The sequence below is a fragment of the Chitinispirillales bacterium ANBcel5 genome (genome assembly GCA_029688955.1).
Taxonomy (GTDB): domain Bacteria; phylum Fibrobacterota; class Chitinivibrionia; order Chitinivibrionales; family Chitinispirillaceae; genus Cellulosispirillum; species Cellulosispirillum alkaliphilum.
Genome location: JARUKZ010000016.1, coordinates 1 through 57,671, shown reverse-complemented (window position 1 = coordinate 57,671; position 57,671 = coordinate 1). Strand labels below are relative to the sequence as shown.

The window sequence follows — 57,671 nt, the reverse complement described above, 5'->3', positions numbered from 1 at the left end:
CCAGTAATAAGCATGTGCCACATGATCCCATGACCAGTTTGATTGTTCAAAGTCATGAAATATAATTCTTGCATCCCTATATTTTTCAGCCGTTTGGCTCCATACATAAACATCACGTGTTTTTGACTTAGGGGACGCTCGCCTTGCCTTTTGAAACCAACTATGATCCGATGATGTATGATTTAAAACCAACTCAGCTATTACCCTAATACCCCTTTTATGCGCAGCCCTCAAAAAGTCCCTAAAGTCACGTAATGTACCGTAATCGGAGTTTATATTAAAATAATCAGAGATATCATATCCATCATCACGCAACGGCGAGGGATAAAAAGGGAGTAGCCAAATGGCATTTATCCCTAAACTCTGTAGGTAATCGAGTTTTTCAGTAAGTCCCTTAAAATCTCCAATCCCATCACTATTACTATCGCCAAAGGCACGAACATGAACCTCATAGATAATCGCATCCTTATACCATAAGGGTATCTCTTGATTATTGTTTTCGGTCGTAGCCAAACTCTATACTCCCTATTTTTTAATAATAATCAAAATCTGATTCTTTTCTCACTTTTCTCTTAAGCTTAAAAATGTAGGCAGGGGTTTTGTGTGGACTTAAACTTACATAGTTTTCCATATCATGCCACACAAACTTCTCTCCACTGAGTAAATCTTCTAAAAGATATGCCTGACCACTTTCTATTCCAAGCTCTAAAAGAGGTACATATATTTTACCCCCTTGTTCATGAAACGGATCTAAATTTACAACAACTAAAAAGGCCTCTGAGAGATCCGCAGTGAATTTTCCGTAAAACAGAAGGTATTCATTATCTATTCTATAGAATCTGGTATTTGAAGTTTGTTTAAAAGCATTATTTTCATTCCTTATCTTATTAACCTTCTCAATTAAGCTTCTCATCTTATCACCCCGAGACAAATCCCAGGTATATATCTGATATTTCTCACTATTAAGATACTCCTCCTTACCAGCTACCGCTTCTGATACACACTGTTCATACGCTGGTCCATAGATACCATAATTTGAAGACAGAGTGGCAGCAAGGATTAGTCGCAAAGCAAAAGCATTCTCTCCCCCAAACTGGAGCACTTCAGGAAGAATATCAGGAGTGTTTGGCCAGAAATTAGGCCTAAAAAATTCAGACACATTGCTTTTAGTTAATTCCTCCATATAATCGATCAGTTCCCGCTTTGTATTCCTCCAGGTAAAATAGGTATAGGACTGACTGAAACCTAACTTAGCAAGTCTATACATAATCTTAGGACGGGTAAAAGCCTCTGAGAGAAAAATCGTTTCGGGATACACTTCTTTAATCTCTCTTATCAGCCACTCCCAAAAAGGAAAAGGTTTTGTATGGGGGTTATCCACTCTAAAGATTTTCACACCCTTATCAACCCAGAATTCAACCACTCCCTTAAGTTCATTCCATAGTGATTGCCACTTTGGTGTTTCGAAATTAAACGGTACAATATCTTCATATTTTTTGGGTGGATTTTCTGCATACTGAATCGATCCATCAGGCCTAACTGAAAACCACTCTGGATGATCTATTACATAGGGATGATCCGGTGCGCATTGAAAAGCTATGTCTAATGCCACTTCAAGACCAAATGAAGCTGCATCCTTGATGAAAAGGGTAAAATCCTCAATACTGCCAAGTTCAGGCTGAATAGATTTATGCCCCCCAAACCTGGATCCAATAGCCCAGGGACTACCCGGATCCTGGGATGTTGCAACGGTGGAGTTGTTTTTACCTTTACGATTAAGTTCTCCTATAGGATGAATTGGTGGAAGATATACCACATCAAAGCCCATTTGTGATATGTAGGGTAACAAGTTTCGACAATCCTGCAGTGTTCCATGCACCTCATCCTTAGTGGAACACGATCTGGGAAAAAACTCATACCATGAGCTAAATAGCGCCTTTTGGCGCTCTACAGTAATTTCCAGCTCCGGCGAATAGGTTACCGACAGTTCAGTATCCGGGTTAGCTTTCATAAGTTGAAAGAGCCGTTCACCAGTTACAATCTCAAAACGTTTTTGCCTGTCTTTTTGACTGGATATCTTTTCGATTAGTTCCTCCAACTCAATTTTCTGCTCGAGATTTCCTATTTTTTGTAGTGTTGATCTGAGAAAATTCAAACCTACCACATAATCAACATCCTTTTCAGTCTGAGCTTTAAATTTTTTTTCTAACCCATCTCTCCAGGAAAGAAAATGATCTACCCACGCCTCTACTGTATATCTATAAGTACCTAAACGTTCTACCCTAAAGTGCCCCATCCATCTGTCGTTATCAATAAATCGCATGGGCGCTTTGTTCCATTTAGTTTCAGACACATTTTTATACAATACTCTTGCATCTACAATCTCATGCCCATCAGCAAAACAATCTGCCCATACAGTAACGTCTTCACCTTCAACCCTCTTTATAGCAAACTTTCCTTCATCCACCCTCGGTCTTACATTTTCAATTATAGCCCGCTTTCTACCCTCATTTTCCATAAAGCAGTGCTCCACATTGTGTTTTGTGTATCTTGTTTCAAAGCTGATTTCTTACTGAATTTTAAGCAATCTCCATTCCATGCTAATCTTTGGCCATTGTAACAAGTTTTTTTTGGACGGTCTTTATACTGCTATATGCTCTACATTATTATCCAGCTTTAAGATGGCATATGATTTGAATGTTTTTATTGGAGAAATATCAATACATAACACCTATTAAGGAGCGATTAGGTATGCATGAAAACACTACCATAAAAACAGAAATAGTAGGATTTATAAATAATAACTTTCTTATGGGATCAAATTTGGTTAAATTTAATGATGACGATTCATTTCTTGAAAAAGGGATCATCGATTCTACTGGCGTGCTTGAAATGGTAAATTTTATTCAAAGTAATTTTGGTATCTCTGTGGAAGATGCAGAACTGGTCCCCGAAAACCTGGATTCCATAAACCGAATCACCGACTACATAGTAAGAAAAAAAGCAAATTGTGCCTGATTTTTGATAGAAGGAGAGTTACTATGTTAAATGAAGCTACACCTCTAAGCGGTGAGAATAAATCAGGAAAAGTGGTATCTCACAATGATCTTCTTATTGATGCTCACGCTGAAACGCAGCGAATATGTTCTTTTATTAACAACACATTGGTCCAGGAACTAAAAAAGAGAGGGGCTGTAATAGGGCTCTCCGGCGGCATAGACAGTAGCGTTACAGCAGCACTCTGTGTAAAAGCGTTGGGTCCTGATCGTGTTTTTGGTGTACTAATGCCAGAACGCCACTCTGCAGCCGAATCATCATCGTTAGGAAAAATAGTTGCACACGATTTAGGAATCAAATATACAGAGCATAATATCACGCCTATACTGGAAGCTTCTGGCTGCTATGTATTTCAAAACGAAGCGATTCGCTCGGTAATACCGGAGTATGAAGCGTCAAATCCTTTTAAAGTAGTAATGAAAAGATCTAATGGCTACAACATTTCTCATCTGGTGGTAGAGATGCCCGACGGAAGCACAAGAAGCTCGCGCATGGATAGAGATGCCTACTTGAAACTTGTAGCCGCTACCAATTTTAAGCAACGTGCAAGAAAAATGCTTGAGTACTACCATGGGGACCGATTACACTATGCTGTTGCCGGGAGCCCAAACAGGCTTGAGTTCGATCAGGGATTCTTTGTGAAAAATGGCGATGGATCAGCAGACTTTAAACCTATCGCTCACCTCTATAAATCTCAAGTCTATCAGATTGGCAGGTATTTAAATATACCCCAAACCATAGTAAACAGATTGCCAACCACAGATACTTACCCGATGGAACAATCACAGGAGGAGTTTTACTTTTCACTTCCGTACGAAAAGATGGATTTGTGTCTCTGGGCCAAAAACAACAGATTGCCCCCAAAAAGCGTCTGCCAAAGCACTGAATTAACAGTTGAGCAGGCAAGATCAGTGTATGATGATATAGATTCGAAACGAAAAGCAACCAGATATGGTCACCTTAAAGCTTTTCTTGTAGATAATTTGCCGGAGCTTATTTAGCTCTCTCTAACCACCTGTTTTACCTGAGGAATAAGTGACGGTGCAACACTAAGGATACGAAGTCCATTTTCTAAAAGTGAAGGGATTGTGTCAAACTTTCCGGCCAATTCGCCGCAAAGCGATACCGGCATAGTCCCTGCACTTTTTACCACCATCCTTAAAAGCTTCATAATAGAAGGATGATCTTCAAGAAAGTACTGTGTTATAGAACTGTTCTCCCGTCCCACAGCAAGAGTGTACTGTGTAAGATCATTAGAGCCGATACTTAGAAAATCAACATAGGGAAGAAAATCATCAATGCACAAAGCAGCTGCAGGAGTTTCAATCATTGCTCCAAGAGGGATTTTTTTCCCATCTGATGAGTTTGCCATCAGATCATCAAGTATCTCTCTAATCATTGCAATTTCCTGGGAAAAAGTAACCATGGGCACAAGTATTCTTACATTGTAATCTTTGGACAGCTCAGTCAGCGCATTTAATTGAGTATAAAGCAATTCCGGGAACTCTAATAAAAAACGAATACCCCGTCTACCTAAAAATGAATCCTCTCCAAGTGAATGGTTTAAATAGGAAAGTTTTTTATCCCCTCCTACATCAAGGAGCCGTATAGTAACCGGTTTATCTTTGGCCGGTTCAATCGTTTTCTCGATCTCCTTCATAAGCTCCTGTGTTGAAGGTGGAAGCTTTCTTGAGAGATAAATATTTTCGATCCTAAATAAACCGATAGCATCAGCCCCGTTCTTAAAGGCACTTTCCACATCTTTTCTGCAACTGACATTCGCCATCACCTCAATCTTATGTCCGTCCTTACTAACGCATTGACCCAAACAGTTTTTTTGTGAATCTAAGAGATAACTTCTTCTTTCATAAATCCTTTTTTGAAACCGCCGCCTGGTTTTATCCTCAGGGTTAATGACCAGATGCCCGGTAGAGCCATCTAAAAGTAATAGTTCTCTATGCCGTATTATGCTGATTACATCTTTTATCTTCCCAACGGCCGGAATTCCAATTTCTTTTGTAAGAAGCGCTGTGTGACTAGCCGGTCCCCCAAACTCAGTTACTACACCACGGGTAGATTTTCGGGATAGAAACACCGTATCGGAAGGCAAAAGCCTCTTAGCGACGATAATACTGCCATGAGGTAAATGTTCAAGAGTATGGGCCTGAATCCCTGTCAAAGCACTTAAAAGCTTCCTTCCAAGATCAATTATATCATCAGCCCTGCAGGAGAGAGTCTCATCATCTAGCTGCCGAAATCGTAATTCCCACTTCCGGAAAACTCGCTTAATGATTTGTTCTGAGTTGATAAGCTCTGTTTCAAGCTCATTTTTGATCTCTCTTTTTAAGACATCATCATTAAGGATTTCGATCTGAGCCCTGAAAATGGCAGCCATGTGTGTGTTTAGCTCTCGCTCAATTCTCTCAGCTGAAGCCTTTAAATCCTCTGTTACCTCCCGAAATGCCATCTCTATTCGCTTAATTTCCTCCTTTATATCACTGGTATCTATAGTGTAGAGCTCATGGTCCCGAAGAAAAATATCGGTATAGATAAAAGCCCTTCCCTCAGCTAATCCAGGAGAAATGCTCGTTCCGTACAGTAGGCGTTCTGATGTTCTCGACCTCATATGTTAACCGCTTAAATTAGTGTGGTTATCGTTTAGTTATACAGTTTCGTTTTTGAAACGATTTTATTTTGACCATCAATTATTCTCATCTAAGGAAAATTGTGAGACAATTGTCGCTAAAATATCGTTTAAGGTAACTGTCCCTTTAAAAAAACCGCTCTTATCAATAATATGAAAGGAGGTTGCCCCGCTTTGAAAACACCCTCTAAGCAAATCGATAAAAGAACAGTGCTCATAATAGAAATAATTTTTAGAACCTGCCGATGCAACCTCCCCTACACTTATTTCAGTCCATCTTTTTTCCGGTACCCTCATAACATCCCTATGTCCGATTTGCCCAACAAGCATCCCCTCCTTCTCTACCGGAAAAACCTGACAACTTTCTCTGCAAAGACAATCGGTTACAAAATTTTGAATTGAAACAGTTCCCCCTATCACCTTTGTTCTTACCTTTTCCGAAAGCTCACTTATATCTTCTATCTGCAAGCGGTTTATGTATTTTTGGACAGCTAATTCAGAAGCATGAATCATAGAAATTCCAAAGATTACCCACCAAAGCCCCCCAACAAAACTTCCACCGAGCAAAAATGCCATCCCTATGGTGATAAAAAGCATACTTCCCACAGTAGTCATAGCATTACTTATCATTGAAGCCTTTCTGATGTTTTTTGTAACATAATGAAAGAAAAGCCGAACCAAAAATCCCCCATCAAGGGGAAAGAAAGGAAGCAGATTTAAACCTACCAGTAAAAGATTATAATAGAATAAAAATAATACTACACCATTGATTGGTATGGACCACATCATCTCTGTTGTGAGCAGCACAAGGATGTAAAAACAGAAAGCAAAAATTGTGCTGGCAAGAGGACCGCTCAGTGAAGCTACAATCTCCTTTTCCCAGGAAAGAGAGTCGTTTTCACACTCCCTAACTCCGCCAAATAAAAATAGGGTAACAGAGTTTACTCTAACACCCAATAAACAATACACTAACAGATGAACGTATTCATGAAAAGCTATTGAGACCAATACGCCAACAAGAACCGAAAGCCCCATCCACCAGTATGTAACAGAAGAGAGAGAAGAAAAAGAGTACGGAAAGATTCCGTATACGAGAAGAAGGAGAAGAACCCCTAAAAATAACAGTGTCACATACTGTACTTTTAGTTCAAAACCTTTTATTGCTGCAATAGTGATCCTTTTTCCAAACATCAGTTCTTCCTGCTCATTTTTGCTTACAATACTGGCCTAACTGGGGTTATCGAAAGGTTTTGAATCTTTTTTATCATTCATTGCAGCACCAGTAGCTTTGGTCATATTGTATATAAGTTCAAGTTCTGCTTTAATCATTCTCATTGCCTTTTCCCACATGCTGTCAGTTCTGTCTCGTTTCACATATCGCTTTTTGAGAAGCTCAGAATATATTGTTAATACTTTTTTTACACAAAGCTGTTTTTCATAGGTTTTGGCAGTCATGAAAGCAGCCTCTTTAAACTGCGCTTTTTTTATTGTGCTTGAATGATACATAATAGAAAGAGCATCACAAAAAGAATCATGTCTCTGTTTTTTGACGATAATGCCATTATACAGATTACTCACAATCTCACTTACCACAGGTGAATCCAACGCTACTACCGGAACCCCTGAAGCCATAGCCTCCGTAAGAACCAGCCCCTGAGTTTCACTGAACGATGTGAAGGCAAAAACATCCATTGCATGGTATGCATCCACTAGATTTTTTCCCGTAACCGTACCAATGTGATGGAAACGTGCTGATAGAGTGTTCTCATTGAAACAGTCTTTTATATCTTTCTCACATGGCCCGCTCCCCACCAGTAAAAAGTGAGCTTTCTTATTCCTGATTAAAAACTCTTTAACCGATTCGGCAAGAAATTTTAAATTCTTTTCTGGAGCAAGACGACTTATAAAACCCACCACAAAAGCACCCGAAGGAATATTATGTTCTTTTCTAAATTTTTTTCCATTTCCCTCGGCAAAATCAGAAAGACATATGCCGGTGGGAATTGCCTCAACAGGAGTAATCACCCCTCTTTTAATTATTTCCTTAGCCACACTTTTACTGGGTGCAATAACGCAATCACAAAGGTTTGCGTAGCCGGTGGCCAAAGCCGCTACAAACCTTTTCATAGCGGCAGAATCACCTGGAATGTAATGAGTATAGTGCTCATAGTAAGTGTGAAAAGTGAAAACAATTGGTATTTTAAACTGAGCAGCTAATCTAAGCGCAGAATCTCCCAACATAAAGGGGTGATGAGAGTGAATGATATGCGGGGTGAAATATTTAAATAAGGAGTTTAAAACACCGGGAACCGGTAACTGAACAGAAAAATCGGTTCCATTAAAATGTTGTAATGCCGGAACTCTTATTATATCCTCATCATCCTCTTTAAACCCCTCATAGCGCGTCGCGACAACTTTGACATTGTGCCCAAGTTTTCTATACTCTTTTGAGAATGTTTCCACCGATCGTTCCACACCTCCAACAAAGGGCAGATACGTATTGGTCATCATTAAAATATTCATCTTTTTACCGTTCAATTTTGACACTTCCTTTATTTCCATCAACTCTTATACGCTCTTTTCCGGGCATTGCTATCTCAATTACTTCAGGAGGGGTACTATTATATTGGCCGAACCATTTTACCTCAATTTGTGACTCAGACAACACGTTTACCTCTACTGTAAACGCTCCATGTGTGGTAGGCGCCGGTCCAAAAGACAGCGTTTTACTATCTGTAAGATACTCATCAATAATCCCCTGACAAAGAACTATTTTCCCGTAATTATCTTCACATATAAAACTATTTCTAACCATCATCACCCACTCCGCAGCAGCCCATACATGCTGCCCATCACCCATACATCCGGTTTTTAGTAAGGGGTGGATGGCTTCAGGCCACTGACCGGTAGAAGATGCCAGGTTTGCGATTGAATCCATAATGAAGCGAAATTTTTGGTCTCCCGCACGCATAAGTACCTGCGCAATATGAAGGGAAAGATAAGGATTTATTCCCGAATGACTTATGTCATGATAAAAAGCACCATCAAGCAGACAGTTATCAAAGAGGTAGTTTGCGGTTTGCAAAAGACGTCTGTCATCGGGCTGCCAAAGCATCAGAGGATACCCTACCGCCAATGACCCTACCGCTCCACTGTCCAATCTACGGTTTGGTGAAGCAGGCATTGCATCGGATTGTACATTTTCTCTGAATTCAGCCATATATCGCTCTATGTCTTTGAGAAACTCGATACAGTCTTTGCTGACTTTTTCTGCAGAATCGTTTCTTCCACCTCTTTTCAAAATTTCCGCACCAGCCCTCAACCCTGCAACACACCAGAAATTATCCCAGTAGTAGTGATCATTTGGACCCAGATGCTCAGCACTAAAACCTGCTGGTAGAAGCCCCGGAAAGGAACTGCTTTGTTTCCTTTTGTGCATTATCCAAAAACACCCTTTTTCTACCGCATTTAGCCAATGCTCTGGTGGGGTATAATCGCCAAGAGAGCAGTATCGTTCCATAGCCCATAGTGCCTGGCCATTGGAATCCCATTCCCCCTCCTGAGAAAGGAAGTAGCCGGAGGAGTTCTGACGGTGAAAAAAACGTTCGATAATCTGTTTTGCTCTCGTTTTTAGTCCTGCACACAACAGTGCATTAACGATAAAAGCAGCATCTCTAAACCAAAACCGTTTATAGGTATAAGGCCCAGCATAGGAATCTAAAGGAGTATGGAGAACCAGGGTGCTTACAGCTGTTTTAAAAAGATGTTCGTAGGAGCTAACCTTAAACTCCAACTGACATTGTCCCTTTAAACTCTCCTTCCAGATCTGCTCCTGAGTGGCATTTGCCCCGAATAGTTTTTTCTTTCTGTATTCTTTTTCTCCAAGCGGTATTTCTATCTTTACAGTGCCCTTTTTCTGAGAGGCATCTATTCTAAATAAAGCCATTGCTGTAACCATACCTACATCACAGATAACACTTTTTTCTTCTTGGGCAGATTTTGATCCAAACAGATGAGAAACATCACCTTTTCCGTAATTTGATAAGTAAATCTGCTGAGGTTTTCTGTTAAACCATACTCTGTCCTTTTCATCCACTATCCATCCCAGCCCCGAGTGCATTGATTCCACACTGTGAATAAAAGAGATACCTTCGGGATTATATGGCCGAAGTGCTGCGATTATATACCCCGAATTTCCTACACCCCCCTCACCCTCAATCTTACAAAAAGGCAACCCATTTTTAAGCTCAACAGATGTTTTGGTAGTAAGCTTAAGTTGATTGTGCTCAATTTCGGTTTCCAGGCTGAGCCCTGCAGCCGAAGAGATACTCTGTTTGGCCTGTGGTGCCCGTGAGGGAAAAAGTGTTGCGCCATCATCACTTGTAAGCCAAAACTCCAGGCTCCACGAATCAAAGTAGGGCATCACCAGCCCTCGCGGGTCTACCACTGCCAGTTCATTACACCCCGGTATCCCAACAGCAGTCCAGTTTCTATGAGTTAAATTGATATGGGTAATTGAGAATGCACGCGGAATAAAGGAGTGGTCTTTAGGGTCAAATTGCTTCTCTGCCCAAAAGGGCCAAACCCAATCGAGGTTGTGCTGTATAACCTGACTATTTATTAACCCTCTTGAGTGAAGAACAGCACCTGCTCTCAGTAATTCCACGGGTGCCAGTACCTCAGAAGGCTGTGCGAACTTATTAAAGCGTGAAAGAACGTGAATTGGATCTACAAATCCTTGGGCCAGTGCAACGCGTTTTAAGACAAATTTCCAGGGAAACCATTTTATCCACATCAATACCTCCAGGGTTACGATCTACTCTTCTTTTAGGATATAAGCAATAGATAAGCCAGAGTAAAAACTTACTTTTTTAAGATATTAAGATTAGTATCAGAAATTAAACGATGAAGAATTTTAGTTAACTGCCTGATGTATACAATTTGCGTGGACCAGGGAAAGAATAGGTTTCTCCCCCTGGCCAGAAGTAGCAGATTCTCACAAAGTGATGGAGCAACTCTTCTTAACTACGATTGTAGGCCTGCATGCGCGTTGCACCTGCGCGCATCCCTTCATCTCTGTCTCTGGCTTTGCTGATTCGAAGATTTCTTCCACCAAAGATTGTGTCTCCCAGCTCACTAATCGCTGCATCCGCACAATCTTCATCCAGCTCAATGAATCCAAAACCGCGTGATCTGCCCGTTTCCCTGTCAGAGATAAGCACCACCGAATGAATCGGCTCGTACTTGTTGAAGAGTTGTCTGACATCGTTTTCTGTGGTTCTGTAGGGGAGGTTACCAATATAAAGCTTCTGAGACATACAACATCCTTTGAAAATGGTGAAAGATGATCCCTGAAAACACTTCCAGGCTTATGTGATGTGATAATGATTACAACAAAACCGCTTACCACATGTTTTTCTCGTTTTTCTCACCCTTTTGGGGTGTGTAGAGGATACAATCAAAATCCGTGCCGAGCGAAAAACCTGCCCTAATCAGCACTTCAGAGCCACTTTCTCATTTTGACTCCCAAAACGATTCGCAAAATCGAAAACGGGGTGAGAATAGAGACGCATGGCACACCCTTTGATATTTCTGTCACTTAAGTCGTTGCCGTTTTGAGCCAAGTATCAATTGTAGGGTAAGGAGTGAAATGATGCTGCGAAAAGCAAAAGAGTTACTAAACTTTAAAGTAGAGGCACTGGATGGCTATGTCGGTGTAATAAAAGATATCTACTTTGATGACCAGGAGTGGACTGTACGATATTTTGTCGTGGATATAAGTGATTTGCTCATAGACAGAAAAGCACTCATAGCACCAATTTCTGTGGGTGAAGCGGATTGGGACAAAATGATTCTACCCGTTACGCTTAAAAAAAGTAAAATCCTGGAAAGTCCCGAAGTCGATACCGACCTGCCCATATCGCTTCAATACGAAATAGCGGTCAGAAGGCATTATGAGTGGCCAATCTACTGGGGACAGGTATCTTTTCTGGACACTGCAGACACCAAAACCACTGAATCGGAAGGGGGGGAGCTTCCGGGAGATGAGGAGGTGGACCCAGCCCTTGATACCGAACCCGGAATTGGAGAGTTTATGAATGAAGAGGATGAAGAGCTCTATATGCTTGGTATGCCCCGGGAAAGCGATGAAGATGAGATAAGAGAGATGGAATTTTCAAGAGCAGAACAGGAAAGCAGCTTCAGTCCCGAACTCAGAAGCCTTGTGGATATTTTTCAATACCGAATTGAAACCGGTACAGGCGAAAATGGTAGAATGGAAGATCTAATACTGGATGTTTCAGAATGGACCGTTCGGTATCTGGCGGTAACTTCGGGATATGGCGTGAGAGGAAAAATGACCCTCATTCCCCTGCACTGGGTTAAATCTGTAAGCTGGGGAATGTCCAAAATTTTCGTATCAGTCGATGAAGAGGACCTGGCGAAAAGTCCGCCCTACGATCCAACTATCGGTGTTAGCCAAGAGTATGAAAAGAAGTTGTTTGATTTCTATGACAATCTTAAGTATTAAGGGGATGAGCGCATGAGTTCAAATGAATCAATACTACTTGAGAGAGGAAGCATCTATTTTTTTTATCGCCCAAGAGTACAAAGAGCACAGGTAAAAAATGAAAGTGATATACAGAGACTCCATATGATACTGAGACCCGATCACAAGGGTTTGTATCGGATGATAGCAATAGGAAAAAAAGAACTCCCAGCGGTTGAACACGGCGCACAGGAGAGAAACTGGGGATTTGTGGAATTAGTGACCGAAAATGCGGAGTCGTTAAGAGAGGTGCTCAGTGAAGAGCGCTACAGCACCAAAACCCGAGGTGAAAGGAAACTGCCCGCTGCACGTGCTGCAGGTGAAGGGGTATATTTACTTGCAGTGCATCACAATCATACTCACCTGGCCTACTCTCTTGAGCTGCCCCGTTCACCCGGTGATGTGCAGCAGGAGTTACATATCGAGGAGAAGGCCAGTTACATAATCACCGTTAAAAACCCCCAAAGACCATCCCCCTCAGGAGCCGGGCTTCCCCGCAGAGGCAAAGCTCAGTACCCCGACTATCTTATGAATAAATTTGAAGGCAAACGATTTACCGATGTAGAGCCTCCTGAGTTCCTAAACTATGAAGGATGTGAGCTGGTGATGGTTTCAGCCTCAAAGGAGCCTCAAAAAGAGCTTGGAGTAAGTCCGCGGGGTAGAAAGGAAACTTCCAAAACAGCCGATCTTTTTAAGGAATTTAATATAGATCCTTCATCTGCTATTGTAAAACCTCTGTTTAAAGGTGAATGGCAATAACGTACTTTATCTACATCGTTTAGAGCAGTTGCACTCTTTTGCCCCAAAGAGTTTTTCCAAAAAGCATAAAAAAAACAGTAGAGCAATAATCGCTAAAACTTTGGGGCTTATTGTTTTCTTTATCCAAACAGTTTTTCTTTTTAAAACCTCCGATACCAGCTCATTTAGATCTTCTTGTATCTGCTCGATCTGCTTTTCTAAATCCTGAGCACTGTTTGCTCTATCCACTTCGTTTTCTCCCCTCGCATCTTCGCTCATGCAAATCTCCCTTTAGCTATTTTGATATCTTTTTTTATCGTTTTCTTTGTTTTGGGTAACGCAGAGGTGACTCTCTTTTTCCAGGCTACAGCTGCAACAATCAGTGATGCAAGCAGTAACACCCCAGTTATAATTAGTCCTGCAACCCATAGTGACACATAATTACCAAGAATAAACGTCAGGGTAACAAGAAGCATACAAACGGTAAGTAGAAACAAAACAGCAGCAATGAGAATACCCTTAAGGGTAAACAGTTCCCTTCTTAAATCCTCCTTCGCTTCTTCTTTTGCTAAGGTAACCTCTTTTTTGGCGAGCATAAAAACCTGATTCTTTATTCGTTTGAAAATTTGTGCCACAGACATCGATTCAAAAGTGTTTTTATCGTTTTCATTTTGGTAATCCTTATTATTCATCTATTTAGCTCCTTTCTAATCTATACAAAAATTAGGCAAATGAGATGCCACTTATGGACAGTAACACTCACTGGCATTATACTTGCTTTTTTTCTTACAACAGAGTCATAAAAACAGGAGGGAACAGTGGATATTTTCACCAGAGATCAGCTTCAAGAATTATCATCAGTAAAATCAAATTGTGTTTCAATCTATATGCCTACAATTAAAACTGGTTACGATATGCAACAAAACCCTACCAGATTCAAAAACCTGGTTAAACAAGCAGAACTAAAGTTAATCGAGCGGGGGTTTCGCAGTACAGAAGCATCAGATTTTCTATCAGATGCCAAACGTCTGCTTAATGACGGTCCCTTTTGGCAGCACATGAGTGATGGACTGGTGTATTTTGCCAGTACTGAATATTCGGCCGTTTATCGCTTACCCCAACCATTTCCGGAATTAAGCTATGTGGGAAAACGATTCCATCTTAAACCCCTGATTACTCTGCTTTCAGGTGACACAACGTTTTATCTTCTTATACTTAATATCCGGGGGGTACGGCTCTACAAATGTGACCGTTTTTCCATAAACAGAGTAGAATCAGACCTTATTCCTCCTGGTCTTGATGAAACCCTTCATTTCGATACAAAAGAAAAGGATGTACAGTTTTCCAGTAAACCCTCTATTAGTCGTGGCAACAATCCCATAACCATTTTTGGCTATGGAAGACAAACAGATAAAAGGAAAGTTAATATATTAAACTATTTTCACCGAGTAAATGATGCCATAAGGGCGATACTTAAAAACAGCAAATCACCTCTTATTACCGCTGGTGTTGAATATCAAAATCCAATCTACAGGGAGGCAAATACCTATCCCTACCTGATGGAAGAGTGTATTCAGAACGGTTCGGAGAATGTAAGTGAAGAGGAGCTTCACAGTTTGGCCTGGAAGATCGTTGTTCCCCATCTTCAGGAAACAGAGCGTAAGGCGTTGGATTTTTTCAAACAACTTGAAGGTGAACACAGTCCGATGGTCGTCGAAGATCTGGAGACTATAGTCAACGGCTCATCACACGGCAGAGTTGAAACGCTCTTTATTCTCGATAGTGGTACACATGCATGGGGAAAAATTAAGGATCAGCCACTTGATAATGTAGAGGTGCACGAAAGATTAGAAGAGGGTGATGAGGATCTTTTGCAAACAGCCGCACTCAATACCATGCAAAAGGGTGGAGTGGTGTATGTGCTAAAACCAGAACAAATACCGGCACCCTCAGTGGCCGCGGCTATTTTAAGGTATTAAGTCTTAAAAGGGGAGTTTTTAAGAAAAGAAGCTCTCATTTTGTCGTAACACCATTTCTTTGACCCACGGTGTTTTTACCCTGGGTCAAAGTCTGTAGTCACACGCAGTATAACTTTCACTTCAAATATCCACCTTAGCTGCGGCGATTGCGCCATGATCGGTTATACAAAAACAACGATTACTCCCCCGTTTTAAAATGCACCTTAGGGTCAAGATTGCAGTGCACCTGCACATTATAGCCCCCTTCTCATTACACTCTCAAAGCAGCCGTTATGAATATCCCACAACGTTTTGATCATTAATCAGTGCAGCTCAAGTGGCCCACATTGCCGAAAAACCGATACGCCTGAAAACCTTTTTTTCTTAAATATGTAACAGCTTCTTCAGAAAGAATACAGTAGGGACCGCGACAGTAGGCAACTATCATTTTATCCTTAGGAAGATCTTCAACTCTTCTCTTAAGCGGCGAAAGTGGTATGGAAGAGGCTCCCTTTAAGTGTGCATGATTATACTCTGGCTCAGGGCGCACATCAAGAAGAACAATCTGTCCTGAAGAGGCCTGGTCGATAAGCTCGTGCTGTTAAGAACTTTCATCTCATGTTTCTTATTGAAATAGGAAAAGATAGTCCTATCAATCTCTTTTTAGTAACTCACCCCCTCACTCAGAAACCCTCTTTATCGCTTCCGATTGTGTAGGATAGGGATAAATGGTCTTTGATAATAAATTTAGCGCCCCACCAGCATTCATAACAGCAGTTATCTCATTTATCATTTCCCCTGCATGTTTTGCAATTATTGATGCTCCAAGAATGCGATTTTTGCCCTTTTGAAGATGCACTCTGACAAACCCTTCGGTTTCGCTGTCGGTAATCGCACGATCTATAGCGGACATAGGCTGGGTAACAGTTTCCACCTGATATCCCTTTGCGACAGCCTCCTTTTCGTACATCCCCACATGTGCAATTTCGGGATCGGTATAGGTACACCAGGGCATTATCAAATCACTTAACCTCTTTTTATGCCCCAGCAACGCATTTTGAAGCAGTAATTGCGCAGACGCTTCAGCGGCATGAGTGAATTTCCATTTCATACATATCTCCCCTGCAGAAAAGATACGCTTGTTTGTAGTTCTCAGATGATCGTCAATGTGTATGCCTCGTTTGGGATCGTATTCAACCCCGACATTTTCAAGACGAAGATCCTCAACGCTGGGTTTTCGTCCCGCACCAGCCAAAACTGCATCAACGGTAATATGCCGCTCTTCACCGTTTTGTATATAATAGAGCGTCTTTTGCTTCCCATGAACCTTGCCCCTCCTAACACGGGAATTCAACAGCACCTGAATACCTTCTGCTTTAAACCTGTTCTGTATAAGTTCAGCAGCATCGGCATCCTCCTTATCGAGAAGATGATCATGGGCATGAAAGATGGTCACCTTTGTGCCAAAGCGAGCGAATGCCTGTGCCATTTCACAACCAATAGGCCCACCTCCGATCACTGCCATAGCGGAAGGTAATTCGGTCAGCGTAAACAATGTTTTACTGGTGATAATTTCTGAAGAATCGATACCATCAATTCGGGGTGACATAGGTCTTCCGCCTGCAGTTATTGCAGCGAGTTTAAAGGGAAGCACTGCATTTGCCACTTCTATATGATCTTTATCGATGAAATGTGCCTCCCCCAAAAATACATCCACCCCCTTGTTACTGATAGTTTCAACTGAATCATTGTAACTGATTTTTGCCCTGATTTGCCGCACCCTCCTCATAACTGATGCAAAATCTACCGCTAACGACTCTCCCGTGCATATTCCATAATGCTTGGCTCTACCCAGTTCGTAGGCCACCCTGGCAGAACGTATAAGTGCCTTAGATGGCACGCATCCAAAATTAAGACAACATCCCCCCATAAACATTCGTTCTATTAAAGCTACACGAGCACCCATTTGTGCAGCTCCAACTGAAGTAACCAGTCCTGATGAACCGGCTCCGATTACCACAAGATCATAAACGGGTTTAGGGGTGGGATTTTGATGGCGGGCAGGATGAGTATTTTGGAAAAGCACCTGATTGAATTGGTCCATTGGCTGTATCATCATTTCCGGCTTCATTTACCCCCCCGGTCAGGTAAGATTTTTATTTACTTGGTTTGCAATACTTAGGCCATATGAGTTTTACTACAAGAAAAATTAGTAAAGTTTGAGTAAAGCCTTGATCTTTTGAACATACAAGAATAAAAAAAACTGTAAGTGGCAAGAAATTTGATGTTTTTGATAGGAAAGCCTGCAGAAAACAAGTGAGAGGATAGTTTTATGGAACAACAAACAGTACTAAATAAGGTAGTGATTATAGTCATCACAAAAACACCAGATGTTCCGGTAAAAACACGCATTGCGCAAACAGAGGGCCCACACAAAGCCCACATGATATATCGTGAATTACTGGAAAAAACCGCCAGTTCTCTTGAAAAGTTGCCCCATTATGTAGCCTATGCTGGTACTTCAGGTCCCGGAGACTTGAGAACTATTTTCACAAAAGCGACCACATTCATCTCACAAAAGGGAAATGACCTGGGTGACCGAATGAAAAATGCCTGCAAACAGTGCTACAAACATGGATACACCCACTATATACTAATTGGAGCAGATTGTCCCCAACGCAGTTGTGACTGTATACTTCAAGCTGCAAATCACCTAAAAGAGGGTGCTGATGTAGTGCTGGGACCAGTTGAAGATGGAGGATATCATCTTGCAGGAGTTAATAATTCGGGATTGAAAATTTTCGATGCTACCCAATGGGGCACATCAAAGTTACTAAAAGAAACATTAACGATTTCTAATACCTTCAATTTAAGAACAGTTCTGATGCCAACATTAAGCGATATAGATTCTTTTAATGACTATATACGCTGGAAGACTCACAATCAGTAAAGATGGTTCGGGACTATACCTAAACACTGTCTGGAAGAAAGATCATAGCCGGTCTATTCTATGACTGTGAACGAACATATCACCCACAACTAAAAATGAGATTAGAAAATCCGGTTTCATTTTCATACATTAACCTCCCCCAAAGCCTTAACTGCTTTATACAGGGTGCATTTTGGGGGTTATCGGGTAACTACGGAAAATGTCTCTACTACTAATCCCTTTATTTTTTTGTTTACATCCATTTACCGGTTATAAAATACTGAAGTACCTTCAAGTGTTTCCCAGCCGCTTTCCTGAAACAAAGTCTTACAGCTATCGACAGTTTCGCCTCTACCCTCTTCGGTTTTTTGGGCAATATCACGGGGATTTGCTCCAGCTTCTGCCCAAAACAGGTTTGCGCCAGCCAAAGCTCCAAGTGTACAGAACTCGTGTGTACAATTTCCCAAAACAGTTCGCGGCATTCCGATTCTGGTAACAGCAACAATGTGTGCCATACCCAACTCACTAATCATCCCACGCTTCGCCATTTCAGTTCCTGGTATGGGTATTCTTCTGGCCGAGCCACTGTGAGAAGGATTAAAACCAGCAGTAAATTGGATCATTTCGGCAATCTCCCGATTTGTATGCTCCGGTCCAACCGGCTCAACACAGGTACCAGCTTCAAGTCCGGCCTCTTTGAAATTCAGAATCGATTCTTTCCGTTTTTCGGGCATTAGATTGGTATCTCTCCCCTCCCTCAACCGTAACGCATGATAAACACCGCTAAACCCTGCATCCCTGAGCCGTTGTGCATTTTTCAAAGATTGATCACCAACATTGCCGATAAGCGTTGTTTGGGGCCTGAGTTTATCCCGTACTTCCTTAGCGATTTCCAGATACCGTTCAAAGGGGAACTGAGCTGTTGACATCATAAACACTGCATTTGCTCCTTCGGATTCAAACTGCCGGGCCTTTTCTACCGCTTCCAAAGGCGACAGTTCGGTGGACTCACTGAAAATATTATTCATATAGGAAAAGGAACAAAACTGACATTCATAGTTGCACGGCGCAAGATTAACCGAAAACTGAGCATACACTTCAGCTTTTCCCGCCGAAAGTTCCCGCGAAAGACGATTAGCCTCAGCAATCACCCTGTACATATCAGGTGAAGATACCGGTAAGCTAAGAAGCTCAATCAGATCATTGAGATCTATCGTATCACCATTATGCGATTTCTTTAAAATATCATCTATTCCCATAAAAGCTGACTCCAGTGATGATGGTTTATATACAGGTTTTTTTTTAACCAACTACATCCCGTCATAAAAGTTTATGAATGACCGGAAAATCTGCCATGAATAAGCGATAGCGTCCGTTTTGCAAGGGTTGTGTTTAACGAATTAACAGGAGATTGAAACAGTACCCGAATCTCTCCCGTTTTTTTTAAAATTTTGGTGAAGGTCCTACCTGTCTTTTTGCGTGTACATTTTAAACTGATGGTAGCACCTGCGATATGAAGGTTTTCTACCGTAAGGGTTGGAAGCCATGGAGGCAGTATAGGATCTATAAAGAGCGTTTTAAGAGGTGCAAGTGGTTGTAACCCGAGCAAAACATGAGTAAAGAGCCCAAAGGCAGCAGCGTTCCATGTCTGAAGTTGATTAGCACGGGGAAAAGCCCCCGGATGCGAGACGCTTTGACGATCGTAACCACCGATACATTCAGGTATATGCCCTTCACGCCACATTTTTGCCAACTCATAGTTTGCTCCCACCAACTCTAAAGCTTCCTCATCAAAGCCATACCGGCGAAGCCCTAAGGCGATGGTGGCATTTTCAACCGGCCATACACTTCCCAGATGATAACTAAGCGGATTGTAGGAAGGATTAGAAGCTGAAAGAGTCCTTATACCCCAACCGCTATACATATCTGATGAAAACAGTGCAGAAACGACTTTTTTTATATAGCAGGAATCTATTATACCCGAAGCAAGACAGTGTCCCATGTTGGAGGTCATGGATCGAATCTGTCTCTTTTTTGAATCGAGCCCAAAGGCTATGTAACCACCATCTGGTACCCAAAAGGCTTTGTTAAACTGACGTTTAAGCCTTCTGGCTCTCCGTGCGTAATCAAGAGAATCTCTAAATGATTTGTTAAGCATTGCAAACAGTGATGCAGCCTGTAGTGCAACATAATAGTACCCCTGAACTTCACAGGTAGCAACAGGAGGATCTACCAGGTGGCCCGATTCATCCACAACAGCATTCTGGCTGTCTTTCCAGCCCTGATGCCTTGGCCCCAACGGTGAGGAGGTTAAGTATTCAGCAAACCCGTCTCCATCCATGTCAGCATACATTTCTGCCCAGTCCAAAATTTTTCTGCATCTGTCCCAGTGCTTTTTAACATAGAAAAGATTTCCATTCCAGGCGTACAGATGAGCCAGAGCGATGATAAACATAAACGGTGACGCGTAATCGCCATAGTAACGATCGAACGGATTATCTCCCTTTCTGGATGGCAGGTCATTTCGCGCCTGCTGAATAATTCTTCCGGGATGTTCATCCCTGAAATGGTCCACCTTTTTACCCTGAAACTGCCCAAGCCTGCTAAGTGTATTACTAATACTCTGCCCCTCATCAAACATCGCCATCATCCAACTGCTCGTAAGAGCATCTCTGCCAAAAAGAAAGGGATAGTAGGGATAGCCTGCAGCAGGTGTAAGCCACTGATCACTCTCTCCTTCAAGCAACGCAGCACTACATAGATAATCTATTAATCCGTTTACTATCACCGGATACCGGGAGTAAGGATCTGAACTTAACCTGGTAAGAGATTCACCCCAGCTTACCATCCGTGCTTCCCGTTGTTTCCACTGCACAGGACTTAAAAAGAACGCTGGATCAAACGATTGGACATTCATCCTGATGGTAACCGTTTCTCCCTGAAGTAGAAAAACACTTCTGCTTAATTTGTGTTTATCTATAATCCACGATGAGCATTCGGGTAGTAAAAAATCCATACGCAAAGGAAAATCCGGATCGTTATGAGTAAAGCGTACTCCCCTTTCTGACCTGGAATAGGATGCCGTTTGGGCATCTTTTGATCCATTACTGTAAGCCTGATCCATAGGTAAAAAGTCCGCGTTGATCATGGTATGAAAAGAGAAATTAACCTGCGTATCCCAGCGATTGGTAATCTTAAACTCCACCGAGAGCCCCGATGGTTTAACATAGTAAAGGAGTCGTATATCAAGTCCCCGATGAGATATACCTTCAGTCTTCTCTATCATGCCCGACCCGCTGCCACCAGTGTCTGCCTTTTCGACCGGCGGATAAATATAGAAAAATTCCATACTGTTGAAACCAGTTTTTGCACAAGAACAGAATCTAAGTTTATGATCGTTTATAGCGAATGTTAAATTAGACAGATAGCGTGAACCTCTGAAATAGTACCCGCATATCCCACCACCCCTGATCTCACCATCGGCCTGAGCAACAAGCATCGATTGCCCGCGCCAGGCCACAAGCTTTAGGGGCAAAACCGATGCATCGGGAATCTTAAAAAGATGAGTGTTCATGTTTGTACTATCCGCTTACATTAATTTTGGTACCGAAAAATGATTTACATCTTCCTTAACACACGATCTATTACAAAAGGGGTTAGGCGCATAAAGATCGAAAGTGCTTTAACTTCTGCAATCTTTATCTCTGTTTTGCCATCTTCTATTTGCGAAATCACCTTTTTGGCAAACACAAGTGGATCCATTCCCCCTTTTTTTGCAGCAGAAGGAGTTTTAACCAGCGGTGGCAATACTTCAATTACTTTTACAGTGCTGTTTTCAAGCTGCCATCGTATCGATTTGGTGAAAAAGTGAAGCGCTGATTTGGTAGCACAATACAGTGGTGAAGTTTTATTTGGCCACAGGGCATAACCGGAGGTCACATTTATAATCGCCGTCCGATCGCGCTTTAGCAGTTGAGGTAAAAAGAGTCTGCAAAGTTCTACAGGCGCGTTTAGATTAAGTGCGATTTCGTTTTCATACCTGTTGGGAAATCCATCAGAAACATCAAACTGAGCCATTTTCCCGGCATTATTGATCAGTATGTCGATTCCGCCCATCTCTTTTTGGAGAATCTTTTTAAGGCATGCAATCTCTTTTTTCTTCGATAAATCGACAGAGATAGTTACTATCCCGGGGATAACTGATTGAAGCTTTTTAAGCGCCTCTTGGCGCCTGGCACAGACCGCCACTGCTGCACCTTTTTGCGATAGTACCCGGGCAAACGCTTTTCCTATTCCCGAGGTTCCGCCGGTAATCAGGACCCGTTTGTTTTTAAAGTGCATAGTGACATCCTATGGTTTTTGGAGTACCGTACTTATTCTTGTGGGATTTTAAATCGTTATAATAAAGAATTTTCTGCAATAAACATACCGGCATATCCATTGCGTTAACTAAGTGTTAATACAGGTAGTGAAGAGATACGGTTTTTATTCAGGAGAGATCATTTCAATGGATAACAATCTTAATAAAGAAAACACCTTAGGGGATAGCCCATCACTTCCTAATTTTAAAAGGTCAAAAAGCCGTTGTTACCGGAGCGAGTTCCGGTATAGGCAGAGCAATAGCCATACTGTTTGGCAAAGCAGGCGCAGATGTATGTATAAATTATTCACGCAATGAACAAGGCGCTTCAGAGGTTGCAGAGTTAATGGGTTAAAGTGGTTCAAGGGCATTTATTTACCGCGCGGATGTTTCAAAGGAAGAGGATGTTTTGGCAATGTTTAATGCTGCTGCCCAGCGATTTGGTGCTGTTGATATAGTGGTGTGCAATGCAGGGATTCAAAGGGACAACGCATTTGAGGAGATGACAGTTGAGCAATTTGATACCGTGATCGGAGTCAACCTTAAAGGACACTTTCTTTGTGCCCGTGAAGCAGTGCGTCTGTTTAAAACTCAGGGGATCAGAGAGGGAATATCATGTTCGGCTGGAAAACTCATAAGTATCAGCTCTGTTCACGATTTAATACCCTGGGCCGGACATGTTAATTATGCCGCATCAAAGGGCGCAATATCCATGCTCTTTAAAAGCATTGCCCAGGAGGTGGCAAGGTACAAAATCAGAACTAATATCATTGCACCCGGTGCGATAAAAACGTCAATAAATGCTCAAACCTGGTCAACGGAAGAGGGTGCCCAAAAGCTGTTAAAACTAATCCCCTACAAACGGATTGGTGAGCCGGATGATGTGGCCAAATGTGCGCTTTGGCTGGCATCAGACAGCTCAGATTACATAAACGGAGCAACTCTCTATTTTGATGGCGGAATGTCGCTCTATCCCAACTTTGAATCAGGGGGATAGGAAAAATTGTCTTCAAGTGAAATCTAACAGGTGGTTAACTATGGAAATGGCTCAAAACGCCGGTGTCAGGGGAAAAGAAGCATATGGTGTTGATTATCGTTCCTGGGCTAAAAGTGGCCTGGTTGCAGGGCTTATAGGAGGTATAACGTTCGCTTTATTTGAAATGATAGTGGCCCTTATACTAATGGGGCAGTTTTTTTTCTCCTTTACGAATGATCGCAGGCACAGTTCTGGGACAAGAGGCCCTTTCCCCGGATTTTTCACTGCCGGTAGCGGCATTTGCCGGTGTAGTCGTCCATATGGTGTATTCTATTATAGCGGGCGCCATATTCGCCTTGATTATTGCTGCGGTTAGGCCTTTTCATTCAACCAAATCTGCGGTGATTCTCACTGCAAGCGCACTTGGACTACTGATGTGGGTGATAAATTTCTATCTCATCGCTCCTGCATTGGGATGGATGTGGTTCCCTCAGGAGGCAAGTCAGTTTTGGCAGGGCTTTGTTGCTCACACCTTCTTGTATGGAGCGGTAGTGGGTTGGTATCTTGCAGCAAAAATGAGTGTTACATAGTTTTAAAGTTGTGGTAAACGTTTTGCAAACAATTGATTTACAGTACTTCCTTTTTCTTTATGATTGCCGGATCTATGCTGTCTATCCCTATGTGCAAGCCAGTTACAGCAGGCCCTGATTACTAACAGTTATCTGTTAAAGCCTGCTGTACTGGTTGTTTAAATATCTGTTTTAGTTTTGCTAAGCACCCAATCACTTCTGTAGTTGATACCGTCGGTAGATTTTTTGCAGTAGATGTGGCGACACGCCAAAACGGTAAAGCTTCATGAGCAAAAACCACTCTAACTGTGTTCGCCATATGCCGTGCTGAAGTAACCTTCTGGAGGAAGTGATAATTAACGGTTCTGTGATTCTTTTGCACCGAAAACTTCTGCCTAACCGTAGTGAAAAGTCAACATCTTCCATAATCGGCATATCACGAAACCCTTCAAGGGTATTAAACACACCTCTTTTGACAAATATTCCGTTATCACCGCAAAAGGAAATGTTCTTATGATCCCGATCGATATCCTTTAATTCCATATTGATAATTCGTCCGGCACGTTTTATCCGTTTGTTTTCCTGTGAAAAACGATTCGAAAAACCACCACCATCATACCCTTCACCATAGATGGTGCTGCTGATTGCATCAAAGGCTCCCTGTGGTAGTAAGTTGTGGGCATGAAGGAAGAAAAGGATCTCTCCCTTTGCTTCAACCGCACCGGCATTAAGCTGTCGGGCTCTGCCCCGCGCTGCGCAAAGTTTATGTACGCATGAACAGAGCACATCTAACGTTGCATCTGTGCTTCCACCATCGCTAACAATAATCTCCCACTCTGTATCTGCACTCTTTTGTGACAAAACACTGTGTATACATTTATTGATATAGTTTCTTTCGTTGTAGGTGGGGATAATTACCGATATACATTTATCCATTATTTTCCCCTGATCAGAGGTACACAGTGTTGCAATTACTATTGAGTAGTTGCAAACTTTATGACACGGAAATTTTACAGAAAGTGGATTTTAGTTTTTCAATATCTGTCCTGTACGAATCCACTTTGACTGCATATACCATGACCCTTCAGCGTTCTTTTGCAATTGCCCATCCCATCGATAGGTAGTAGGCCATTTCTTAAAAACGTTCACAACATTGAATAAAAACCATGTGGAAAATTTGGTTACTTTGGGCTTCCACCCTTTCGATGGTACCGCTCTTATGTGAATATTTTTCTTATCTGAATGGACAGTGTATTCTCCAGAAATATTCCCTGCCGACTCATGTCCGCAGACTTCGAAAAATCCTTTATATCGGGTGTTTACCATGGTTGTATTCAAACATGGAAAAGAAGGTGTAAAACTCATGGTAAGTATATGGTTGTCACTTTTTAGGCACATCGATTTTATGGATGCTATTTGGTCGGTCCATTCTATTTGGTAGCTACAATTGCCTTTTTCATATATTTTCTGTCCCATTTCTATCTCTAATGGTTTCAACAGCCCATTATACTCAGGGTTTAAAGTTGCAATCAATGGCTTAGGGCTGTACCGCGCAAAGGTCATTTTTTGCCAATCTATAGGTATTGGGAGCTCATCCAATTGATGAGACCTGCCGTTTATTGAAATTATAACTTCAGTTTGCTTTTTTCGAACAAAATAGAAATCATAAAGAATAACCAAAGGCAGCGATGTTGGATTGATAGCCGCATCACCCATAGGGGCTAAGAGTCCAAAAGGTTTTCTTTTTTTGGGGTTACTTTCATTGATTGCTATTTCAACAATTCTTCCTTCTCTGTCCTTGAATTTATATGGGCTTGTACACCAAAATCATTCACCTCATAAGATGCTTTTTCCATATCCACCGGAATCATTTCGTTTAATCCGGCACCGGCAATGTTGTAGTTTGAGGGATCAATATTGAGCGTTTTCTGATGGTAAACATCAACCTTTTTATCTGTTCTCCACCCGATGACTATATGACCACAGCCTTTTGTGGCATCGTTAAACACCTGTGGCTCAAATGCCACATAAATCGAATCAGGGTCTTTCTCAAAATTTACCAAAAGCAGTTTTTCCATCGAATCAACCTCAATCGAGAATGGAAATAGTAGTTCGCATGGTTTACTGTTATTCATCTATAATCTCCTCAAAAACACCAATGGCACTTATATCATCTCTTTTTATTGATTGCATATCCACAGTATATTGCTGCATATTTGCATTCAAAATGTTTTATTATTGTAGGTATGAAATACATAAATATCACCACGATTCCTAACGAAACATGGCCAACGATATCCCCCAATGTTTTTTTTGGGGAAATCAAATGTTTTCATACGGGTGGTTATTTGCCCCGGATGATGGTAGGGACACCCCTTGTGGGTTTCCGTAGAAGGAGGACACCCACAAGGGGTGTCCCTACCACACACATACCACCACACACATACCACCACACACATCACACATCACACATCACACATCACACATCACACATCACACATCACACATCACACATCACACATCACACATCACACATCACACATACCACATCACACATCACACATACCACATCACACATCACACATCACACATACCACATCACACATCACACATACCACATCACACATCACACATCACACATCACACATACCACATCACACATCACACATCACACATCACACATACCACATACCACATCACACATACCACATCACACATACCACATCACACATCACACATCACACATCACACATCACACATACCACATCACACATCACACATACCACATCACACATACCACATCACACATCACACATCACACATCACACATCACACATCACACATCACACATCACACATACCACATACCACATACCACATCACACATACCACATACATTCCCACATTCCAACATTCCAACATTCCAGCTTTGGTGTCAAAAGAAATATTTTGTCCCTACGAGACAAGGCTATCTATCTCTGTATGTTTGAGCTATAAATATGCAGTCCCTACGGGACCATAAAAACGCATTCCCTCTTGCTCAACCCCACCCTACTCTTGAGACTATAGTAATGTGGCCCAATTTTTCAGCCTCTATAGCCAGTGCATGATAAACAAGGTAACATCTCTCCGGTAAAACAAACCATTCACACTTACACGTGGCAAGCAACTATCTTGGCGCCCCCGTGAGGAACCTATCACTTGCCACCAGACTTCTCTGGGGGGTGGCCACCTTCGCCTCGGGCGACACTGAATCATAAAAAAAATTCTAAGAACCACCTTGACTATTTGTCGAGCAGCCTCCGTAGCAGAAGCTACTTCGTAGGGAAGCCGGGCGACACTGAATTATAAAAACACTCTCTACGGAACAAAAACTAACGCGCGTTTTAAAAACTTTACAGATTTAGTTTATAACCATTTGCACAGGCAACAATGAATTCAATAAATTTATGAATCTAAGTGCCCCCGAACTTTAAATAAACCAACCCCTTAATGTAGATTTAATAGTATAATAGGGAAAATTCCACACTCACACCGACAAACAGCGGAAAAAATCAAATGCAGCGACTATCAAAGTACCGGTATTTCATCCTTTCTGTAACAGTTCTGGTTTTTTGCAGTTCAAGCCACCAGTTTAAATTTCAAAACAGTCCCATCCTAAATGAGACTCAGGACGCAATAATTGAGATCAGCGAGGGTAAGGGGCATGAAAAACATGTGTCCCCGCCACTGGCACCCACACAAAAACTTGGTGAATCGGTGATTAGTCATCACCTGAACCGACTCGAGCAAATTGATGAAGAGTTAGATACAACCGCTTTCTCCCTTCGTGAGAGTACCCAACCTGCACCCCGTAGCGGTACTACAGTAGAAAGTGAGTTTCCCTCCACTGAAGACCTTGCTCCTCCCACATCTAATCAGCTCCACGACACGGTGCAACTCTCAGTTTTACGTGTTGCTCCGGAGGGTGATGTTCCTTTAGCTCCCCATGTAAGCATTACTTTTAACAGACCCATGGTGGAGGTTACATCACAAGATGATGCCGCAGAAAATGTCCCGGTTACTCTCACCCCCCAACCACAGGGCTCATGGCGCTGGATGGGAACCCGAACCCTAATATTTGAACCTGAGAGAGTTAAACTGAATAATGCGACCGATTATACTCTGGTTGTGCACGACAATGCCCAATCAATCGAGGGGAAAACAATAGGTGGGCAAACAACGTTCAGCTTCTCTACCCCACCACCTGAGTTAAAAAGTAACTATCCATCCGGCAACAGAACCCCAACCAACACTCCGATTTTTATGACTTTCAATCAAAAGATTGATCCCGATCAAATCGTCCGTTTAACAACTGTAAACACAGGTGATAAAAAGTTACCTTTTCGCAGGGGTACTCTAAATGATCTTACCGAAGAACATGAACACATAAAAAAATTGGCACAACAAACCGCAGATGATCACTGGGTTCTACTATTCACAAACACTGAACTCCCTGCAGCCCATAACATTACAGTTACAATAGATAAGGGTGTTAAGTCCCTTGAAGGGCCAAACAAAAGCCCCGAAAAGCAAATTTTTTCATTTCGCACCTACGACCCTCTCACAATTTCTCATCAAAGATGCAATCGCAACAGCGATGTTTGCTATCCGGATCAAAACTGGTTTTTCGTTGCGAACAACAAGATTGAGTATGATTCCTTTTGTACATCGATGGTTGAAATATCCCCTGCCACCGAGGGGCTCACTATCGATCGTAGTGGCAACAGAATATGGATCAGTGGCCGCAAAACACCTGCAACAGAGTATACCGTTCGGTTTTCACCCGAGATTAAAGATGTATTTGGTCAAAGCTTAAACAAAGCGATCAGTTTTGATATTAAAGTAGGCAATGATCATCCGAGATTCTTTTCCAATAATTCCAGAATGTCTGTAGTGGACCCTTCATCGAAACCATCATTTCGCGTAAGTACTGTTAACTATAAAAACCTTGCCTACAAAGTATGGCATGTAAGCCCTTCGGACTATTCTACCTATAACAGAATCCCCCATTACCGATCTGATGATACCTGGTTAAACAGCGTACCCGGAACCATGGTTACCACTGATACCGTGGCGATCAAAGGAGATCTTAACAGTATAATAGAAACAGAGATTGATTTAAGCAGCTATCTTTCCGGTACCAAAGGTCACCTGATCGTATGGGTTAGCCCTACTGAACCGATGAAAGGATCACGAAAGTCATTTTTTGCCCGGAATCCTCATGCCATTTCCTGGTTACAGGTAACCAATATCGGTCTTGATGCGTGGACCGACCCAACCAGCCTTCTGGTAATGGCCACATCACTTGATGCTGGTGCACCTTTGGCAAATGTTAAAGTGATCGCAGGTTCAAAAGAGGAAGTAACGGGCGAGGATGGGATCTCAGGAATAAAACTCAGTGAACAATCCAGCCCAAAACTCATTGCCGTAAATGAAGCAGACAGCGCATTTTTACCTATGCACCTTGTTCGTAACGTTCGTTCTGGACAGGCACTGTTTCACGTTTTTGATGACAGAGGTATGTATCGTCCCGGTGAAGAGGTGCATATAAAGGGTCGGCTAAGGACACTATCTCAGGATGTTGGTGCTGATATTGAGTTACCAAATACAGAAGAGCCGCTCCTCTATGTGGTTTTCGATTCAAGAAGAAATGAGATTGCGCGCGACACTGCGCGGCTTTCATCCATGGGTGGATTTGACTTTTCTTTCGATATCCCTTCCACGCCCAATTTGGGCACAGCCCGTATCGATTTAAGAACTGCCAACCATGCCTATAGCCATACTTTTGAGATTCAGGAATTCAGGGCACCTGAATTTGAAGTACAAACGTCCACAGACCCAGGACCTCATTTTCTGAACAAAGCACTTTCTGCGACGGTCAAAGGTTCCTACTATGCAGGCGGAGGACTTTCCGGTGCACCCGTTAACTGGACAGTTAGAACAGACGATGCATACTATACCCCCCCTAATCGTCATGAATACTCTTTTGGTGAGCAATTGCCCTGGTTTTGGGGTTGGTATGTTTTACCTTCCCGATCCGGTTCAGGGACCAGAGAACGTTTCGAAGGTGTAACAGATTTTTCTGGCGAACACAACATTGACATTACCGTTAGAGATAAAAAACCACCCCGTCCCGTTACACTAACCGTAGAAGGGTCGGTAACCGATGTGAATCGTCAACAGTGGACATCATCCACAAGCACTCTAATCCACCCCGCAAGCTACTATGTGGGCCTGAAAACAGATCAGTACTCATATGCTCCCGGTGATGAAGTAACCGTTGATTGGATCGTAACCGATGTAGACGGTAACGCCATAGAAAATGTAGAGGTACACTTTCGCGCTGAGCGTATCCGCACCGTTTTTCGTGGTGGAACGAGAACAGAAGAGGTTGTAGAATCTGTAGATCACAGCGATATTTCAACCGATGATGCATCACAGTGGACATTTACTCCATCAGATGGCGGAACCTGGAAACTAACTGCAGTAGTAACGGATAACAATGACAGACACAACTATACCGCGATCAGGCGCTGGGTAAGAGATCCCCAGATCAGACCAGCCAAAAGAGTTGAGACACAGGATATAATGATCTTTCCTGATAAAGACTCCTACGCGGCAGGTGACACCGCCAAACTTACTATTCAGACACCCTTTGCACCTTCAGAAGGAGTTGTCTTGTTAAAGCGTCACGGTTTTGAAGAGCAGCGCAGATTCACCCTCGATAAAACATCAAAAGTAATCAGTATTCCCATCAAAGAGAGGTATACTCCTAATATTCATGTTGAGGTACATATTTCGGGTGTTGCGCCTCGGGAAAATAGGACTGGTAAGGTAAATGAACCGGTGCCCAAACAGCCGGCACTTGCAAATGGAAGCATAAATCTCCCGGTTCCTCCTTCACAGCGAACGCTTAACGTGGTAGCTGAAGCAGAGAAGGAAAGTCTTAGCCCCGGAGAGAGTACCAATGTGGCTGTTACGGTTAAAGATGCCGGTGGAGACGCGGTTAGAGATGCTGAAGTTACTGTACTGGTTGTCGACGAAGCAATACTTGCACTCTCAAACTATCAGATGCGAGACCCCATTGAAGTATTCTACAGAACCCGCCCACCAATGGTAAGAAAATCACATAACCGCCCCTATATTATTCTTACGGATGATTCAGAGCTTGATGCCATAGAGCCACAGGGAGGATCACGTAGTTCCCAAAACAGTGTTCTTGGTGCAGTCTCACGATCTTTAGACAGTGCACCACGCATGATGGCTATGGAACTCTCTGAAATGGAACCCGCATCTGAGGAGTCTTCTTCGCCTGTTACCATGCGCACAGATTTTAATCCTCTCGCGGCGTTTACCCCTGCGGGCAAGACCGACAGTTCCGGTACACTCAATGCAAGTGTCAAACTCCCTGATAATCTTACCCGTTATCGTATTATGGTTATTGCCTCTGAAGGTTCGGGGAGATTCGGAGTCGCAGAGAGCAATATGACCGCGCGCCTTCCCCTGATGGTTCGTCCAAGTGCTCCACGGTTTCTCAATTTTGGTGATAACTTTGAGCTCCCGGTTGTACTGCAAAACCAAACCGATGATGACCTTACAGTGGATGTTGTTACCAGAGCACAAAATGCTGCTTTACACAACCAGGGCTATAAGGTGCAGATTCCTTCAAACGACCGTGTAGAGGTGCGTTTCCCTGCATCAACGGTGGCTGCCGGCACTGCACGTTTTCAGGTTATGGCCAGTACAGAGGATGGCTTTTCGGACGCATCAGCGTTTGAATTGCCGGTATGGACACCTGCCAAATCTGAAGCATTTGCGACCTATGGTACAATCGATAGCGGAGCGGTATCTTACTCGGTTAAACATCCTGCGGAAATTTGGCCTCAGTTTGGAGGAGTTACAGTATCTACCTCTTCAACTGCGCTTCAGGCCCTAACAGATGCGTTTATCTATCTGTATACCTATAAATTCGCCGGTTCCGAACAGATTGCTTCACGTATAATCTCCATAGTTGCCCTTCAGGATGTTCTTGAGGCATTTAACATACCCGATATACCATCTCCTGATGAGATACAGAAACAATTGAAAACCGATATCGAAACACTGGCAAGCCGCCAGAACAGAGATGGTGGCTTTGGTTTCTGGAGGCTTAATCAAAGAAGCCACCCCTTTACTTCACTACACGTAATTCATGCACTTAACCGGGCACTTGAAAAAGGTTATGAAATTCCTTCTCAGGTGAAACGACTCGCTGATTCCTATCTTACAAATATCGAACGTCATATTCCCTCCTATTATTCACCACAGACCCGCAGAACGGTTATTGCATATTCTCTGTATGTTCGTTCACTTGATGGTGATCATAATGAAAAGAGGGCACGCAACCTCCTGAAAGAGGCACCCGTTGAAGAGTGGAGCATTGGTGCACTGGGCTGGTTGCTGTACACGCTCTCCGGTTCACCACAATCATCTGAGGTAAACGCCATTATTCAACACCTTGAAAACCGGGTGCATGAAACCGCAAGTACCGCACAATTTACAACCCGCTTTTCCGAACAGGATCACCTTATATTTCACTCCTCACGCCGCAGCGACGCAATAGTTCTTGAGGCTTTAATTAAAGCCCGTCCTCAATCTGATCTGATTGTTAAATTAGTCAGGGGTTTACTTGCACACCGAAAAGCCGGACGCTGGGGCAATACTCAGGAAAATGGTTTTGTACTTCTTGCACTTGACTCCTATTTTGCTGCTTACGAATCACAAACTCCTGATTTTGTAGCACGTGCCTGGCTTGGGTCTCAGTACGCAGGTGATCATGCGTTCAGAGGGCGCACTGCAGAAACCCATCAGATTACTATACCGATGCACTTTTTGGCTGATCAGGATACTTCAGAGAATCTTACTCTGCTTAAAGAGGGTGCTGGGAGGATGTATTACCGCGTAGGAATGAACTATGCACCAAAGAGCTTAAGACTCGACCCCGCAGATCATGGTTTTCATGTAGAGAGACAATATGAAGGTATGGATAACAAGGAGGATGTAACGCTCCGTAGTGATGGTACATGGGAAATTAAAGCTGGGACCAGAGTTAAAGTAACCGTAACGATGGTTGCACCGGGCCGCAGATACCATGTAGCACTCATCGATCCCCTGCCTGCAGGCCTGGAACCATTAAACCCATCACTGGCTGTAACCGCAGATCTGCCCGAGGAATCAACACGTCAACGATTCTGGTGGTGGTCAAGGCCCTGGTATGAGCATCAAAACATGCGCGACGAACGCGTGGAAGCATTTGCTTCCCTTCTCTACGGGGGAGTTTATGAATACACCTACTATGCCCGTGCAACCACTCCGGGAGAGTTTATCGTTCCACCGGCTAAAGCAGAGGAGATGTATGCACCCGAAACGTTTGGAAGATCAGGGAGCAATGTGGTGATAGTGAAATAGGCTAAGGAGGACATTTGTTACTGACCATAGTACAGGGAATAAATAGCTAATGATGCTCACTAAAACTTAGCATCCAAGAGATGAGGCAAAGAAGGTAAGCATTAAGAATTACCATCAATCGGGCTGTCTTCTGTCACTTGCAACTTTTACCAATCTTTCCACATTGCACCCTGTGGTTATTCCGCTCTTATGCCAGTGCTTTTTGCATCCACAATAATCCAAAAGAACGCTCTGATTTGGAATAGTAAGATCTCTCATCTCATAACCACCCACATTGATCACCACCTTCAACCAGTCATTAATCCTCAGAACGTCCAAGTAATTCCATTTAAGGGTGCTGGGATTTATTATTTTATAAGGCTATAATATAGTTTAATCGGCTTTTTCATAATAACCGGAAAAGGTACCATGAAAAAAATAAGTGTTGGAATTCTGGGAGCTACCTCATATACCGGAGTGGAACTGATACGGATGCTTGCATGGCATCCGGGTGTTGATATCTCATTTATCTCATCCCAAAGCCATGCATCAGAACGACTTACAAAGATATTTCCTGCCCTTAAGGGAATTTTCGATGATACACTTATAAGCCCGCAGGAGGCGCAGCAACGTGAACCGGAATGTATCTTTTCCTGCCTCCCTCACGCTGTTTCAGCAGGACTTCTTGTGCCTTTTCTTAATAAAGGCATCAGAGTTATTGACCTTAGTGCAGATTTTCGTATTAAAGATCTGAATGTGTACAAAAACTGGTATAAGATTGATCATCCTGCCCCGGAATTCATGAAAAAAGCGATGTACGGATTGCCCGAGAAGTACCGTAATGAAATAAAGGATGCATCAATCATTGCAAACCCAGGCTGTTATGTAACCAGTGTGATATTGCCGCTACTTCCATTGTTTAGTGAAGGTGCAGAGAAGATTGAATGGATTATTGCAGATTCCAAATCAGGCGTTAGTGGTGCAGGAAGAGCACTAAAGCTCACCACCCACTTTGTTGAGGCCAATGAAAATTTTAGTGCTTATTCGATTGGTCACAGCCATCGCCATACACCTGAAATCGAACAGGAACTTTCTTTTGCTGCTAACAAGTCGGTAGAGATAACCTTTTCACCCCATCTTGTACCAATAAACCGAGGCATTCTTTCTACTATTTATATAAAGACCTCAATGAGTGCAGCTCAGTGCAGCGAGATTGTCCAAACTGCTTATAAGGATGAGCCATTTGTACGTCTCAGGGATTCATCAGACCTACCCAAAGTTTCAGGCATTGCTCATACCAACTATTGCGACATCGCTTTTAGTGGTGGTGAAAACGGGCAGCCGGTTATAGCAGTTTCTGCACTTGATAACCTAATAAAAGGTGCCAGTGGACAGGCTCTTCAGAATATGAATATCATGTTTGGATTTGCCGAAACTGAAGGGCTTTTAAGATAAGGAAATAAACTATGAGCATAATGGTAATAAAAATCGGTGGTTCTACAGTTGATGCAGAGGGGCTTTTAAGAGAGCTGGGTCAGAGCATTGCACAGCTTGGTGATGATATTTTCCCCATAATCGTACATGGAGGGGGCAAAGATATCGCAGCACACCTTTCGCTTCTTAACAGAGAGTTCACTTTTATTGAGGGAATGCGTGTCACTGATGCTCAGATGGTTAAGATTGTTCAAATGGTGCTTAGTGGTGATGTAAACAAAAGAATCGTTAATGCTCTGCTTAAAGAGAGTGTTAACGCCTGTGGTTTCAGCGGTGTAGATTCATCCCTGTTTACTGCTTCAAAAATGCTTGTAAACGGAAAAGATATAGGATTTGTGGGAAAGATCGATAAAGTAAATACCTCCTTAATAGATTTCTGCAAAGGAGCCAAACTGGTACCAGTGATTTCTCCAGTATCACGTGGGGAAGATGGCTCAATATTCAACGTTAATGCAGATCTTGCGGCGAGTGAACTTGCTACATCCATAAAGGCCGATGACCTTGTTTTCGTTTCAGATGTAGCGGGAGTAATGGTCAATGGTGAAGTGCTCAGGGAAATACGCACCTCTGAGATTGAAGACTTAATTGCACAGGGCCATATCACTGGTGGAATGATTCCAAAGTTACGTTCTGCAGCCGAATCAGTTCACAAGGGAGTTAAGCGCATTCATATTTGTGGATGGAAAGATAGTCAAACACTGAGAAATCAGATAAACAGAGTCGAATCAACAGGAACAGTAATAAGCGATTAGTTTAACAACTAGTATTTGCCTTAGGGAGAAAAAGATGAGTACAGCCGATTACAACCGGCTTTTCGTGCCGACATACAACCGAAGCGGGGCCCCAATGGTCAAAGGCTCCGGGGTAAAGATATACGATTCTGAGAATAATGAGTACCTTGATTTCGGTTCAGGGATTGCGGTAAATGCGCTGGGTCACTGTCACCCACTTCTGCATGAAGCGCTCCTGCATCAGGCTTCAGAACTTGTGCATGCTTCAAACCTTTACTTCACCGAAGCACAAATTGTTTTTGCAGAAAAACTGATTAAACACAGTTTTGCAGACAAGGTATTTTTGTGTAACAGTGGTACAGAAGCCAATGAAGCAGCCATAAAGTTTGCACGTAAGTGGGCAAAGAAAATTTCACCACAGAAGTTCCATGTGCTCTCTTTTTCTGAAGGATTCCATGGAAGAACCTACGGTGCACTCGGTGCTACTTCCCAGAGTAAATTTCATATGGGATTTGAACCAATGCCTCAGGGGTTTCATTACTGTCCCTTTAATGATTTTGAATCTGCGAAAAAAATTCTGGATTCTGAAGAGTTTGCAGCAGTAATTGTTGAACCATTGCAGGGTGAAGGTGGAATAAACTGCGCAACAACCGTTTTTCTCAGACAATTAAGAGAATATACCCACAAACACTCTATTGCTCTTATATTCGATGAGATTCAGTGTGGCATTGGCCGCACAGGAACGCTCTGGCATTACGAACAGCATAATGTTATTCCAGACATCATGACAGTTGCAAAACCGCTTGGTGGCGGACTTCCGCTTGGAGCTACCCTTTGCACTGAGGAGATTTCATCAGCTATAACTCCCGGTGATCATGGTACCACTTTTGGAGGAAATCCGCTTGCCTGTGCACTGGGAACACAGATTCTTGACACTATATCAGACCCGGTTTTTCTTCGCAGAGTAAAGATCAATGGTGCCTGGCTTAAGGAGAAACTGGTGGATGTTGCCCGGAAATACGATATCATAGAGAGTGTACGGGGTGAGGGATTTCTTCTTGGAGTACGGTTTAAAGATAACCCTCAGCATATTGTACAACAGTGCAGAGATAAAGGGCTTCTTCTAATAAACGCAAATCTTAACACTGTAAGGTTTTTACCACCTCTGATTGTTACACAGGAGGAGATTAATTCCGCGGTTGGAATATTTGAACGGGTACTTTCGTCACTGTAATTTTTAGTATGTATTTTTATACTGCTAAACAATTTCTTAGATCAATAATATTTTTTACATAGTGAGGTAATAATAATTATGGAAAAAGTTGTTTTACTCTACTCTGGTGGTCTCGATACTTCTATAATGATTCCCTGGTTAAAGGAAAACTACAATTGTAAAGTAATCGCGATGTGTGCAGATCTGGGACAGGAGGATGAGCTTGGTGGTCTTGAAGAAAAAGCACTTAAAACCGGTGCATCCAAGCTCTATATCGAAACTCTTACTTCAGAGTTTATCACCGACTTTATCTACCCTACATTAAAGGCAGGTGCGGTGTATGAAGGGACCTATCTTCTTGGTACCAGTTTCGCACGACCGCTGATTTCAAAGCGAGCTGTTGAAATCGCACAAAAAGAGGGAGCAACGGCAATTGCTCACGGAGCAACTGGTAAAGGGAATGATCAGGTTCGTTTTGAGCTTACGATTATGGCACTGGATCCATCACTAAAAATCATTGCCCCCTGGAAAGACCCCAAATGGGATCTTCACTCAAGAGAAGAATGTATCGCTTATGCTAAAAAACACAATATACCTGTTAGCCAGTCAAAAAAACGTATCTACTCTGAAGACCGCAATATCTGGCACATAAGCCACGAAGGTGGGGTTCTTGAGGATCCTCAGGTCGAACCACCCGATGATGTATATACTCTTTCAAACACCCTGGAAAATGCACCGGATAAAGCTGAATACCTCGAAATTGCATTCGAAAAGGGTATTCCGGTCGCAATCAACGGCGAGAAAAAAGATCCTGTCGCACTCCTTACTGAGCTTAACAAAGCTGGTGCCCGCCACGCAATCGGCCATGTTGATCTGGTAGAAAACCGTTTGGTTGGTATTAAATCCAGAGGCATATATGAGACCCCGGGAGGCACAATTCTTTATGCCGCTCACAGGCAGCTTGAGAACCTTGTACTTGATCGGGATACCTCACACTTTAAAGACATGCTTGCAATTCGATATGCCGAACTTGTTTATAACGGTCAGTGGTACTGCGACCTCAGAGAAGCACTGGATGGATTTGTTGATGTAACACAGAAAAATGTTACCGGAACAGTTAAAGTAAAACTGTATAAAGGCAATATAGTCTGCGCAGGCACCAAAGCAGAAAAGTCCCTTTATATTGAAGACCTTGCTTCTTTCAGTAACACTGAACTCTATGATCAGATGGATGCTACCGGGTTTATCAAAATTTTCGGTCTACCAATGAAAGTTGCCGGAATGGTTGATCGAAAGAATACAAAATAACCAACTGATTGGGATTGGTAAACGATGCGTTTTATTAAAGTAATGTTTACCATCCTTTTTTCTTTTAAAAATAAGTTTTATAGCTACTAACCAAAGCAACACAGAACTATACGGTATGATACAAGACAAGACAGATGCAATAATTGTGGCAGCTGGTTCGGGGTCACGACTGGGATACTCCCTTCCCAAAGCTTTTGTTCCACTGGGGGAAAAACCTCTTCTGTATTATTCTGTTTTAAAATACACCTCTCACCCATCTGTATCATCAGTAATCCTTGTTGTTTCCTCTTCAATGCTTGAATCAGCCAATGCATTCTTAGAAGATCATCCTCAGTTTAAAAACTCGACCATAATTACCGAAGGTGGTGATGAGCGCTGGAAATCAGTGCGTAATGGTGTCCACGTCTCTCAGGCAGAGTGGGTTTTGATCCATGATGCGGCACGTCCCTTTATCACCGATGAGGTTATCGACTCTGTAATCCAAAAGAGAGAGTGTTACGATTCAGTCATTACCGCGACACCGGAAGTGGATACAATCCGTACTTTCAGAGGTGATATAATGGGAACCACCCTTGATAGATCACAGGTAGTTCGGGTTGGAACTCCTCAGCTTTTCAGGCGCACTCTGCTATCAGAATCATTCAGTGAACCATCGCTTATGGATCCACCACCAACTGATGAAGCAGCACTTATGGAGCGAAAAGGGGTAACCATTGGTTTTGCCTGGGGTGATCCTCTGAATTTTAAAATCACAACTCCATCTGATATGCAAATCGCTGAGGCACTTATTGAAAGAGATAAAAAGATGTTCATGGGCCGGTAATGATCCGGTGTACATCCAATACCACGATTACGAATGGGGAATCCCTGTTCACAATGACACTAAGCTTTTTGAAATGCTTATTCTGGAGGGATTCCAGGCAGGTTTATCCTGGATCACTATACTAAAAAAAAGAAACAGTTTCAGGGATGCTTTTGAATCCTGGGATTATAACAAGGTTGCTTCTTTCACAGAAAGCGACATTGGTCGTCTGGCAGAAAATAAGAACATTGTAAGAAACAGACTAAAAATTATATCAGCTGTTAAAAATGCACGTGCATTTATAGATGTAATAGATAAGTTTGGTAGTTTTGACAATTATATTTGGGGGTTTACCGGATATACCACCATTCGTCCCATGATACCCCCCCGAAACTGGTCAGAAGTACCAACTCGTAGCACGATTTCAGATAAAATGAGTAAAGATCTGAAACAACGAGGATTTAGCTTTGTTGGAACGGTGATTTGTTACTCTTTCATGCAAGCTGTGGGAATGGTTGATGATCATATGGAGGGATGTTTCAAGTGCAAACGATAAGTGATGACAAAAAGAATTTTACTGCTACAGGTGATCCAAAAACCAAAACACCTTACTTCACCGCTATCGACGGGCTGAGATTATTAGCATCTATTAACATTGTTCTGTTTCATATGGAAATAAGTGGTGGTTTAAATGATCTGGGCGGGTCTCCCGGGTGGCTTTTTCGAATTATTAAAGGTCCGGCATTTCATGCAACAGCTTTTTTTCTTCTGGGTGGTTTCATCTTTACTACAAAATTCCACTCCAAGGTATCGACCTTTAATAATTGGTCCTTTTTAAAAAAACGATTCAAAGAGCTTTATCCGTTACATCTGCTTACCACAGTTTTTATGACCGCTTTGTATGTGTATAGAAGAGTTGGGGTAGAGGAACTCAGTTTGCAGAATATACTGTCTTCACTATTCATGCATCTCACCTTTCTGTGGTCACTGTTTCCATTCGGTACCCTGCCACTTAACAGACCATCCTGGGCGCTTTCGGCATTTTTCCTCTGTTATTTGTTATTTGGACCTATGTTGAAATGGGTATCAGCACTAACTACAAAAAAATCAGTATATTTTTATATTTTTGTAGCCTCACTTCCACTTATTGGCTGGGGAATGCTTTACTGGATTATCGAGACTCCACAAAATTACTACTTCTTTTTTCACATATTTGGGGGCATCAGACTGTTTGAATTTGTACTGGGGATGCTTCTTGCAAGACTATATCTGCTGAGAAAGGAAAAAAGCAGTAATAATACTTTTATACTAAAAGATGATCTGATCTTTTTGGGCACCCTTACACTTATATTTTTAAACCTTGGCCTCCAGACAAAAGGAAACCCTGTCCTGACATGGTTTTCCTACCACTTTTTTATGACTCCTCTTTATATGATTGCATTATATACTGTGGCTCTTCAGAGAGGAGTGATTTCAAAATTCCTTTCTTTCAAACTGTTTAGAAAAGTTGGCAGAGCTTCCTTTTATCCCTATCTGCTCCATATACCTCTTATGAGTTTGACTACTCTGATCTGCGAAAATGTTTTTGGCTATAGAAGGTTTCTTCATAGTCCGATCAATGTGACGCTTTTTATAGTGATACTTTACGTTGGAAGTTACTTTTACGTTGATAAAGTAAAAAGTAAAAGGAAAAAGGTCTGCGTTAAAGTTACTAATAAAGAGGAGGTTGATCCGGTTACTGTTGTTACACCTGCTGGGCTTGATTAAGGCTGTAAGTTTATTTTAAGATTGTTTTTTTGCGCGTCTAAATCTAATTCCATGCGAAAGTATTGGAAATATCAGATCTGATAAGGACAGTATAAAACGATTTTATGCCCTGGAATAATGAACTAATCTCACCCGTCGAGTAAAACAGAAAAAATACCTCTGCGAACCATCATCACCGCGATAGCAGCGAGAAGAAGACTGGCGATTTTTGAAGTAATTTTTGTTCCGGAACTTCCCAGAAATTTTGTTATGTAACCCGAGAAGAAAAGCATCACTCCGGTAAGCACGATAAGGGCAATAAGGGCAGTAGCCGTTGGAACAAAACCATATTCCCGGGTCAGAAGCATTATTGTGGTAAGGACAGCAGGCCCGACAATGAGTGGCACACCAATGGGAACAGGACCCAGAGATTCGGGTTCAATACGTCTCAGTGATTTATCCTCTGTAAAAAGATCATTAACAGAAATCATAAAAAGTATTATGCCTCCTGCTATGAGGAAATCAGAAACAGTTATGCCCAGGAGACGAAGTATAGCCTCCCCTACAAAAAGAAAAAGAAGAGCCACGACCATAGCAGTCAGAATCGATTGTACAATTATTTTATTAACCCTCTTTTTATCCAATCCTTCTACGATACCTAAAAATATCGGCAAAAGCCCAATAGGGTCTACTGCTACGAAAAATGGAACAAAGCATACCCAAAAATATTCCACCAATTACTCCTGTATCGATTTTTGCATTTAAAATCTATAGTTATACTGTGGTTATTAGTTTTCGTAACTCAAGGTTAATTAAGGGATTACTTGCCACAAATTTTTTACTTTTAACATTTACAGTTTCCCCTCTGTGCCCACAAATAACTCCACCTGCTTCAAGTAGTATAGCGGCTCCGGCTGCAAAGTCCCAGGGTTTTTCATCAAATTCAATCAGTACATCAGCTTTGCCTTCAGCAAGATATGACATATTTCTGCATGAAGCACCAAGCATCCTTATATTGAAAAACCGATGTGCCATCCTCCCCAATAATCCAAGTTTCTCCTCTCCCCCTTCACTCATACCTGAATCAAAGAGCAAAGTAGCCTCTTTTAAATCAGAACAGTTTGAAACTTTTAGAGGTTTACCATTTTTAAAAGCACCGCTCCCTCTTTCAGCACAGTAGAGTTCATCAGTTGAGGGCAAATAAATCACTCCCCCAACAAACTCATCCCTATGAACTAAACCAATACATACCCCATACATTTGAATTCCACGAATGAAGTTATGAGTACCATCAAGGGGGTCAATGAGCCAAAGATATTCGTTTCCTCTTTGCTCTCCGCTTTCTTCTGCCAGCAGTGAGTGTGAGGGAAAGGATTTGCGTATAGCATTTACAATGATATTTTCTGATTCTTTGTCAATGTTTGTAACCAAACTATGGTCTTTTTTTCTCTCAATTTGGATGGATTGATCAAAATGTTTGCTCAGAAAACGACCTGCTTGCTGAGCAGCTTCAACTGCAACATTCATATACTCTTCCATTTTACCCTCTTAACTTTGCTATATATTTTCGCCCGTAGTTTCACAGTTTATGCAAATTCCCTGCCTGATTTTTTTTATCATTGGACTGGTCAGTATACATCTGCTTGAATATTCCCAAACAGCAAAGACAAATGCCCGATAAAGATTGTTCAGTTAAATTGTTGAGAATAAAAAGCTCAAACATTAATCAGGAATCGATAAATGTAGCTGGTTTTTGTGTTCCCAAACACTTATTTTAATATACTAATATATTGATCTTTGAATTTGATAATTTTTCCCAGTAAGTAGTTATACTTCTATATACAGTGACTTGATGTATTTTTACTCTCCCCAAAATAGTGAGTCACACGAAGTGCTGTTTTGGAGAGTGAGATATCGGTTCACAGAATGAAAGGATTTATGTTCCATGAGTTTCGATAAACTCCTGCGGCCTAAAACCGTTGCAATTATCGGTGCTTCAAGCGACGAAAGAAAAGTCGGTAACAATGTCCTGGACAATGTGATTAATGGAGGATTTGAGGGCGAAATATACCCCATTAACCCCAAGGTTGACCAGATACTTGGCAAACAGTGCTACAAATCACTCCTTGATATTCCTGGAGAGGTTGATCTTGCAGTCATCGTGATAAAGCGAGATCTTGTTTTACCAATGCTCAAGGACTGTGTAAAAAAGGGGGTAAAAGGTGTTGTTGTAATCACCGCTGGTTTCGGCGAGACCGGTGAGGAGGGCAGACAGCTCCAACGAGAGATGACCAGCCTTGTTCGGGAAAATGGGATAACCATGATGGGGCCAAACTGCCTTGGGTTGATAAATCCGTGGCATAAGTTAAACGCCTCCTTTGGTCAGGCAATTAATCTTCCGGGTCCAATTGGTTTGATATCCCAGTCAGGTGCACTGATTACTGCAATACAGGATATTGCTGCCAATGATAAAATCGGGTTCTCTGTTCTGGCCTCGCTTGGAAATAAAGCTGCACTCGATGAAGTAGAATTTCTGAAAAATCTTCAGAAGGATGAAAACACGAAGGTTATTGCAGCCTACCTTGAGGATATCTCAAGAGGGCAGAAGTTCATGAAAGTAGCAGAGCGGGTAAGTAAAACTAAACCAGTTGTTGTGCTTAAATCAGGGCGCACTGCTGCCGGAGCAAAAGCTGCTGCTTCACACACCGGAAGCCTTGCAGGTGCAGACAGTGCCTATACAAGCGCATTTGAAAGAAGTGGTGTTGTTAGAGCAGATTCCATAGAACACCTCTTTGATATCGCTACTGCATTTGCCTACCAACCACTTCCAAAAGGTGATAGAGTAGCAGTAGTCACCAATGCTGGTGGACCAGGTATAATGATGTCAGATGCACTTGAGATGGCTGATCTGACTATGGCAAAACTCGACGAAGAAACAAAAAGTAAGTTAACATCTCTTCTTCCGGCTGCTGCCTCAGCCAACAACCCCGTTGATGTGCTGGGTGATGCTAATGGTGAACTCTACGGCGCAGCTATTGATATTCTTCTGGCAAGCGACTCTGTTGATAGCCTTGTCGTTATACTTACCCCACAGAAAATGACTGATGATGCTGATACAGCACAACACATCGTCAATATTTCCAAGAAATATGATAAGCCAGTTCTTGCATGTTTTATGGGAGCGCAGATAATCTCCAAAGGAATTGAGATTCTAAGAGAAAACAAAATTCCTCAGTACGCTATTCCTGAGCGTGCAGCACGTGCAATGAGACAGATGGTGTCCTACAGTAACTACAAAAAACGTCCGCTGCGTGAGGTGGAACGGTTTGCGGTTAATAAAATCCCTGTCATAAAAACCATTAAGTCAAGCATCGAAAGAGGTCAGTACGAGATTGGAGAGGTTGAAGCCAAAAACATTCTTGATGCTTACAATTTTAATGTCCCACCAGGAATGCTTGCTACAACAGTTGATGAGGCTGTGCGCTTCTCAAACGAGCTTGGGTACCCTATCGCCATGAAAATTTCAAGCCCGGATATTTTACATAAGTCTGATATAGGCGGGGTTAAAGTTGGTCTCAAAAATGCATCTGAAGTTGAAGACGCATTTGAGCTGATGATGCTTAAGATCAAACGTAAAAAGCCTGATGCAGAAGTCAGAGGGGTTCTTATTGAAAGAATGGTCCTTGGGGGAAGAGAAGTAATCCTCGGTATGAATAAGGATCCTCAGTTTGGACCTATTTTAATGTTTGGACTCGGTGGAATTTTTGTCGAAGTATTAAAAGACGTTACATTTGGCCTTGCCCCTCTTACACGTGAAGAATGCCTTAGTATGATTGAAAGCACAAAATCCTACAAATTGCTCACCGGGGCAAGAGGACAGAAACCTTATGATATCAATGCAATAGTGAACAACCTTCAGCGTCTCTCCCAGCTGGTTCTGGATTTTCCGGAAATCGATGAAATCGATATGAATCCGCTTAAAGTTGGACATGAAGGAGATGGGGCTTCTGTTGTAGATGCAAGAATCATTCTGTCAAAGGAGATTTGATATATGCCGGTATGGGAAGAGTTTTACGAAAAGAAAAAGACTACCGCTAAAGAAGCGATTAAAAAGATTAAACACGGAGACCGGATCTTTATTGGAACCGGTTGCTCCATACCTCAAACACTTGTAAAAGAACTCGTGAATGAGGAGCATGATATAGTAGATGCTGAAATTTACCATCTGCTAACTGAAGGCGATGCACCATATATAAAAGAAGAATTTTCCGGAAAATTCAGAACTCAGAGTTTTTACATCTCTGAAAACATTCGCCAGGCCGTTAACAAAGGTGGAGGAGACTATATTCCGATAAATATCTCTGAAATTCCTTACCTTTTCAGATCTGGAAAACTTCCACTCGATATAGTTCTTATTCAAACAAGCCCACCGGATCGAAACGGCAATCTAAGCCTGGGGGTTTCTGTTGATATAGTTAAATCTGCAGTCGAAAACGGCTTAACTATCATCGCTGAAGTAAACAACAAAATGCCCAGAACTATGGGAGACTCTTTTATACCACTGGATCTTGTGGATTCGGTTATTGTTAGTGACAGTGAAATAGTTCAGTATCCTTCCCCGGATCCTGACCCGGTTACGGAATCGATTGCACTAAATATTGCTTCATTGGTTGAGGATGGATCTACACTTGAGCTTGGAATTGGAGTAATACCACAAGCTGTTTTAAGATATCTTAAAAATAAAAAGGATCTTGGTATACACACTGAGATGTTTACCGATCCAATAATACCACTAATCGAAAGTGGTGTAATTAATGGTAGTCGCAAATCCATCAACAGAGGTAAAATTACTGCAAGTTTTTGCATGGGAACACGGAAGCTTTTCGACTTTATTAACGAAAACCCTATTTTCGAATTTCGTCCATCAGAATATGTAAATGATACACAAATTATCAGCCAACACCGCAAGATGATAGCTATAAACTCTGCACTGCAAATCGATATGACAGGACAGGTATGCTTAGATTCCTACGGTTTTGAGTTCTATAATGGTATTGGCGGTGTGGTTGACTTCTGTCGTGGAGCAGCTTCAGCCAAGGAGGGCAAAACCATCATAGCTCTACCTTCAACAACTGAAGATGGGAAAAAATCACGCATTGTTGCTAATTTGACTGAAGGATCAGGTGTCGTTCTTTCAAGAGCCGATACTCGTTACGTTGTTACTGAATACGGTGTTGCGGACCTGTATGGGAAAAATATTAGAGAACGAGTTCTTGCACTGGCCGAAATTGCTCATCCTGACTTCAGAAATGATATTCTAAAAGAAGCAAAAAAACACAAATACGTTTATTCACATCAAAAAGAGCTTCCCAAAATAAGTATCAACAATCCCCGTGAGTACGAAAGAACGCGGGCTCTCTCTGATGCAACCAAACTGTTTGTACGACCTATTCGCCCCAGTGATGAAAAAGCGCTTCGTGACATGTTTTATGCTCTATCGGAAAAATCTATTGCATTTAGATTTTTCGAACCCACTAAAGCTTTTCCACAAAAGTTTATTCAGGACTTTACAACTATAGACTTCTCAAAAGATATGGCTATTGGAGGATTTGTAAAGGATCTTGGTGGGGAGCAGATCGTAGGAGTAGCTCATTACTACCTTAAAGAAGATTCAAAACGTGCTAATATCTCCTTTGTAGTAAGAGATGACTGGCAGGCTAAAGGTATCGGTACTGATCTTCTGAATATCATGAGCGATATCGCCAAAGAACGTGGTCTCACTGGTTTTGAAGCAAAAGTGAGTGCTGAAAACCAGCAAATGCTTTCTGTTTTCTATAACTCTGGATACGAAATTACCACAAAGCGAGAAAAAGACTCGTATCTGATCACCTTTGATTTTGATCAGCAATAATTGTCTTTGTCGGTACTTCAAAAGGAAACTGTTTTTACAGTTTCCTTTTTTTTGTGGCCATCACTTGCTTTCTTCTCTGTTTTAAGGCTGCAAATTTTCATTGTACCCCCAAAAAAAATGCTTTAAATGCTTCAGTTTTTTTCACAGTTTTATGTCAGGATATATTTTAAAAACGTATAGCAGTACAAAGAGTTTAAAACTTATTAAGGAGGATTTTTTTGAAATTAATGGTACTTTTACTCTCTGCCCTCTTTTTTTTGCCGTTGAACGCTTTAGCCCAAACCTCAAATACCCAGATACTGTTGGTGTACGAAAATACCAGATTTAAAAATAATCTCATCGAGGAGATGAAGAGCCTGCTTGAAAATGGTGGAATTACTGTCACAGTCGCGCAACATTCCAGAAGAGGTGTAAAAGTTAGTGATGCAGAAGATTATGATGCAATTTTTGTTACCAATTCCGGAGTTAATTCTGAAATAAGACCCTGGATCATCAAGTGGATTGAAACAATTAACAATGATAATGTGTTACTTCATACGACACAAACAAGGTCTTGGGAGCCAGAAATTGATGGTGTAACTTCAGCATCAAATAATTCAGAAGTACCTGCGCTTGCCCAAGACTATGTTAAACGACTAAAAGATCTCTTTCACCAATCACTCAAAGAAGAAAACACCGATGATGAAGAAGTTGCAGAAGAAGAATATATAACCGACAGTGATACAAGTGAAAATTAAATTTCTCTGGATCATTCTTGCGCTATTTAGTCCATTACTACCTATAGTTGCGTATTTTAGCGGTAACTGGTACTCGCTTTTTCACAGCTATTCACTAGGGATGGTTTTTGGCATTATTAGCTATATCTACTTTCTAAACTGCCTTATCCTCTCTGCAAGAGTCAAACTCTTTGACCGGCTGTTTGGGCAGGATAAGGTTATTAGATTTCATGCTTCTCTTGCAATCCTGGCGCTGTTGAGCGCAGCTCTTCATCTATATTTTAAAAAAATATATTTCCCCGAAAGTAACTTTCAGATATATCTGGGATATACCGCCTTTTATATTTTTTTATTGGTGATTGTAATCACTCTGCTTTTAATGGTTACGACAAAGATTCATCAGTTTACTGTTATCCGAAACTTAAAAACACTTCTGCTAAACAAGCTAAAAATTGATTATTCACATATTAAACTGTTCCACAATTTTGCTTCAGTTGGTGTGGTTTTGATCGCTATTCATGTATATCTTGCCTCCCCCACCAGAGAAGGGAATTTAAGAAGTGGGATGATGGGTGCATGGGCATTTATTAGCATTGGTCTATATATTCATCACAAATTCCTCAGACCCTTACGCGTAAAGAACAATCAATTCAAAGTCGTTGATGTACAGCTACTAAACGATTCGGTAACCGAATTAAATTTGCACCCAGAGAGAAAAAAAACAAAATACAAACCCGGTCAATTTGGATATTTCAGAATCATTTCTCCTGTATGCTCTAAAGAGGAGCACCCTTTTACTATTTCCTCATCTCCAAATGAGGAAAATCTTACCTTAACGATAAAAACGCTGGGTGATTATACGGAGAATATTCGCAACTTGCAATCAGGAGCTAAAGTATTTTTTGATGGTCCTTATGGTAAATTTTATCCCAATAACCTTAATCATCATCACCTTTTCATCGCTGGGGGAATAGGTATAACTCCTTTTCTTTCTATTATTTCCCATTGGAGTAAAGAAAAAATCACTACACCTGCTACACTTTTATGGAGCACCAAGTATAGTGAAGATCTTACTCATCGGGTCTTTTTTGAATCGATTGAGAAATCAAATCCACACTTCAAATTTATTCCCATAGTCACCAGACAAAATCACACCTCCCATACACTCAAACGCATTACAGCAGAGCTTCTTTCCAAAATTATTGAAAATCCTTCAAAAACAGAAGTTTTTCTCTGTGGGCCCGAACCCATGAGTACTTCCCTGATGGAGCATTTAAAAAAGCTGAATATAAAAAAGTATAACATTCATTTTGAAAAGTTTTCATTGTAATACTGATTTTGCAATATTTAAGCACAGGCAGCTTTTTTAATTTCTTAATATTCTACTTACGGCACTATTATCCCCCTTTTCCTTTCTTTAATTAATATGTACTAAAAATCGTTTCTGCTTTACTGTATTACAGGTTGACCATATTTGGGTATTCCTTCTTTATAGGTCATTTTTTTATATTCCTTTCCTAATCAGTAGTATGTTATTTGAAAAAAAAAGTATATATCTGTCATTTAGTACCGGTCTTATATATTTTATAGTTTATTTTGTATGTTATTTATTCCGCTCTTTTTTGCTAAAAATTAATATGTTACCTTACATAACAGCACCATTACCTAATAAAGGAGATGAAAATATGAAAAGCGCAAAGATGATTTTATTCGGATTTGTAGCGTTTGTGTTCAGTGTTTCAGCACGAACTGAAAACAGTAGAGTACTTCTTGTTCACGAAAATACCGAGTTTAAAACCGGTCTTGTTCAGGAAATGAAAAATCAGCTTCAAAGAGACGGAAAAAATGTTACCATCGCTCAACATACAAGATATGGTTTATCTGTTGAAGATCCGGAAAACTATGGTGCAATATTTATTACCAATTCAGGAGTAATGTCCAGAGTAAGACCCTGGATTGTCGGATGGACCAATTCACTTAGTAATGAAAACATAATTGTACATACAACTCAAATTAGATCATGGGAGCCGGATATTGGTATAGATGGTGTTACCTCTGCTTCAGCTAACTCAGATATTCCTAATCTTGCTCGCCAATATGTCAGAAAAATCAATAACTCTTTTGCTAAAGCCGATATGAGCAGATCAAGGTTTGGTTATGAAGACGATGATGAAGAAATAGATAGTGACACTGAAGTATCATTCGGCGATGGTGATGAGTATAGTGATCAAAATTTAGATGATGATTCTGAAATATCATTCGATGACGATGAGCACGATGATGATTCAGATAGTGTCAGTGAAGAAGATACTAATCAGTCTCAAGATGATTCCGGAAGCTCATTTAGCACATTTTAAGAAAATATGACATTAAAAGCCTACTTATTGCACTCTGATTGTTTTCAATTGGAGTGTTTTTTTTATTTCTATCATTTACTTTTTTGTCAAAAACATACAAATAAAAAAAAGGATACCTGAATTTTCCAGATATCCTCTTTTTGGAGCTGAGGGGGTTCGAACCCCTGACCCTCAGACTGCCAGCCTGATGCTCTCCCAACTGAGCTACAGCCCCTTTATTGAACAGATAAATTACTTTAGGACCACATCAAAGTCAAACCGTTTTTTACGCCTTGGACTTTTTCTTTATTTTGGCCCATGTGTCCTTAAGTGTTACAGTTCTGTTGAAAACAAGACAATTTTCTCTAGATTCATTATCTACACAAAAGTAAGCCAGTCGTTCAAACTGATACCTCTCCATTGGTTTTGCTCTGTTTAAACTTGGTTCACATTTGCATCCTTTTAGAACTTTCAGTGATTCTGGATTTATATTTTTGAGAAAATCTCCACCTGGTGCATCCGATGGATCTTCAGTAGTAAAAAGCTTATCATAGAGTCGCACTTCAGCATCAATTGCATGTTTGGCAGAAACCCAGTGAAGAGTAGCTTTTGGCGATCTACCGTCTGGACTTGCCCCACCCTTCGTCTCAGGATCATAGCTACACTGCAGCTCAACGACATTTCCCTCCTGGTCCTTTATCACCTTATCGCAAGTGATAAAATAAGCATATCGTAACCGAACTTCGCGCCCTGGTGCGAGACGGAAAAATTTCTTTGGCGGATTCTCCATAAAGTCATCCCGCTCAATATAAAGCACTTTGGAAAACGGTACTTTTCTTGTGCCCATTGAACTATCTTCGGGATTGTTTATTGCCTCAAGCTCCTCACTTAGATCTTCGGGATAATTGGTAATAATAACTCTCAGTGGATTAAGTACAGTCATTACCCGATTAGCCCTTTTATTGAGGTCCTCTCTAAGGCAGTGTTCCAACAAGGCCAGGTCCACTGTACTATCTCTTTTAGCAACTCCTATTCTTTCAGCAAATGCTCTTATCGATTCGGGCGTATACCCTCTACGTTTTAGCCCGGAAATAGTAGGCATACGTGGATCATCCCATCCTGAAACATACTTCTGTTGCACCAGCTGCAAAAGTTTTCTTTTGCTCATTACAGTGTAGGTAAGATTAAGCCGCGCAAATTCAATTTGCTGAGGATGATGAATTTCAAGCTGTTCCAGAAACCAATCGTAAAGAGGCCTATGGTCTTCAAACTCCAGCGAACAAAGAGAATGTGTAACTCCCTCAATTGAATCTTCAAGACCATGAGCCCAGTCATACATAGGGTAAATTTTCCACTTATCACCGGTGCGGTGATGAGACACTTTAAGGATTCTGTACATAGCCGGATCGCGCATATTCATATTGGGATGAGCCATATCAATTTTTGCTCTTAAGACATGTGTTCCTTCCTCAAATTCCCCATCTCTCATCCGCTTAAAAAGGTCTAGATTTTCCTCTGTTGAGCGATTCCTGTAAGGGCTTTCTTTTCCTGGTTCCTTTAGCGTGCCACGGTATTCTCTTATCTGCTCAGGCGTAAGATCATCAACATAGGCTTTACCATCTTTGATCAATTTAACTGCCCACTGATACATTTGCTCAAAATAGTCCGAGGCAAAATAAAGATGAGGCCCCCAATCAAAACCAAGCCATGACACATCCTGTTTGATAGATTCGATATACTCACTCTCCTCCTTTGAGGGATTAGTATCATCGAAGCGAAGGTGACACTCTCCACCAAACTCCTCAGCCATACCAAAATTAATACAAATAGCTTTAGCATGTCCGATATGAAGATACCCATTGGGTTCTGGAGGAAAACGGGTAACGATCTTATCCCACTTTTTACTTTCAATATCAGTTTTAATTACTTCTCTAATGAAATTAGAAACCTGTGGTATTTTATTTGTATTACCTGTATTATCATTTTTCTTTTTATTAACTGGTGGGATCTCTTCCATAACGCTCCTGTTTACTACTCAAAAAAGTTAATATTGATATCTATGTAAATTATTTATTTTCCAGATATTCACATGCTTTTTCAATTCTTCTAATGACAGTTTCTTTGCCCAAAGAAGATAACAATTCATAAAGTCCGGGTCCAAAACTTACGCCGCTTACGGCAAGCCTGGTAGGATGTATCAATTTTCCTGTGGAAATTTCTCTGCTTTGAGCAAGATCCCGAACAGCACATTCAAGTTGATCTGTACTAAACGGATCAATGTCCTGAAGTTTCTCAACGAGAGCCCGCAAATGATCCAGAGTATCTGTTTTGTAGTGTTTTTTCTCGGCTTTCTTTTCATAAGAAGATGGATCAATGAAAAAATATACCGAATTATCAGCTAGATCTATAATTCTCTTTGAGCGCCCCTTGAGAAGATCGATTGCTCTAAGAAGATATTTATCATCAGCACGTATGTCTTTTCCAACAACCCCTCTCTCTTTAAGTAGCTCCAGTACTGCAGGTGATAACGATTCAGAACTCCGCTCAGCCATATATAATCCATTCATCCATTCAAGTTTTTTCTCATCAAACACCGATGCTTTAGGAGATACTTGCTCAAGAGAAAATGCTTTTACCAGTTCATCTACGGATATCTTTTCCCGGTCATCTCCCGGTGCCCATCCCAAAAGTGCCAAGAAGTTAAACAAAGCCTCAGGTAAATACCCCCCTTTTTTATAATCCATTACAGAAGCAGCACCTTTTCGCTTGGATAGTTTACCACCTGTAGGAGACAGAATTACCGGTAAGTGTGCAAATTGTGGCAATTGCCATCCAAAAGCTTCATAAATAAGCACATGTCTTGGAGTTGACGCAATCCATTCATCCCCTCTTAGCACATGTGATATCTTCATAAGGTGGTCATCAATAACGTTTGCCATATGATAGGTAGGAAAACCATCAGATTTTATAAGAACAAGATCATCAAGTACATCACTGTTATACTCTATCTCACCTCTAATTAAATCCTTGAATTTTACAATTCTGCCCTGTGGTATTTTAAACCTTATAATAAAGGGAATGTTTTCAGATAAGTTTTGCTGTATTTGCTCATTGCTTAGGTTGCGACAGTGTCGATCATACCCAGTAAGATTGCCACTTTTTTCCTGTTGCTCTCTTACACTGGCCAAGCGTTCAGAAGAACAGAAACAGCGATATGCATGACCATTCTCCAACAGTTGATTTGCATATTTTTGATAAAGATGATTTCTTTTTGATTGTGTATAGGGCCCATAATCTCCACCCTTCTCTGGCCCTTCATCCCACTGTAAGCCTAACCAGGTTAAACTCTCATAGATCTCATCTAATGCCCCCTCAACAAAACGACTTCTGTCAGTATCTTCTATTCGCAAGATAAAAGTACCACCGTGATGCCTTGCAAAAAGGAAATTAAAAAGAGCACTCCTTGCTCCACCCACATGCAAATAACCTGTCGGTGAAGGGGCAAAACGAACACGGACAGTATTTTCCATCTTTCTCTCCTCCTCTAAGAGTCTAATTCACATCTTCTTTTTTAATGACCATTAAATATAAGTTAAGAAAAACATTTATATGAACATAAGGTTAAAGTTTAATTCTTATACTAGTTATGCTTGACTCTAAGTTTAATTTTAATTATTTTAAATTGTTTTATTGAGAATCAAACCCATACGTTGATAAGGAGCTCTAACATGCAGCGACATAAATCGGTTGAAAAACGCGACAGAACCAGCAAAAAAGCCAATCTGGTTAACCGTAGCAACCGCTCTCGCATTAAAACTGCTACACGTTCAGTTACAGAGGCAAAAGATAAGGAAACAGCAACGGATGCTTTGAAAGAAGCTGTGTCAGTATTAGATAAAAGTGCCAAAATTGGCCTTATCCATCCAAACAAAGCTGCTAACCAAAAATCGAGATTAAGCAAAATTGTAGATCAAATTGAAAAATAAGTTTTTCGAGGCACATCACTCATCCAGGGATGTGCCTTACTTTTCTCTCCTTTTCATTACCTACTCTGTCTACCCATATACTAAATTTTAATATATAATCATATATCCTGTATATACTACGTTTTAACACTGATTATGGATTAATATTTCCGATGTTCAATAAGTGTTTTATTACGACTTCCCTGTTTGTGTTATTGGTTGCGAACATTCTTTTTGCAGCGCCCGGCCCCTATTGGGCCACAGAACTAGAGCAGGCACTTTATACCAGAGATGCTTTCCTGCAAACAGAAGGTATTTCACCTGATTATAGCTCTTCAAATAAATGGGTCAGAATCAGTACCAGGGAATCCAATTTAAATAGTTCCAGTATATGGGGCTCGTTTTCAAGAGGAATACTTCAAAAAAACAACTCTTCAAAGCGCGATGAGTACTTCTCAAAAGCACTTAGCCTAAGTGAAAATGATCCCGGGGCACTTTGGCTTCTATGTGCAGAATTCCTAAAACTTGATTATCTTACCTGGGCAGAGCGATGTTTAGAGAAACTCCAGAAACTTAAGATCTCTGAAGGTGCAATATCGGTTCCTCTAATCTCTAAACAGCTACTTTTTATGGGCCGTGAATTTGAGAGTAGCGATAATAAATCAGCGCTTTTTTGTTATAACTGGGCTGCTGATTTTGATCCTTACCAGCCCTGGTCTCATTTTCGATCAGCAGGCATCTACTTTCCCCGAAATATAAACAACTCTATTTCATCATTTTTTTCTGCTATTGGTGTACTTTTTAATTCCTGGAAAGCGCAACATTCCTTTCTATTTAATTTGTATCTCTGGTTTCGTTCTACTTTACTGATTTTTCTATTCAGCACACTTTTGATCCTCTCAATCAAACATGTTACAAAAGCAGTTCACCCACTCAATGAGAGATTATTTTCAACCATTCCCCTGCCTTATAGGACACCTCTAAGCATAATTGTTTTACTTTCATTAACTTCACTGGGCTTCATAGCGTTTTTTTGGATAATTGCACTATTCATTTTTCGTTTTTTAAAAAGAAATGAAAAGATTATCCTCTTTGCCTCATGTACTATTCTGGCCCTTTCTCCTCTGGATAATTGGATTCAGTTAGTATTTCTAAAAAGTGCTTTACCTCACAACACACCAGCAGTTTTTTCCAGAATCTCCTCTGAAGGCTATTGTGATCAATTACATACAAAAGCCACAAAGTTAGTTAACCAAAACCCTGATGATTACCTGGCCCACCTGGCCCTTTCTGTTTCAAATATGAAAGCTGGTAAAATGAATAAGGCTTCATATTCTCTGGATATTGCTGAGAGAATCAAAGGCGATGATCCAATCACCCTACTTACCAGAGGAAATTTTCATTACCTAAACGGACGAATCGATCTTGCTGAGACTTACTTTTCCCAATCACTTGAAATGAGTCCAGGTATCCAGGAAGCACATTTTAATAAAGTTCAATGCCACTTAAAACGAGAAACTATCTCTGGAACAGAACTACTAAATGAACTTTCAAAAGGAAATTCAAAAAAGATAAATACCTTTATAGAAACAAACGACAGACATTTCGGTGGAAATTGGCCCGAAATCCGTAAAATAATGCAACCACAGATTACTCCATTTTACTTTTGGAGCAATTTCTATAAATATGGTATCTCTCCATCCTTTTCAGCCTTATTAAGTTACCATAATATATTAATTTTTACTCTTTCATTTTTATTACTTGCACTACTCTTTTTTACTAACTGGTTTCATTGGAGTACTAATAAAGTCAAAGACACATTTTGCTGCAACTTGTGCGGAAGAATTACTTGTAGAAAGTGTAGAAAAGGAACCATGTGCAAAAGTTGCTTTAAAAAACTCAAACACATAAAAAATGTATCCTCTATAGCATATATAAAAAACAGCATAATTAAAAAGCGCAAAATAAAAGATATAATCGTAGCAAATAGTGTAGCAGCTATACTTCCCGGCGCTGATAAAGCGCTTGCATCAAAAACACAGAATTTCTCATGGCTTAGAATTTTATTGTCATGTTCTGTTATTGCTGCAATTTACACCTTCCTTACACTTTCACTTAAATACCCGTACAATCTTCAAAATGTAGTCTATTTGCCTGTATTTTTACTATGTTTTTATATTATTTACAATATAATCAAAAGAATTAAAGTTATCCTTAATACCCTGTTTAGTGAAAAAGCTTAGGGGAGAAAACGATAGGAGCACCGATAGATGGTTCTGAGCGGATCTATTCGTGAATTTATTCTTGCTGATGTATTTCAATTGTTGTCACAGCAGAAAATTACAGGGAAACTTATTCTAACTAAAGGTAAAGATATTGGCTTTGTACTTTTTGACAGTGGAATGGTTATTGGTGCAAAAATTGGAGAAGAAAATCTCGAAAGGAAATTATATAACTATTTAACCGATGTACAGCAGAATTCACCAATAAGTATACAGGAACTTATCTCTTCACATCAGGGCGATTTAAATTCCTTGTGTGAAGAAATTGTCGAAAAAAAATTAGCCCCCCCGGATGACTTGCAAATGTTTATTGAAACATCTCTGGAAGACTTGGTCTGCAGTCTCTTTTACTGGAAATCCGGTTCCTACAAATTCAATAGTATGAACAATGCCGAGCACCTTATTATCAGAGGCATAAAAGTCCCCACAGAAAATATAATCATGGAGGCAATGAGGCGAGTAGATGAGTGGAATAGAATAACGGAAATCATTGATGAAGATACGGTGTTTATTCCAAACGAAAAAGAGCTTCAGAAAACAGCCGAAACAGACATATTTAACAGACCTGAAGATTATATATACAACCATCTTGACAGCACGCATACCTTACGTACCATTATTAATTCCTGCTGCTTGTGTGAATTTAAAGTTTATGAAGCCATCAACATCCTTCTTCAAACCAATAGAATAAGCGCTCTTTCCCCAAGAATCAGCAGATCAATCCAAGCTGCAATGGAGAAAAAAAATAGCACCCCAATTCTCTCGTATGTGCGAATAGCAGTATCGTTGATTGTTGCTGCCATAATTACCTTCGCAGCGTTGTTTTCAGGAAACTTCCTCAGAACAACATTTCTCCTTGATAGCCATGAAGCAAAAAAACAGATAAAAAATTATACCTGCATCTACGCCGAAGAAAAAATAATCAGTGCAGAATTTTTCTATCAAACCACCACGGGCAAACAAATCGATTCCATGCTGATCTTAAAAGAAATGAATATCCTCAGCAACCCGGATTTCAGACACTGCAAACATTAGGTTAAATAAAATTGATATTCTACCCACTTCAATAGTATATTGGAAAATGGGTATATGTAATAGAGATCCTTGCTTAATACCCTCTTTCTTACTATTTTTTGGTTAAACGGTATTATAATATAACCTTTATTACGTCATCGTCTAAAAACAAAAAAGGGTGACTATGGCTTCAATTAACTATGCCGCCAGAGAGATAAGTGTAAAAGTTGTTTACTACGGACCTGGTTTGTGCGGAAAGACCACTAATCTACAAATTATTCATCGAAAAGTACCTACAGATCATAAAAGCGATATGGTTTCCCTTGCCACAGAAAGTGACCGCACGCTTTTTTTTGACTTTTTACCCCTTGATCTTGGAAAAATTAAAGGTTTCGCCACCAAGTTTCAACTATACACCGTTCCAGGTCAGGTATATTATAATGCCACACGAAAACTCGTTCTTCGGGGTGTTGATGGCGTTGTGTTTGTGGTAGATAGTGCAGCAGATAAGTTGCAGGAAAATATCGAGAGTTTTCAAAACCTTGAAGACAACCTGAGTGAATATGGATACAAACGTGAAAACATTCCGATTATTGTTCAATACAATAAAAGAGATCTTCCCAATGCAATGCCGGTAGATCAACTTCAATCTTTGATTAACAAATACAATCTCCCCTATGGAGAAGCAATAGCCAATAAAGGTATAGGTGTCTTTGATTCTTTAAAACTAATCGGTAAAACCGTTATAGATACCTTGAACCAAAAGTACTCTCGCTCTTCACGTAAAAGTAGCCCAAGTTCAAAATTTACGCAATCCGTGCCCAAAAGCACAGTACCTGATTTAAAAAAATCCAAACCCGGACAACAACAGGTTCCCGGACAACAACAGGTTCCCGGACAACAACAGG

46 protein-coding genes, 1 tRNA gene and 1 pseudogene (1 of these 48 running past the window's edge) are annotated in these 57,671 nt (G+C 41.1%); 26 read left to right on the top strand and 22 right to left on the bottom strand.

Annotation, left to right across the window (positions count from 1 at the left end):
* Positions 1–513, bottom strand: the start of a protein-coding gene (treS, locus tag QA601_10270; protein ID MDG5815465.1) for a maltose alpha-D-glucosyltransferase. 2,823 nt of this gene lie to the left of the window's left edge; only the first 513 of its 3,336 coding nucleotides appear in the window; the start codon lies at positions 511–513; the stop codon falls past the left edge of the window.
* 19 nt (positions 514–532) lie between these two features.
* Positions 533–2,518: an alpha-1,4-glucan--maltose-1-phosphate maltosyltransferase gene (locus QA601_10265; GenBank protein MDG5815464.1), complete on the bottom strand. Its 1,986-nt coding sequence runs from the start codon at positions 2,516–2,518 to the stop codon at positions 533–535.
* Positions 2,519–2,751: 233 nt separating this feature from the next.
* On the opposite strand from QA601_10265, the gene QA601_10260 reads away from it, so the two are divergent.
* Together QA601_10260 and nadE are read left to right on the top strand one after the other, a co-directional pair.
* Positions 2,752–3,018 (top strand): acyl carrier protein, encoded by a 267-nt coding sequence (locus QA601_10260; GenBank protein MDG5815463.1) that lies wholly within the window; start codon positions 2,752–2,754, stop codon positions 3,016–3,018.
* 23 nt (positions 3,019–3,041) lie between these two features.
* The gene (nadE, locus tag QA601_10255) at positions 3,042–4,058 is read left to right on the top strand and encodes an NAD(+) synthase (protein MDG5815462.1); all 1,017 of its coding nucleotides are present in this window, start codon (positions 3,042–3,044) and stop codon (positions 4,056–4,058) included.
* Here nadE and ptsP read toward each other — a convergent pair.
* The 5 genes from ptsP to QA601_10230 form a co-directional block, all read right to left on the bottom strand.
* Positions 4,055–5,683 carry a phosphoenolpyruvate--protein phosphotransferase gene (gene ptsP, locus QA601_10250; protein MDG5815461.1) on the bottom strand — a complete coding sequence of 543 codons (1,629 nt, stop codon included), beginning with the start codon at positions 5,681–5,683 and terminating at the stop codon, positions 4,055–4,057. The genes nadE and ptsP overlap by 4 nt on opposite strands.
* A gap of 75 nt (positions 5,684–5,758) precedes the next feature.
* Positions 5,759–6,892: a hypothetical protein gene (locus QA601_10245; GenBank protein MDG5815460.1), complete on the bottom strand. Its 1,134-nt coding sequence runs from the start codon at positions 6,890–6,892 to the stop codon at positions 5,759–5,761.
* Between the two features lie 36 nt (positions 6,893–6,928).
* Positions 6,929–8,239: a glycosyltransferase gene (locus QA601_10240; protein ID MDG5815459.1), complete on the bottom strand. Its 1,311-nt coding sequence runs from the start codon at positions 8,237–8,239 to the stop codon at positions 6,929–6,931.
* The gene (locus QA601_10235) at positions 8,229–10,496 is read right to left on the bottom strand and encodes a hypothetical protein (protein ID MDG5815458.1); all 2,268 of its coding nucleotides are present in this window, start codon (positions 10,494–10,496) and stop codon (positions 8,229–8,231) included. Before QA601_10235 ends, QA601_10240 begins: the two co-directional genes overlap by 11 nt.
* 226 nt (positions 10,497–10,722) lie before the next feature.
* On the bottom strand, positions 10,723–11,019 hold the full coding sequence (locus QA601_10230) for a hypothetical protein (protein MDG5815457.1): 297 nt from the start codon (positions 11,017–11,019) through the stop codon (positions 10,723–10,725).
* A gap of 332 nt (positions 11,020–11,351) precedes the next feature.
* On the opposite strand from QA601_10230, the gene QA601_10225 reads away from it, so the two are divergent.
* Together QA601_10225 and QA601_10220 are read left to right on the top strand one after the other, a co-directional pair.
* Positions 11,352–12,230 (top strand): PRC-barrel domain-containing protein, encoded by an 879-nt coding sequence (locus tag QA601_10225; GenBank protein MDG5815456.1) that lies wholly within the window; start codon positions 11,352–11,354, stop codon positions 12,228–12,230.
* 12 nt (positions 12,231–12,242) lie between these two features.
* Positions 12,243–13,007, top strand: coding sequence for a hypothetical protein (locus QA601_10220; protein ID MDG5815455.1), 765 nt, complete (start codon positions 12,243–12,245; stop codon positions 13,005–13,007).
* A gap of 6 nt (positions 13,008–13,013) precedes the next feature.
* Here the strand turns inward: QA601_10220 and QA601_10215 are convergent, their stop codons facing one another.
* Both QA601_10215 and QA601_10210 read right to left on the bottom strand, forming a co-directional pair.
* The gene (locus QA601_10215) at positions 13,014–13,265 is read right to left on the bottom strand and encodes a hypothetical protein (GenBank protein MDG5815454.1); all 252 of its coding nucleotides are present in this window, start codon (positions 13,263–13,265) and stop codon (positions 13,014–13,016) included.
* Positions 13,262–13,678, bottom strand: coding sequence for a phage holin family protein (locus tag QA601_10210; protein ID MDG5815453.1), 417 nt, complete (start codon positions 13,676–13,678; stop codon positions 13,262–13,264). Before QA601_10210 ends, QA601_10215 begins: the two co-directional genes overlap by 4 nt.
* Positions 13,679–13,804: 126 nt before the next feature.
* Between QA601_10210 and QA601_10205 the strand changes: the two genes are divergently transcribed.
* Positions 13,805–14,965 carry a hypothetical protein gene (locus QA601_10205; protein MDG5815452.1) on the top strand — a complete coding sequence of 387 codons (1,161 nt, stop codon included), beginning with the start codon at positions 13,805–13,807 and terminating at the stop codon, positions 14,963–14,965.
* Between the two features lie 658 nt (positions 14,966–15,623).
* Here the strand turns inward: QA601_10205 and QA601_10200 are convergent.
* Positions 15,624–17,075: a mercuric reductase gene (locus QA601_10200; protein MDG5815451.1), complete on the bottom strand. Its 1,452-nt coding sequence runs from the start codon at positions 17,073–17,075 to the stop codon at positions 15,624–15,626.
* 201 nt (positions 17,076–17,276) lie between these two features.
* On the opposite strand from QA601_10200, the gene QA601_10195 reads away from it, so the two are divergent.
* On the top strand, positions 17,277–17,894 hold the full coding sequence (locus QA601_10195) for a TIGR04282 family arsenosugar biosynthesis glycosyltransferase (GenBank protein MDG5815450.1): 618 nt from the start codon (positions 17,277–17,279) through the stop codon (positions 17,892–17,894).
* A 242-nt stretch (positions 17,895–18,136) separates the two neighbouring features.
* On the opposite strand, the gene QA601_10190 is transcribed toward QA601_10195, so the two are convergent.
* Genes QA601_10190 through QA601_10180 form a run of 3 tightly spaced genes read right to left on the bottom strand, consistent with a single transcriptional unit; the run spans position 18,137 to position 22,214 of the window.
* The gene (locus QA601_10190; protein MDG5815449.1) at positions 18,137–19,183 is read right to left on the bottom strand and encodes a hypothetical protein; all 1,047 of its coding nucleotides are present in this window, start codon (positions 19,181–19,183) and stop codon (positions 18,137–18,139) included.
* Positions 19,184–19,203: 20 nt separating this feature from the next.
* Complete coding sequence (locus QA601_10185) at positions 19,204–21,447, bottom strand: glycogen debranching N-terminal domain-containing protein (protein MDG5815448.1); 2,244 nt, start codon at positions 21,445–21,447, stop codon at positions 19,204–19,206.
* A gap of 44 nt (positions 21,448–21,491) precedes the next feature.
* Positions 21,492–22,214, bottom strand: coding sequence for an SDR family NAD(P)-dependent oxidoreductase (locus tag QA601_10180; protein ID MDG5815447.1), 723 nt, complete (start codon positions 22,212–22,214; stop codon positions 21,492–21,494).
* A 221-nt stretch (positions 22,215–22,435) separates the two neighbouring features.
* Between QA601_10180 and QA601_10175 the strand changes: the two are divergent.
* The 3 genes and pseudogenes from QA601_10175 to QA601_10165 all read left to right on the top strand — a co-directional run bounded on the left by QA601_10175 (position 22,436) and on the right by QA601_10165 (position 23,799).
* Positions 22,436–23,230, top strand: a pseudogene (locus QA601_10175) (glucose 1-dehydrogenase).
* Between the two features lie 40 nt (positions 23,231–23,270).
* Entirely contained in the window at positions 23,271–23,585 is a 315-nt protein-coding gene (locus QA601_10170; protein MDG5815446.1) for a hypothetical protein, read from the top strand.
* Entirely contained in the window at positions 23,566–23,799 is a 234-nt protein-coding gene (locus QA601_10165) for a hypothetical protein (GenBank protein ID MDG5815445.1), read from the top strand. Before QA601_10170 ends, QA601_10165 begins: the two co-directional genes overlap by 20 nt.
* Positions 23,800–23,991: 192 nt before the next feature.
* On the opposite strand, the gene QA601_10160 is transcribed toward QA601_10165, so the two are convergent.
* From QA601_10160 to QA601_10150, 3 genes are all read right to left on the bottom strand, one after another.
* On the bottom strand, positions 23,992–24,714 hold the full coding sequence (locus tag QA601_10160; protein MDG5815444.1) for a TIGR04283 family arsenosugar biosynthesis glycosyltransferase: 723 nt from the start codon (positions 24,712–24,714) through the stop codon (positions 23,992–23,994).
* A gap of 90 nt (positions 24,715–24,804) precedes the next feature.
* Positions 24,805–25,494: a hypothetical protein gene (locus QA601_10155; GenBank protein MDG5815443.1), complete on the bottom strand. Its 690-nt coding sequence runs from the start codon at positions 25,492–25,494 to the stop codon at positions 24,805–24,807.
* 53 nt (positions 25,495–25,547) lie between these two features.
* Positions 25,548–25,913, bottom strand: a complete 366-nt coding sequence (locus QA601_10150; GenBank protein ID MDG5815442.1) for a hypothetical protein — start codon at positions 25,911–25,913, stop codon at positions 25,548–25,550.
* A gap of 1,422 nt (positions 25,914–27,335) precedes the next feature.
* On the opposite strand from QA601_10150, the gene QA601_10145 reads away from it, so the two are divergent.
* Positions 27,336–33,266, top strand: a complete 5,931-nt coding sequence (locus QA601_10145) for an alpha-2-macroglobulin family protein (GenBank protein ID MDG5815441.1) — start codon at positions 27,336–27,338, stop codon at positions 33,264–33,266.
* Positions 33,267–33,380: 114 nt separating this feature from the next.
* Here the strand turns inward: QA601_10145 and QA601_10140 are convergent, their stop codons facing one another.
* Positions 33,381–33,584: a hypothetical protein gene (locus tag QA601_10140; protein MDG5815440.1), complete on the bottom strand. Its 204-nt coding sequence runs from the start codon at positions 33,582–33,584 to the stop codon at positions 33,381–33,383.
* Positions 33,585–33,674: 90 nt separating this feature from the next.
* Here QA601_10140 and argC point away from each other — a divergent pair, with 90 nt between their 5' ends.
* The 7 genes from argC to QA601_10105 all read left to right on the top strand — a co-directional run bounded on the left by argC (position 33,675) and on the right by QA601_10105 (position 40,560).
* Complete coding sequence (argC, locus tag QA601_10135; GenBank protein MDG5815439.1) at positions 33,675–34,700, top strand: N-acetyl-gamma-glutamyl-phosphate reductase; 1,026 nt, start codon at positions 33,675–33,677, stop codon at positions 34,698–34,700.
* 11 nt (positions 34,701–34,711) lie between these two features.
* The gene (gene argB, locus QA601_10130) at positions 34,712–35,491 is read left to right on the top strand and encodes an acetylglutamate kinase (protein ID MDG5815438.1); all 780 of its coding nucleotides are present in this window, start codon (positions 34,712–34,714) and stop codon (positions 35,489–35,491) included.
* Positions 35,492–35,525: 34 nt separating this feature from the next.
* Positions 35,526–36,704, top strand: a complete 1,179-nt coding sequence (locus QA601_10125) for an aspartate aminotransferase family protein (protein MDG5815437.1) — start codon at positions 35,526–35,528, stop codon at positions 36,702–36,704.
* A gap of 78 nt (positions 36,705–36,782) precedes the next feature.
* Positions 36,783–37,991, top strand: coding sequence for an argininosuccinate synthase (locus QA601_10120; protein MDG5815436.1), 1,209 nt, complete (start codon positions 36,783–36,785; stop codon positions 37,989–37,991).
* Between the two features lie 115 nt (positions 37,992–38,106).
* Complete coding sequence (gene ispD / locus QA601_10115) at positions 38,107–38,814, top strand: 2-C-methyl-D-erythritol 4-phosphate cytidylyltransferase (GenBank protein ID MDG5815435.1); 708 nt, start codon at positions 38,107–38,109, stop codon at positions 38,812–38,814.
* The gene (locus QA601_10110) at positions 38,780–39,349 is read left to right on the top strand and encodes a DNA-3-methyladenine glycosylase I (protein MDG5815434.1); all 570 of its coding nucleotides are present in this window, start codon (positions 38,780–38,782) and stop codon (positions 39,347–39,349) included. Before ispD ends, QA601_10110 begins: the two co-directional genes overlap by 35 nt.
* On the top strand, positions 39,337–40,560 hold the full coding sequence (locus QA601_10105) for an acyltransferase (protein ID MDG5815433.1): 1,224 nt from the start codon (positions 39,337–39,339) through the stop codon (positions 40,558–40,560). The genes QA601_10110 and QA601_10105 overlap by 13 nt, the downstream gene beginning before the upstream one ends.
* A 128-nt stretch (positions 40,561–40,688) precedes the next feature.
* On the opposite strand, the gene QA601_10100 is transcribed toward QA601_10105, so the two are convergent.
* Together QA601_10100 and QA601_10095 are read right to left on the bottom strand one after the other, a co-directional pair.
* Positions 40,689–41,273: a MarC family protein gene (locus QA601_10100; GenBank protein MDG5815432.1), complete on the bottom strand. Its 585-nt coding sequence runs from the start codon at positions 41,271–41,273 to the stop codon at positions 40,689–40,691.
* Positions 41,274–41,313: 40 nt separating this feature from the next.
* On the bottom strand, positions 41,314–42,066 hold the full coding sequence (locus QA601_10095; GenBank protein ID MDG5815431.1) for an inositol monophosphatase family protein: 753 nt from the start codon (positions 42,064–42,066) through the stop codon (positions 41,314–41,316).
* Positions 42,067–42,484: 418 nt separating this feature from the next.
* Between QA601_10095 and QA601_10090 the strand changes: the two genes are divergently transcribed.
* From QA601_10090 to QA601_10070, 5 genes are all read left to right on the top strand, one after another.
* Positions 42,485–44,587, top strand: a complete 2,103-nt coding sequence (locus QA601_10090; GenBank protein MDG5815430.1) for an acetate--CoA ligase family protein — start codon at positions 42,485–42,487, stop codon at positions 44,585–44,587.
* Positions 44,588–44,590: 3 nt separating this feature from the next.
* The gene (locus QA601_10085) at positions 44,591–46,450 is read left to right on the top strand and encodes a GNAT family N-acetyltransferase (GenBank protein MDG5815429.1); all 1,860 of its coding nucleotides are present in this window, start codon (positions 44,591–44,593) and stop codon (positions 46,448–46,450) included.
* A gap of 218 nt (positions 46,451–46,668) precedes the next feature.
* Positions 46,669–47,187 (top strand): hypothetical protein, encoded by a 519-nt coding sequence (locus tag QA601_10080; protein ID MDG5815428.1) that lies wholly within the window; start codon positions 46,669–46,671, stop codon positions 47,185–47,187.
* The gene (locus QA601_10075) at positions 47,177–48,496 is read left to right on the top strand and encodes an FAD-binding oxidoreductase (protein MDG5815427.1); all 1,320 of its coding nucleotides are present in this window, start codon (positions 47,177–47,179) and stop codon (positions 48,494–48,496) included. Before QA601_10080 ends, QA601_10075 begins: the two co-directional genes overlap by 11 nt.
* Before the next feature lie 355 nt (positions 48,497–48,851).
* Positions 48,852–49,523 carry a hypothetical protein gene (locus tag QA601_10070; protein ID MDG5815426.1) on the top strand — a complete coding sequence of 224 codons (672 nt, stop codon included), beginning with the start codon at positions 48,852–48,854 and terminating at the stop codon, positions 49,521–49,523.
* A gap of 141 nt (positions 49,524–49,664) precedes the next feature.
* Here the strand turns inward: QA601_10070 and QA601_10065 are convergent.
* The 3 genes from QA601_10065 to gltX all read right to left on the bottom strand — a co-directional run bounded on the left by QA601_10065 (position 49,665) and on the right by gltX (position 53,032).
* Positions 49,665–49,737, bottom strand: a tRNA-Ala gene (locus tag QA601_10065).
* A 51-nt stretch (positions 49,738–49,788) separates the two neighbouring features.
* Positions 49,789–51,519 carry a glutamine--tRNA ligase/YqeY domain fusion protein gene (locus tag QA601_10060; GenBank protein ID MDG5815425.1) on the bottom strand — a complete coding sequence of 577 codons (1,731 nt, stop codon included), beginning with the start codon at positions 51,517–51,519 and terminating at the stop codon, positions 49,789–49,791.
* A gap of 49 nt (positions 51,520–51,568) precedes the next feature.
* Entirely contained in the window at positions 51,569–53,032 is a 1,464-nt protein-coding gene (gene gltX / locus QA601_10055; protein MDG5815424.1) for a glutamate--tRNA ligase, read from the bottom strand.
* Between the two features lie 198 nt (positions 53,033–53,230).
* Between gltX and rpsT the strand changes: the two genes are divergently transcribed.
* From rpsT to QA601_10035, 4 genes are all read left to right on the top strand, one after another.
* A complete protein-coding gene (gene rpsT, locus QA601_10050; GenBank protein ID MDG5815423.1) occupies positions 53,231–53,488 on the top strand; it encodes a 30S ribosomal protein S20 in 258 nt (85 codons plus the stop codon).
* 152 nt (positions 53,489–53,640) lie between these two features.
* Positions 53,641–55,710 (top strand): hypothetical protein, encoded by a 2,070-nt coding sequence (locus QA601_10045; protein ID MDG5815422.1) that lies wholly within the window; start codon positions 53,641–53,643, stop codon positions 55,708–55,710.
* A gap of 27 nt (positions 55,711–55,737) precedes the next feature.
* Positions 55,738–56,784, top strand: coding sequence for a DUF4388 domain-containing protein (locus tag QA601_10040; GenBank protein ID MDG5815421.1), 1,047 nt, complete (start codon positions 55,738–55,740; stop codon positions 56,782–56,784).
* Positions 56,785–56,947: 163 nt separating this feature from the next.
* On the top strand, positions 56,948–57,671 hold a 724-nt coding region (locus QA601_10035; protein ID MDG5815420.1), incomplete at its 3' end, for an ADP-ribosylation factor-like protein.

What these genes read in the sequence shown, in the direction of transcription:
- QA601_10185 (MDG5815448.1), bottom strand. Translation starts at nt 21,447, where the DNA reads ATGAACACTCATCTTTTTAAGATTCCCGATGCATCGGTTTTGCCCCTA.
- nadE (MDG5815462.1), top strand. Translation starts at nt 3,042, where the DNA reads ATGTTAAATGAAGCTACACCTCTAAGCGGTGAGAATAAATCAGGAAAA.
- QA601_10145 (MDG5815441.1), top strand. Translation starts at nt 27,336, where the DNA reads ATGCAGCGACTATCAAAGTACCGGTATTTCATCCTTTCTGTAACAGTT.
- QA601_10225 (MDG5815456.1), top strand. Translation starts at nt 11,352, where the DNA reads ATGATGCTGCGAAAAGCAAAAGAGTTACTAAACTTTAAAGTAGAGGCA.
- gltX (MDG5815424.1), bottom strand. Translation starts at nt 53,032, where the DNA reads ATGGAAAATACTGTCCGTGTTCGTTTTGCCCCTTCACCGACAGGTTAT.
- QA601_10230 (MDG5815457.1), bottom strand. Translation starts at nt 11,019, where the DNA reads ATGTCTCAGAAGCTTTATATTGGTAACCTCCCCTACAGAACCACAGAA.
- rpsT (MDG5815423.1), top strand. Translation starts at nt 53,231, where the DNA reads ATGCAGCGACATAAATCGGTTGAAAAACGCGACAGAACCAGCAAAAAA.
- QA601_10180 (MDG5815447.1), bottom strand. Translation starts at nt 22,214, where the DNA reads ATGCACTTTAAAAACAAACGGGTCCTGATTACCGGCGGAACCTCGGGA.
- QA601_10170 (MDG5815446.1), top strand. Translation starts at nt 23,271, where the DNA reads ATGGAAATGGCTCAAAACGCCGGTGTCAGGGGAAAAGAAGCATATGGT.
- QA601_10220 (MDG5815455.1), top strand. Translation starts at nt 12,243, where the DNA reads ATGAGTTCAAATGAATCAATACTACTTGAGAGAGGAAGCATCTATTTT.
- QA601_10150 (MDG5815442.1), bottom strand. Translation starts at nt 25,913, where the DNA reads ATGAATAACAGTAAACCATGCGAACTACTATTTCCATTCTCGATTGAG.
- QA601_10155 (MDG5815443.1), bottom strand. Translation starts at nt 25,494, where the DNA reads ATGGGTGATGCGGCTATCAATCCAACATCGCTGCCTTTGGTTATTCTT.
- QA601_10090 (MDG5815430.1), top strand. Translation starts at nt 42,485, where the DNA reads ATGAGTTTCGATAAACTCCTGCGGCCTAAAACCGTTGCAATTATCGGT.
- QA601_10245 (MDG5815460.1), bottom strand. Translation starts at nt 6,892, where the DNA reads ATGTTTGGAAAAAGGATCACTATTGCAGCAATAAAAGGTTTTGAACTA.
- QA601_10060 (MDG5815425.1), bottom strand. Translation starts at nt 51,519, where the DNA reads ATGGAAGAGATCCCACCAGTTAATAAAAAGAAAAATGATAATACAGGT.
- QA601_10120 (MDG5815436.1), top strand. Translation starts at nt 36,783, where the DNA reads ATGGAAAAAGTTGTTTTACTCTACTCTGGTGGTCTCGATACTTCTATA.
- QA601_10210 (MDG5815453.1), bottom strand. Translation starts at nt 13,678, where the DNA reads ATGAATAATAAGGATTACCAAAATGAAAACGATAAAAACACTTTTGAA.
- QA601_10195 (MDG5815450.1), top strand. Translation starts at nt 17,277, where the DNA reads ATGGAACAACAAACAGTACTAAATAAGGTAGTGATTATAGTCATCACA.
- QA601_10265 (MDG5815464.1), bottom strand. Translation starts at nt 2,518, where the DNA reads ATGGAAAATGAGGGTAGAAAGCGGGCTATAATTGAAAATGTAAGACCG.
- ptsP (MDG5815461.1), bottom strand. Translation starts at nt 5,683, where the DNA reads ATGAGGTCGAGAACATCAGAACGCCTACTGTACGGAACGAGCATTTCT.
- QA601_10070 (MDG5815426.1), top strand. Translation starts at nt 48,852, where the DNA reads ATGAAAAGCGCAAAGATGATTTTATTCGGATTTGTAGCGTTTGTGTTC.
- argB (MDG5815438.1), top strand. Translation starts at nt 34,712, where the DNA reads ATGAGCATAATGGTAATAAAAATCGGTGGTTCTACAGTTGATGCAGAG.
- argC (MDG5815439.1), top strand. Translation starts at nt 33,675, where the DNA reads ATGAAAAAAATAAGTGTTGGAATTCTGGGAGCTACCTCATATACCGGA.
- QA601_10085 (MDG5815429.1), top strand. Translation starts at nt 44,591, where the DNA reads ATGCCGGTATGGGAAGAGTTTTACGAAAAGAAAAAGACTACCGCTAAA.
- QA601_10125 (MDG5815437.1), top strand. Translation starts at nt 35,526, where the DNA reads ATGAGTACAGCCGATTACAACCGGCTTTTCGTGCCGACATACAACCGA.
- QA601_10235 (MDG5815458.1), bottom strand. Translation starts at nt 10,496, where the DNA reads ATGTGGATAAAATGGTTTCCCTGGAAATTTGTCTTAAAACGCGTTGCA.
- QA601_10200 (MDG5815451.1), bottom strand. Translation starts at nt 17,075, where the DNA reads ATGAAGCCGGAAATGATGATACAGCCAATGGACCAATTCAATCAGGTG.
- ispD (MDG5815435.1), top strand. Translation starts at nt 38,107, where the DNA reads ATGATACAAGACAAGACAGATGCAATAATTGTGGCAGCTGGTTCGGGG.
- QA601_10045 (MDG5815422.1), top strand. Translation starts at nt 53,641, where the DNA reads ATGTTCAATAAGTGTTTTATTACGACTTCCCTGTTTGTGTTATTGGTT.
- QA601_10260 (MDG5815463.1), top strand. Translation starts at nt 2,752, where the DNA reads ATGCATGAAAACACTACCATAAAAACAGAAATAGTAGGATTTATAAAT.
- QA601_10040 (MDG5815421.1), top strand. Translation starts at nt 55,738, where the DNA reads ATGGTTCTGAGCGGATCTATTCGTGAATTTATTCTTGCTGATGTATTT.
- QA601_10095 (MDG5815431.1), bottom strand. Translation starts at nt 42,066, where the DNA reads ATGAATGTTGCAGTTGAAGCTGCTCAGCAAGCAGGTCGTTTTCTGAGC.
- QA601_10215 (MDG5815454.1), bottom strand. Translation starts at nt 13,265, where the DNA reads ATGAGCGAAGATGCGAGGGGAGAAAACGAAGTGGATAGAGCAAACAGT.
- QA601_10160 (MDG5815444.1), bottom strand. Translation starts at nt 24,714, where the DNA reads ATGGATAAATGTATATCGGTAATTATCCCCACCTACAACGAAAGAAAC.